This window comes from Streptomyces sp. NBC_01446 (assembly GCF_026340095.1).
Lineage (GTDB): Bacteria > Actinomycetota > Actinomycetes > Streptomycetales > Streptomycetaceae > Streptomyces > Streptomyces aureus.
The window spans coordinates 673578-730494 of record NZ_JAPEPO010000003.1 but is presented as its reverse complement, the minus strand read 5'-3'; the positions used below and the strand labels follow the sequence as shown (position 1 = coordinate 730494).

The following is a 56917-nucleotide window of genomic DNA, read 5'->3' as shown; positions in this document are numbered from 1 at the left end:
AGAGGTTGGCCGGCCCCCCACTGCTCGTAGGCGTAGGTGGCCTGTCCGGCGACCTTCAACGGGCCGTCGACGCGGTTCAGAGCTTGCCCGATCATCTCGTCTCCTCAGCTCGCCTGAGCTGCATGCGCCAGCGTGCGGCACAGCGTGCGCTTGGCCAGCTCGATCTTGAAGTCGTTGTGCCCCTGCCCCACGGCGTCGCGCATCGCGGCCTCGGCGGCGGCGCGATAGGTGGCCATCGTGGCGGGACGGCCGGTCAGCGCGGTCTCCGCCTCGATGGACCGCCAGGGCTTGTGCGCCACACCGCCGAAAGCCACCCGCGCCTCACTGACCGCTCCCTGATCGGTCGAGACGACGGCGGCCACGGAGACCAGCGCGAACTCGTACGACGCCCTGTCTCGCACCTTGCGGTAGATCTGCCGGCCGGTCGGGGGCGCGGGCAGGAGCACGCTCGTGATCATCTCGCCAGGACGCAGCACCGTCTCGATATGCGGCGTATCGCCCGGCAGCCGGTAGAAGTCTGCGATGCCGACGCGGCGTACCGACCCGTCGGCGCCGAGCAGCTCGATCTCCGCCTCCAGCACGGTCATCGCGACGGCCATGTCCGAGGGGTGGGTCGCGATGCAGGAGTCGCTGGCGCCGAGGACGGCGTGAATCCGGTTGAACCCGCCGGTCGCCGAGCATCCGGAGCCGGGATCCCGCTTGTTGCAGCCCGCAGCTGTGTCGTAGAAGTAGGGGCAGCGCGTGCGCTGCAACAGATTTCCCCCGGTGGACGCCTTGTTGCGCAGCTGGCCCGAGGCGCCGGCCACCAGTGCCTCCGACAGCACCGGGTAGCGGGTGCGCACTCGTGCATCGGCGGCCACATCGGAGTTCGCCGCTTGTGCCCCGATGCGCAGTCCGCCGTCCGGGAGCTCCTCGATGTCCCGCAACGGAAGCCGGCTGATGTCGACCAGATGGCTGGGCTTCTCGATGTCGAGCTTCATCAGGTCGAGCAGATTCGTGCCGCCGCTGATGAACTTCGCGCCGGCTCTGGACACCGCAGCGACGGCGGCCTGTGCGTCCGTCGCTCGCTCGTACGTGAAGGACCTCATTGCGGGCCTCCCTCCGCGATGCCACGGATGGCCGCGACGATGTTCGGATAGGCGGCGCACCGGCAGATGTTGCCGCTCATCCGCTCGCGGATCTCCTCATCGGTCAACGCGATCCGCGGCGAGGCCACGTCAGCGGTGGCGTGGCTGGGCCAGCCCGCTTCCACCTCGGTGAGCATGCCGACGGCCGAACAGATCTGGCCGGGAGTGCAGTAGCCGCACTGGAAGCCGTCACGCTCGACGAAGGCGCGTTGCATGGGGTGCAGACCATCGGGAACGCCCAGGCCTTCGATCGTCACGATCTCGTCGTCCTCATGCATCACGGCGAGCGCCAAACAGGAGTTGACGCGTCGGCCGTTGATCAGCACCGTGCAGGCGCCGCACTGCCCGTGATCACACCCCTTCTTGGTCCCGCTCAGGCGCAGGTGCTCGCGCAGCGCGTCGAGCAGCGAGGTACGTGGATCCACCTCAAGCCGTCGCACCTGATCGTTGACGTTCAACTCGATCGCCGAGAGCTGGGCCGGCTCGCCCTGGCTCCGCCCTGCGGCGCCCGTATCCGAATCGCTCACCACAGCACGCCTTCCTCGCTGGGTGTGGGTGTCACCCTGGACACGCGTCGCCACTGTGGGGCGCGCTCCTCCTCAAGGTCTCGCAAAAACCGATGCACCGCTCGCCGGAAGGCGCTCATCCGCGCCCGTCTCACTCGGCCGGGCGCTTCTGCGCGGCAGCCCGGCACGGGCGGTCAAGCCTGGAGCGGGTTCTCCGATGGGCCGGTGACCGAGGCACTGCCCCCGTGGGCATTGACCTCTTCGACGCTGAACGGCTCCTGCTGACCTAAGCTGCGGAGCCGCCGCTGCCGCCCTTCAACTGCCTGTCTGATCTGCGAGGTGGCGGACGGCAGAACCACCGCCCCGCACCTGCGCCCGGAGGCGACGACTGACGCAGGACGCCGCGGGCTCTACCTCGTCTCCCGGTTCGCCGAACGCTGGGGTACGCGCCACCTGGACCGAGGCAAAATCGTCTGGACCGAACGGTCACTGGCCGCCGACGCCCTGCCCGTGAACGGCGTCACGGACGACGCTCCGCTGGATCAGTGGGACGACTCGGGCTGGTGACGACCGGACCCGGCCCGCTCATGACCGAGCGAGCCGGAGAGTGCGTGGCGCGCTTCGCGCACTGCCGGCCGCCGTTCCAAGGACAGGAGCGGTGGCCCATTCGGCGAGTGCGACATCTTCCTCGGCGCGATGTGACGTCCCCGGCGCGCCCCGCCACGAGCCACCCGGGTATGTGCTCGGCCGAGCTGAGCGTCAGCCAGGACTGGGGGACTACTCAGCCGCGTCGAGCTCCACGCCCAGGTCCTGCGCCGTGTTCCAGAACTCGGGGCCCGCCTTTTGGAGCCGGGCCGCCGCGTGTTTGAGGTGGCGGCGGGCGGCCGTGCGGGCCGCCTTGGCGTTGCCCTGCTCGATGGCGGCCAGGATGGCGTGGTGTTCCTCGCGGACCGCGTCGAAGAAGTCGCCCCGGCGGGCCTCGTTGGCGCGGGTGACGCGGATGCCGCCGCGGGAGACCTCGCCGAGGTAGCGGACGGTGGAGACCAAGACCGCGTTGCCGGTCGACTCCGCGATGGAGCGGTGGAAGGCCAGGTCCTCGTCGGCGCCGTCGCCGCCCGCCGCGACCGCCTCGTCGATCGCGGCTAGGGCCTGCCGCATCCGGGCGTGGTCGGCGGCGGTCGCGCGGGTGGCGGCGAGTTCGGCCGCCTCGCCCTCCATGGCGCGGCGGACCTCGACGATCTGCAGCACCTTGGCCTTGGTGTCGGTGGTGCCGGTGGTGTCGGCCTCGAGGTCGAGTGGACGGGTGCGCCGGGGCAGGACGAAGACGCCCCGCCCCTGACGCGCCTCGACCAGGCCCGCGTTGCTCAGCCGCGACACGGCCTCGCGGATCACGGTGCGGCTGACGCCGAGCTGCTTGACCAGTTCCACCTCGGTCGGCAGCTTGTCGCCCGTGGTCAGCCGCCCGGACTCGATCTCGTCCGCGAGCATCGAGGCGACGCGGTCCGCGAGCCGGACAGGCCCGTCCACCTTGGTAAACATGGTCGTCAGTCTATCGGCGTGGGCTTGGCCGCCCCGGCGGTGACCGCCTGCGCGTGGTCGGCGACGTACTGGTGCACCACGGCTGCGAAGTCCGCGTCGGGCTCAAGGCCGAGCCAGGCCGCGCGGGCGTTGTCGAAGGCGGCCGGCCAGGAGCCGACGATGGCTTCGACGGCCGGGTCCGGCGCGACCTTCACCAGGTCGGCGACGGCGTCCCCGGCGACCTGACGCAGCGTGTCGAGGATCTCGGCGACCGTGACAGTGAGGGCCGGCAGGTTGACGGGGAGGGTGCCGGACAGCTGTCCGGGGCCCTCGCCGCGCTCGGCCTGGGCCACGCGCAGGATGCCCTCGACCGTGCGGCTCGGGGAGGCGAGGGCGACCCTCAGGTCCGGGCTGACCGGGCAGGTCGCCTCGAGGCCGGCCAGCGGCTCGCGGACGATGCCGGACAGGAAACCGGAGGCCGCCGCGTTCGGCTTGCCGGGGCGCACCGAGACCGTCATCAGGCGGGTGACGCGGCCGTCGAGGAAGCCGCGGCGGGTGTACTCGGCTATCAGCTGCTCGCAGATCCGCTTCTGGACGCCGTAGCTGGACTGTGGCGTGGGGAGCGTCGACTCGCTGACGACCTCCGGAAGCGGGAGCGCGGCGTCCGAGCCGTAGACGGCGACGCTGCTGGCGAAGACCACCCGTACCTTCGGACCGCCGGCGGCCGACTGGGCGCGCGCGGCCTCAAGGAGGGCGCGGGTCGTGTCCAGGTTGGCGCCCATGCCGAGGTCGAAGTCCACCTCGCACTCGGCGGAGACCGCGGCCGCGAGGTGGATGACCACGTCCACGGGCTGCGCGAACAGGTCGCCGAGGCGCTCGGTCACCTCGCCCTGGACCACGTCCACGAGCGGGTCGGCGGCCAGCGCCGAGTCCTGCGGTACGAAGAGGTCGGCGAGTACGAGGCGGGTGAGGGGGGCGCCGTCGAACGTGCGCTGCTCCAGCAGGGCCTGTGCGACCTGGCGGCCCAGGAAGCCGAAGCCACCCGTGATGACGATCCTCATGCGTTCTCTCCTTGGAACATGTGTCGCCAGCCGAGACCCTCGCTCGTGCCGGCCTTGGGGAAGTACTCGCAGCCGATCCAGCCGTCGAAGCCCAGCTCGTCGACGACGGACATGAGATGACGCAGGTTCAGTTCCCCGGCATCGGGCTCGTGACGGTCGGGCACGCCCGCGATCTGGAGGTGGGCGACGCGGCCGGTGGGCAGGTCGCGGCGGAGTGTGGCGGTGAGGTCGCCCTCGACGATCTGGCAGTGGTACAGGTCGAGTTGGACCTTCAGGTTGGGGGCGCTCACCTCCTTCACGACCGCGTGGGCGTCGGCCTGCCGGTTCAGGAAGTAGCCCGGCATGTCGCGGCCGTTGATCGGCTCGATCAGGATGTCGACGCCGACGGTCGCTGCCTGTTCCGCGGCGTAGGCGAGGTTCGACAGGTATGTCGCACGGTACGGCGCCGGGTCGGCGTTCTGCGGTACCAGACCCGCCATCATGTGCACGCGCGGGCAGTCGAGCGCGGCGGCGTACTCCAGGGTGCGGTCGACGCCGTCGCGCACTTCGGCCTCGCGTCCGGGCAGCGCCGCGATCCCGCGCTCACCCGCGTCCCAGTTTCCGGGCGGCGCGTTGAACAGCACCTGCTGCAGGCCGTGCGCGTCGAGACGGCGCCGCAGTTCGGTCGCCTCGTACGCGTACGGGAAGAGGTACTCGACGGCCTCGAAGCCGTCCGACGCGGCCGCGGCGAAGCGGTCGGGGAAGTCGTGTTCGGGATACAGCGTGGACAGGTTCGCGGCGAACCTCGGCATGGTGACTCCGTAGGGGGTGAGGCAGGCTCGGTCAGCGGTTGACGACGCTCTTCTTGGTGGCGAGGACGGCCGCGGCGCCGATGACCAGGCCCAGCGCCAGGACGTACATCGGGATCGCCGTCGAGTCGGTGGCGTCCTTGAGCGAGCCGATCATGTACGGGCTGACGAAGCCGGCCAGGTTGCCCACCGAGTTGATGACGGCGAGCCCGGCGGCGGCCGCGGTGCCGCTGAGGAAGGCGGTCGGCAGCGACCAGAACAGCGGCGCGCAGGTCAGCACGCCCGCGGCGGCGATCGAGAGCGCGAGGAGGGACAGGGCGGTCGACCCGGTCCAGCTCGCGGCCAGTGAGAAGCCGACGGCGCCCATCAGGCTCGGGATGACCAGGTGCCAGCGGCGCTCGCGCCGCTTGTCTGCGGAGCGGCCGAAGAGGTTCATCGCGACGAGCGCGGCCAGGTACGGCACGGCGCTCAGCGCGCCGATGGTGAAGCCACCCTTGATGCCGGTGGACTCGACGAAGGTGGGCATCCAGAAGGTGAGCGCGTACTGGCCCATCACGAAGAAGAAGTAGATGAGGCACATCAGCCACACCTTGGGGTCGCGGAACGCGTCCCACGTCTTGCCGTGCTCGCTGTGGTGCTTGGTGTCCTTCGCGAGTGCGCGCTCGATCACGCTCTTCTCGTCGTCGTTCAGCCACTTCGCGTCGCGCACACTGTTGTCCAGGTAGAACAGCGTCATCACGCCGACCGCGATGGCGGGCAGCGCCTCGATGAGGAACAGCCACTGCCAGCCGTTCCAGCCGCCGGTGCCCTCGAAGACGTCCATGATCCAGCCCGAGAGCGGGTTGCCGAAGATGCCCGCCACGGGGATGGCCGACATGAACAGCGCGATCACCCGGGCCCGCCGGGCGGAGGGGAACCAGTACGTGCAGTAGAGGATCACGCCCGGGTAGAACCCGGCCTCGGCGGCGCCGAGCAGGAACCGGAGCACGTAGAACGTCGCCTCGTTGTTGACGAAGACGAACAACGCCGAGACCACGCCCCAGCTGATCATGATCCGGGCGATCCAGGTGCGGGCGCCGACCTTTTGCAGCATCAGGTTCGAGGGGACTTCGAACAGGAAGTAGCCGATGAAGAACAGGCCGGCGCCGAGGCCGTACGCCGCCTCGCTGAAGCCGAGGTCCTGGGACATCTGCAGCTTGGCGAAGCCGACGTTGACCCGGTCCAGGTAGGAGACGACGTAACAGAGGACCAGGAAGGGGACGATGTGCCGGATGACTTTGCGGAACACAGCATTCTCGCGGGCGAGTTCAGGGGCGTCGGCCGTTGTCACGGTCGTGGACATGAGGGGCACTTCCTTGTGCGGCTCAGTGGTTCTCGAGCGGATGGGGACGGGAGCGGGGTTCTACCAGGAGGCGCCGAAGGCGGTCCTCAGTTCGGCGATGGCGTCGTCGGTCAGGGGCTCGGGGCTGCGGCCGGTCGTCAGCCACAGGCGTGCGGTCTCCTCCAGCTCTTCGAGTACGGCCAGCGCGGACGCGGCGTCGGGGCCCCAGACGACGGGGCCGAGCCGGTCGAGCAGCACCGCCCGGATAGGAGTGCCGTTCGCCGCACGGGAGTTGATCAGTTCGGTGACCAGGTCGGCGACGCGCGGGTCACCGGGCCGGTGGTAGGGGACCAGCGGGACGTGGCCCACCTTCATCACGTAGTACGGGGTGAGGGGCGGGAGCACGTCGTCCTGCTGCCACACGCCGGCCAACGTCAGCGCGACCAGGTGCGTGGAGTGGGTGTGGATGACGAACCGGGCGGTGGGGTCGGCCGCGTAGATGCGCCGGTGCAGCGTGAGCGTCTTGCTGGCACGGTCGCCCGCGATCTGCTCGCCGTCGCCGTCGACCTGGGCGAGCCGGCCGGCGTCGAGGAAGCCGAGGGCCGCATCGGTCGGCGTGATCAGGTGGCCGTCGTCGAGCCTCGCGCTGAGGTTGCCGGCGCTGGCGTGGACGTAGCCGCGGGCGAACAGGCTGGTGCCGACGCGGACGATCTCGGCGCGTGCGCTGTCGGCGGCCGTGTCGATGTCCCCTGTTCCGCGGTCCTGGGTCTCGCGGTCCTGTGTCACTTGGATTCCCCGGTCAGGAGGGTGAAGGCCGCGGTGAAGAAGTCCGGGCCGCCGAAGTTGCCCGACTTGAGTGTGATGTGGAGGGTGTCGCCGCCGGGCAGCGGCGCCGCGCACCACGGCACACCCGGGTCGATCTGCCCACCGATGCGCAGGCCCGTGAGGCCGAGCGCCTGCACGACGGCGCCGGAGGTCTCGCCGCCCGCGACCACGAGCTGCCGCACGCCGCGCTGGATGAGTCCTTGGGCGACGCGGGCGAGTGTTTGCTCCACCAGCTCACCCGCCTCGGCGGCGCCGAGCCGCCCCTGCACCGAGCGGACGGCGTCCGGCGACTCGGTCGAGTAGACGAGCACGGGCCCGTCGGCGAGGTGCTTGTCGGCGAAGGCGAGCGCCTGGGCGGCGACGTCCTCGCCGGCGGCGATCCGCAGAGGGTCGACGCTGAACGCGGGGCGGCCGGTGCTGAGGAACTCCCGTACCTGGCCGTTCGTGGCGGCGGACACCGAACCGGCGACGACGGCCTGCCGGCCGCAGGCGGGCGGCAGCTGGGCGGCGGCCGAGGACGGTTCGAAACCCCAGTTCGCGGGCAGCCCGATCGCCAGGCCCGAACCGGCGGTCACCAGCGCCAGCTCCTTGACCGCCGCACCGAGCCGTACGAGATCGTCATTGGACACGGCGTCGACGATCGCGGCGCCGACCCCCTGCGCCCGCAGCTGCGCGATCCGGGTCCGGACCGCGTCAGCGCCTTGTGCCACCACCTTGTGGTCGATGAGGCCGACGGGCCGCGTCGTCTGCGCGTCGAGCACGGACACCAGGTTGGAGTCGGTCATCGGCGTGAGCGGGTGGTGGCGCATGCCGGACTCGCCGAGCAGGACGTCACCGACGAACAGGTGACCCTTGAAGACGGTGCGCCCGTTGTCGGGGAACGCGGGCGTCGCGACGGTGAAGTCGGTGCCGAGCGCGTCCATCAGGGCCTCGGTGACCTGGCCGATGTTGCCAGCCGGCGTCGAGTCGAAGGTGGAGCAGTACTTGAAGTAGATCTGCTCGGCGCCCGCGGCGCGCAGCCACTCAAGGGCGCGAAGAGACGTCTCGACGGCCTCGGCCGCCGGGACCGTACGCGACTTGAGGGCGATGACCACCGCGTCCGCGTCGGCCGCAGGATCAGTCGTGGGGTCAGTGCCCTCGGCCGGTACGTCGATCAGCTGGACCACGCGCATGCCGGCGCGCACCAGGTTGTTGGCCAGGTCGGTGGCGCCGGTGAAGTCGTCGGCGATGCACCCGAGGCGGACGCTCACGTCAGTCCTCCTTCTTGGGCTGGTTGGTCGGCTGGAGCTGGTTCACGGGCTGCGGCAGCCCGATGCCGGGGAAGATCTTGATAACGGCGCTGTCGTCCTCACCGCCGAGTCCGCTGGCGGACGCCTGCAGGAACATCTGGTGGGCGGTGGCGGACAGCGGCAGCGGGAACTTCTGGGGCCGGGCCGAATCCAGTACGAGCCCCAGGTCCTTGACGAAGATGTCGACGGCGGACAGCGGCGTGTAGTCGCCCGCCAGCACGTGTGCCATACGGTTCTCGAACATCCATGAGTTGCCGGCGCTGTGCGTGATGACCTCGTAGAGCGCCTCGGCCGGAACGCCGGCCTTGATCCCCAGAGCCATCGCCTCGGCGGCAGCGGCGATGTGCACGCCCGCGAGCAGCTGATTCACGATCTTGACCTTCGAGCCAAGACCGGCGTGGTCGCCGAGACGGTACACGGTGGCGCTCATGGCTTCGAGTACCGGGTCGGCGACGGCGTACGCCGCGGCGCAGCCCGACGTCATCATCGTCAGCTCGCCGGCGGCCGCGCGAACGGCGCCGCCGGAGATGGGCGCGTCCAGGTAGAGCACGCCCAACTCGCCCAGACGGTCCTCCAGCTCGGTGGACCAGTCCGGGTCGACCGTGGAGCACATCACGTAGACGGAACCGGGGCGCAGCTGCTCTGCTGCCCCGCCGTCGCCGAAGAGGACCGACTCGACCTGCGCCGCGTTGACCACGACGCCGATCAGGACGTCCACCCCGGCCGCCAGCTCGGCGGGGGAGGCGAACGCCGTCCCGCCGGCGAGGGCGAACCCGGCGGCCACCTCCGGCCGCAGGTCGTGGACCCCCACGTCGTATCCGGCGGTGCGCAGGCTGCCGGCCATGCCGAGGCCCATGGCCCCGAGCCCCACCACGCCCACACGCGCCCGCGCAGGCCGCTGCTGGTCGTTCATGTCCGCCCTCGTCATCGTTGACTCGTACGTGTCGTTGTGCTGCTCCAGTCACAAGCAGCGATCGGGTCATATGATGACCTGCGGACGTCGTGAAGTACAAAGTGATGCCCGTCACACCCAAGGCGCCGCCTCTGCCGGTGCCGGCTTCGGCGCCGCGGCCGACATCGCGGCGGTCGTCGCTTTCCTCGCGTCCCCCGACGGTGGCTGGGTCACGGCCGGCGTCATCGACTCCGGTGGCGGCATACACCTCGGGCCGATGTGTTGGCTCGGCTGACCGCGCCCCGAGCGCATCCGGCACCCCCGGCGAGACGGACCTCGCCGGGGGTGCCGCCCCGTCGCCGTCGTGCGCAGGCCTTGCGCTTGCCGAGCGGCTCGCCCGCGCGGTGCCCTGCGAGCGCCGGGCCGCATGGTTGTGCCCGACCTGCGGCAGTGAACGCGCCGCACGGTCTGTGCGCTGGTCTCATGTGCCGCCGTCCACCGAATTTCACCGCCTGTGGTGCAGCCCGGCCGCAGGTCGCAACACCAGGGCCCGGCCTGAGGTCGGCCCGCATGCGGCGAATGGGGAAGCGTGCGGCAGCCCGCGCCCGCGCCGGAGCCGAACGCTCACGACTGGCGCGGCATCCATCCAGGTCGGCTATTCTAGGTAGACCTACCTACCTACCTACCTACCAGCTTTGGATTGTGATGAGTGAGACCGATACGGGCGTGACGGGACGGGGGCGGCGGCGGCCGGCCCGGGAACGGCTCCTGGAGGCGGCGGCCCGGCGCTTCTACGCCGATGGTGTGGCGGCGACCGGTATCGACACGATCACGACCGAGGCCGGCGTGGCGAAGATGAGCCTGTACAACAACTTCTCCTCCAAAGCCGACCTGGTCCGGGCCTACTTGGATGCCCGGCACGAGGAGTGGCTCGGCCTGTACCGGGCACGCCTGGAGCACGCCGACGGCCCCCATGAGGGAGTACTGGCCGTCTTCGACGCGTACTGCGATCACGCGGCCTTCGCCTACGAACACGGCTTCCGCGGCTGCGGTCTCCTCAACGCCGCCGCCGAGCTGCCTGCCGGCGACGAGGGCCGGGCCGTGGTCCGCGCCCACAAGGAGCAGGTCGAGAGCCTGATCGCCGACCACCTGGAGCAGCTGCTTCCCGGCCGGCCCGACGAGGCCCGCGCGACGGCCGAGCATCTCTCCTTCCTGCTGGAGGGCGCGATGGCCCGCGCCGGCCTGGAGGGCGACGGCGAGCGTGTCCAGCACGCCCGCTCGATGGCCGCGGCCCTGCTGGACCGGCTGTGAAGGGCACCGGCCGAGGCCGGTCCGCAGGAACGGGGGCCCTGTGCGTGCTGGCCGCCTCCGTGCTGTGGGGGACGACCGGCACGGCCGCCACCTTCGCCCCGGACGTGGGCCCGCTCGCCATCGGGGCCGTCGCCATGGGCCTCGGGGGTCTCCTCCAAGCCCTGATCGCCGCCCCGCAGATCGCTGCCCACGCGTCCCGGCTGCGCGACCAGCGCGGCACGGTTCTGCTCGGCGCCGTCTCGGTGGCGGTCTACCCCCTGGCGTTCTACAGCTCCATGCACCTGGCCGGAGTCGCCGTCGGCACCGTCGTCTCGATCGGCACCGCCCCGCTGGCATCGTCCCTGATCGAGCGCGTCGTGGACGGCCGCCGGCTCACCCGCCGCTGGACACTGGCCGCCGCGCTCGGCCTGCTCGGCACCACCCTGCTGTGCGTCGCCGAAGCCACCCATGCCGCCGGCGGCACAGGCCGCACCTCCATGGCCGGCACGCTGCTCGGCATCGGCCTCGGGCTGGTCGCCGCCGCCACATACGCCCTCTACTCCTGGGCCGCACACCGGCTCATCACCCGTCAGATCCCCTCCCGGGCTGCGATGGGCGCTGTCTTCGGACTCGGCGGACTGCTCCTGGTGCCCGTCCTCCTCGTCACCGGTACCCCGCTCCTCGCCTCCTGGTCCAACGCGGCCGTCGGCACCTACATGGCGCTCGTCCCCATGCTCGCCGGGTACGTCCTCTTCGGCTGGGGCCTCGCCCACGTACCCGCCAGCACCGCCACCACCCTGTCCCTGCTCGAACCGGCCGTCGCTGCCGTCCTCGCCGTCCTGGTCGTCGGCGAACTCCTGCCCGCGGCCGGCTGGATGGGCATCGCCCTCGTGATCGCCTGCCTCGCCGTCCTCACCACGCCCACACCCACCCGCCACACACGCGGACAGGTGCGGAACAACCCTGTGACTCCTCCCCCCGGGTAAATCCGGGGGGCTTCTCCTGTCGGTGGCTATGCCACGTCGGGAAGGACCAGCCCGGCCCTGAGTGCGACGTTCCAGGCGCCCACGCGGTCGGCGTGGTCGATGTGCTGGCATGAGGTGCACTGGAACTTTTCGCCGTCGCGGTTCTGCGCGTCCACGTGCCCGCATTCGGGGCAGGTGCGCGAGGTGTTGCGGGGGTCCACCGGGATCAATACACGAGCGGCGCTTTCAGCCTTCTGCGTGAGGATGCCCAGGAACACCCCCCAACCCGCGTCAAGAATGCTGCGGTTGAGTCCGGCCTTCGAGGCGGCGCCGTTCGCCAGGAACGCTCCGGGCATCTCGGGGTCGGGCTTCGGCTTGGGGGTGCGAACCATGTTCGCGATGCTCAGCCGCTCGTGCGCGATCTGGTCGTAGTCGCCAACCAGGCAGAACGCGGCTTTGTGCGCGTGGTCCAGGCGCTGACGGCGGACCTTGCGGTGCAGCTTGGCGACCTTCTCCACGGCCCGGCGGTGCTTGGCGGTGCGGGTCTCCCGGGTGCGCCGAGGGAACGCCTTGAGGGCACGCTGAGCCTCGGCGAGGGCGTCGGCGTTGCGCTTGCCGTGCCGGGGGTTTTCGACGTGCGCGCCCTGGGAGGTGGTGAAGAAGTGCGTGACACCCATGTCGATGCCGCACGCCGCGCCCGTGGCCGGCAGCGGCTCGGCGGCCACCTCGTCGCAGGCGAGGACGACGTACCACTGCCGACCCTCGCGCTTGATGCTGACGGTCTTGACGCGACCCTTCACGGGCCGGTGCTGGTGCACGCGGACGTGCCCGACGCCTTGCAGGCGCACGCGGGTGACGGGGTCGTGCCCGGTGGAGTCCCACCGGCAGCCGTCGCCATCCTTGGGGAACTCCACCGTGTCGAACCACATCGCACCCCGAAACCGGGGATAGCCCGGCTTCTGTCCGGCCTTCACGCGCCGGAAGAACGCTTGGAACGCCTTGTCCAGACGGCGAAGCGTGGCCTGCTGGGAGGAGAACGACCAGCGGCCCTGACGCTCCGGGTCGAAGGCGCGGACCTCCTTGAGCTGCGCGGACTGCTGCCCGTACTTGATGCTGGTCTTCGAGGCGTGCCGGTAGGCGTCACGGCGCTCCTGCAACGCGCCGTTGTAGAGCGAGCAGTGATCACGCAGCATGTCGCCGAGAGCCTGGCGCTGGCGGACGGTGGGGCGAAGGAGGAACTTGTAGGCGCGTATCACGCCTGTCCCTCCGTCTGCTTCTTCGTCCAGGGCCGTTCCCACTGGGTGTTGATGTACTTCTCCACCGTGTCCGCGCTGACCGCGCCGATTGAGGCGACGAAGAACGACGACGACCACAGCGTGGGCATCTGCGACTTCAGGTGCACGAACTCCGAACGGAGCACGCGGGAGGTGAAGCCCTTGAACTGGTTCGCGACGTAGGACGCGGAAGCCTTCGGCTCGTGCTTGACGAACAGGTGCACGTGATCAGGCATCACCTCAAGGGCGATGATCTCCCAGCCCTTCTCTGCTGCCTTCGCCTCGATCAGCTCACGCAGCCGGACCGCGACACGGCCACCAAGAACCCGGCGACGGTACTTCGAGCACCACACCACGTGCAGCCCCAAGTCGTACACGCCACCGGAGTACCGGCGAACCTTCCGCGTTACAGTCACCACGATCACTGTACACACGGCACACATCTAGTAGCGTGTCGTTGCTTAGTTCTGGGTTGTTTGGTTGGGATGGTGGGGTCCGGCAGATGTTGCTTCCTTTCTGCCGGACGGGAGTTGGGGTGATGGGTTCGCAGAAGAAGAGGCCGGTGGTGCTGACCGCGGCTGATCGTGAAGAGCTGGTTCGGGTAACCACGACGGGTATCCATCCAGCCTCGGTGATCAGGAGGGCGCGGGTGCTGCTCGCGCTCGACACCTCTGCAGGCGCGATCGGCTCGCAGGACGCGGTCGCGGCCCGGGCCGGAGTCTCGGGCGAGACACTGCGGCTGGTGGCCAAGCGGTTCGCCGAGACCGGTGGCGATGTTCACGCCACGATCGCCCGGAAGAAGCGCGAGCTGCCGCCGGTGCCCTCGCCGGTGACCGGTGAGGTCGAAGCCCGGCTGATCGCGATGGCGTGCTCACAGCCACCCCAGGGCTATACCCGGTGGTCGCTGCGGCTGCTGGAGAAGCATGTCGCGCTGGTCGAGGACATCCCGAACCTGGATCACTCCACCATCGGGCGGGTCTTAAAAAAACGAAACTGCGTCCTCATCTGAAGAAGTGCTGGACCATCCCACCACGAGCGAACGCGCAGTTCGCGGCCCGGATGGAAGACGTGCTGGCCATCTATGCCCGGCCCTATGACCCGGCACGTCCCGTGGTGTGCATGGACGAGAAGCCCTACCAGCTCCTCGACCATGCCCGCGCCCCGCTCCCGGCCCGCCCTGGCCACGACACCTGCCAGGACAGCGAGTACAGCGAGTACATCCGCTGCGGCACGTGCTCAATCTTCGTGTGGGTCGAACCCCTGCGCGGGTGGCGTCGAGTTCAGGCACTGTCCCAGCGGACCCGGATCGACTGGGCCGGCCAGATCAAACAGCTGCTGAGCGTGGATTACCCCGACGCCGAGGCCGTGGTGCTGGTGATGGACAACCTCAACACCCACACCATCGCCTCACTGTACGAGGCCTTCGAACCAGAAGAGGCCTTCGCGCTGGCCACCAACGCCTCGAGATCCACCACACGCCCAAACACGGGTCATGGCTCAACATCGCCGAGATCGAACTCTCCGCGCTGACCCGGCAATGTCTCGACCGCCGGATCAACGACCTCGACATCCTCAACACCGAACTCTCGGCCTGGCAGAACGCCACCAACACCGACCAACGGCAGGTGGACTGGCAGTTCACCACCCACGACGCACGCATCAAACTACGTCACCTTTATCCCAAAAATTAGCTACGACGGTCTACTGGTCGTCTCAGGTCAACAGTGCAGACCCGTGCACCGAGTTGAGGTCAGAGCAGCCCTGAGAAGCGATTCCCCCCATGCCTAAAGGCACGGGTCCCCTCGCTAGATAGCTGATGGACTACGACAGCAGCCCTCCCAGGTCGGCGGCTGGCGCTGTCCCAGGTGGTGAACACTGAGCACGACACAGCTGATGCGCCGCCCGAAGTCATGAACAGGCGCTGTCCGCTCTGGGGTTCTGGCTCAACTTCTGTGGGGCGATCAGGCTGAGTGAGTGGCTGCCACGGCGTTGGCGAGTTGGGCGACGGGATCGCCGGCGATCTGGCGTTGAGACTGCTCCGACGGCCAGGTTGAGAACCCGTCATCTGTCCACCGAGGAACTACATGGAAGTGCAGATGAGGCACGGATTGCTCTGAGCCGGGACCGCTCGCGCTGAGGATGTTCACGCCTCCAGCCTTCAACGCCGTCCGCATCGCACCAGAAACGCGCTGGACCAGCATCATGGTCTCGGTGAGGACCTGCGTAGGCGTATCGAAGATGTCCGCGTAGTGGGATGTCGGGATCACCAGGGCATGCCCTGGTGCGAGCGGATCAAGTGGAGCGAACGCGGATACTACGGGCCCGCGGAATATCCAACGAGCGGCGTCTTCGGTGATCAAGCGGCAGAACACACAGGTCATACGGCCCACGTTGCCAGACTGGAGATGGCACTCACCAGCCACTTCAAGGCCCGCAGGCACGGCGCGATTGCCCGCCGGCGGGAGCGTCCGCGTCGCTCAGGCCTGGTCACGCAAACGAGCGGGTCGTGCGGTGCGCACCGGTTGCGCAGTGGCCCGGGTTCGAATGCCGCAGGCCGCGGCCGGTGTGGAACAAGTCGAACAAGCTCGGGCCAGGGAAGATCGGGCCGACGGCGGGCAGCCTCGGGCTCGGGGTTTCATCGCCGGGTACGACGTGGCGAAACAGCCCCGGCAGCTAGGCAGAGTGCTTCCCTGGAAAGCAAGACAGCTACAGATCTTTGCGACCACGGTGTTGCGGCGCTCGGTGATCACCGGGGAACCTGTGCCTGTCCGTACGTCGTGACTGACCGAACCGCTGGCGGACCGATTTTCGAGCCCTCCTACGCTTGGCAGAGCGCCCCTTCCGCTACACCGCGGGCTGCCGCGAACGTCGCGCCACCGTCGCGGCGTCACGGCGAGGAAGGTCACGCGGGTGCGCGGGTGGCCCGCGTGAAGCGAACGCCCCACTCCTGGACGTGCGCGGCGAACTCCGGCGGCCCCAGGACCTCGAACTCGGCGCCCATGTTGCCCAGTGCCTGGGTCGGCCAGTCGAGGGAGGCCGAGGTCATGGTGAGCCGGGAACTGTCCTGATCGAGCGGTTCGACCGTGCCCCAGGAGCCGACCACCTGCCGCACGCGCGCGCAGGGCGCGTGCACAAGGACCTCGACCGTGTACGGAGCCGGGGCCCCGCCCGCTGCCTGGACGAAGGCCACGGCGTCCTCGGCCGGGAGCAGTCGCGGCCGAAAGCGCGTGCCGGTCGCCGTCGGATCGGTCAGCCGGTCAAGGCGGAAACTTCGCCAGTCGTGGCGGCCCAGGTCGTAGGGGACCAGGTACCAGCGGCCGCCTAGCGCGACGACGCGGTGCGGCTCGACCTCACGCTCAGTGGGTGCGGAGCCCCTGGCCGCGTAGCCGAACCGCAGCCGCTCCTCGTCCCGGCAGGCCTGGGCGACCGCGGTGAGCACCCCCGCGCCGACGACCGGCCCGGACGCGACGGCGGAAAGGGTCACCGCCCGCAGGGCGTCCACCCTGGCCCGCAGCCGGGGCGGCAGAACGCGTACCACCTTGGTGAGCGCGCGCAGTGACGCCTCCTCCATCCCCACGATCCCGCTCTGTGCCGCGTCACCGACGCCCACTGCGAGGGCCACCGCCTCCTCGTCGTCCAGCAGCAGCGGCGGCAGGACGGCGCCGGGTGCGAGCTGGTAGCCGCCGTCCGTACCCCGGGTCGCGCCGACGGGGTAGCCGAGCTCGCGCAGCCGTTCGACATCGCGGCGCAGCGTCCGCTCGGAGACCCCGAGCCGGTCGGCCAGTTCCAGGCCGGACCAGTGCCGGTGGGACTGCAGCAGCGAGAGCAGTCTGAGGGTCCGTGAGCTGGTGTTCGCCATGTCGACATCCTGCCTCGACTTCCGGTCAGAAACTGACCGGAAGCCTCTTTAAAGTCGATCTCGACGGCCGCACTCGAGGCAAGGACAGAAAATTGATCACCCGTGAGATCCAGCTGACCGCCCAGATCACCGGCACCCCCACGCGCGACCATTTCACCGTCACCAAGACCGAGGTGGACGGCCAGGTCCTGGTACGCACCGACCAGATCGGCCTCGCCGCGACCTACCTGGAGCTGATGCGGGCCGACTGCACCATCCCGGTCCCGGCCTGGCAGCCGGGGCAGCGGGTAGGGGTGGCTGCCATCGGCACCGTGGTCCGGTCCGAAAGCCCCGAGCTAGAGGTCGGCGACCTGGTCCAGTCGATGACCGGCTGGAGCGAGTACTCGGCCGGCCCGGCGGACTCGTACCTCAAGCTCGACCGCGAACTCTTCGCCGACCCCGGCTACCACCTCGGCCAGGGCCCGACCGCCTACTACGGGATGGCCGAGGTGGCGGCCGTAGGCGAAGGGGACGTGGTCTTTGTCTCCGGCGCGGCGGGTGGGGTTGGCTCGCTGGCCGGGCAGATCGCCAAGTGCCTCGGCGCGGCGCGGGTGATCGGCAGCGCGGGCAGCCCGGCGAAGGCCGACTACTTGGTGAACGAGCTCGGCTACGACGCCGCGTTCGAATACCACGACGGCCCCACGGCCGACCGGCTGGGGGAGCTCGCCCCCGAGGGCATCTCGGCCTTCTTCGACGTCGTGGGCGGCGAGCAGTATCAGGGCGCGCTCCACGCGGCCCGGCCCGGAGCGCGCTTCGCCCTGTGCGGCTCACTGTCCAGCCAGCTCGGCGGCGCGGCGCAGCGCTTTCCACAGCCCGACCGCGCGGCCGCCGAGGCCAAGGGCGTCGAGCTCCTGCCGTTCTCCTGCTACCACACGCCCGATCAGATCGCTGCCTGGCGGGAGCACTTCAGCAGCTGGCTGGACGAGGGCCGCTTCGTCTACCCGCAGACAGTGGTCGAGGGTGGGATCGAGGACGTGCCGCAGGCGTTCCTCTCCCTGCTTCAGGGTTCCTATCAGGGCAATGTCTCGGTGCGCCTGTCGTACTGAAATTTTCAGGGTGGGGTCGGTGGGGTGAGGGTCAGGCGGGTGGCGGTGAGGCAACCGTCGATCAGGTGGGGTCGGAGCTGGATTTTGCGTAACTCGCGGCGGAGTATGCGGTCGAGGTGGTCGGGTGTGTCGAAGGCGGTGTTGGCCATTGCTCTGCGCACGAGGGACCAGATGGCCTCGACGGGGTTGAGGTCGGGTGCATACGGCGGGAGACGGATGGTGGTGAGCCAGTCGTGTTCGGCCTCGTACCGCTTCAGCTCTGCTGTCAGGTGGGTGTTGAGATTGTCCCAGACGACCACGATCGGTCCGCCGAGCTGGATGTGGGCCCGCACGAGCAGGTCCCGGTAGTCGCGCCAGGAGAAACTCTTCCGGGCTCCTTTCAACAGCAGGTGAGCGCGGGGCCGGTAGATCAGTCGGCTCGGCTCGCCGGGTTTGTAGCAGCACAGGGTCGCGACCGAGGTCCTGCGCCGGGATCTGCCCCTGACCCGGATGACGGGGGTGTGTCCGCGCCGGCCCCATGTGCGGGCGCGGGGCGGCGTCATGGAGAATCCGGCTTCGTCCTCGAAGACGATCCAGCCCCCATGGGCCGCCGCGAGGCTTTTACCCGCGGCCACACCTCCTTTTTCCACAGTTCCACCGCGTGCTCGTCGCGCTCGAGGGCTCTGCGGGCGGGTGCCTGCCAGGACCAGCCGTGCCGTTTCAGCAGCCGCCACACCGTCGCCACCGACAAACTGAGCCGCAGACGGCGGCGGATCACGTTCTGCACCCGGGCCAGGGTCCACCGCTGATCCTCGAAGCCATGTGCAGCCGGCCCCTTCGCCAACTCCTCCTCGAGTACGGCGAACTGGGCATCGGTTACCGTCGGGGAGTTCGCCGGCCCAGCCGAGCGCAGGGCCTCCATCCCGCCCTCGCGCCACGCCCGGCGCCAGCGTTCCACCGACCTCACGCTCACCCGCAGGTCCTTCGCGATCACCGCGGTCCTCTCACCCACTGCGAACCGTCCTCCGGCCTGGAGCCGGATCCCCTCACGAAACGCCCGACGCTCAGCGGTCAGGCCCCCACCCTCCGGATATCTCACACCACCGGCATACCGCAGGGATCATCAACCGTCACCACCCGACGACAACCCGAAAACCTCAGTAACCACGCTCTCCCTCCGGACCCTGAACGGGCACTGATGGACCAGCAGTTCCTGCCGGAGCGAACCGACCGCACCCCACCGCAGGTGATGTGCACGAGGACCGGCACGTGGTCCGCTCCGGCCTGCTCCGCCGTACCCAACGCCTCGCCGCAGCCCACGACTTCCGTCGGCGGCGGGTCACTGCCGCAGCCCGTGCTGGTGCGAGGGCAAGCGACGCCGCGAAAGAGTCACCGACAGCGGAGACCGTGTCGGATTCTGTGCCGCCTAGGCTAGGTCCTGTAGTCCTTGAGGACTTCTCAGCAACGTGGCGGATGTATCGCGTGGCGGATCATCGGCTGGCGAGGTGGCGACTGGCCTGGCGTCAGAAACACGTGAGGCCTCCGGGCCCCATTGGTGATCTCCAGTGTCACTTGTTGTACGTCGTCTGATGTACCACCGACGCGTTGTGGAGATCGCCGGTCTCGTCATGGGAGCCGTAGGTGAAGCCCCGCAACGGTACGGTGTCCGGTCAGGCGTCCTCGCGATCGTGGACGGTCATGAGCCGGCCGTCACGCAGGCCCATCCGGCCGGTCGGCGGCTCGGCCGGGGTGAAGACGAAATCCCACGCGTGCAGGTGGGTGCGGATGAACATGTAGCCGACGCCGGTACCGTCCTGCTCCTGCCTGGTCATGGCTGCGTCTGATGCGAGTCGTGTGACTGATATTCGATCTCCTGGTGCGAATCTAGCGCTATGGCCTATACGCCCAAGTCTGCGCAGTCGTTCATCTCCCAGCAGCAGGCACAGCTGCACGAGCGCCTCCCGTTCTCCGACACCCAAGACCTCGAGGATGCGATGCGCGGGCTGGTCGCCCGGCGGGTGCCCAGCGCTGTCACCGACGATGACGGCGCCGTCGTGTGGGACAACGACACGTACACCTTCCTTCAGGGCGATGCCCCCGACACCGTGAACCCGAGCCTGTGGCGGCAGTCCCAACTGGTCGCCGAGCAAGGTCTGTTCGAGGTGGCCGAGGGCATCTACCAGGTGCGCGGGTTCGACCTGTCGAACATCACGTTCATCGAGGGCGGCGCCGGCGTGCTCGTGATCGATCCGCTGATCTCCACCGAGACCGCGGCGGCGGCGCTCGCGTTGTACCGGGAGCACCGCGGCGAGCGCGCGGTGACCGGCGTCATCTACACGCACTCGCACGTCGACCACTTCGGCGGGGTCAAGGGCGTCACCTCGCAAGAGGACGTGGATGCCGGGCGTGTGCCGGTCATCGCGCCGGAGGACTTCACCGAGCACGCCGTGGCCGAGAACGTGTACGCGGGTACGGCGATGGGCCGGCGTGCCGCCTATATGTACGGGGCGGCGCTCGCCCGCGGACCACGGGGGCAGGTCGGCGCCGGGCTCGGGCAGACGACCTCGACCGGCACGGTCACCCTGATCCCGCCGACCCTGACCATCACCACGACGGGGCAGGAGGAGGTTGTCGACGGGGTCCGTATGGTGTTCCAGATGGCTCCGGACACCGAGGCGCCCGCCGAACTCCTCATCCATTTCCCCGATTTGAGGGCGCTGTGCACCGCCGAGGACGCCACCCACACCCTGCACAACCTGCTCACCTTGCGCGGCGCGGTCGTGCGGGATCCGCACGCCTGGTCGCACGCGCTGACCGAGACGATCGACCTGTTCGGCGCCGGTACGGACGTCGCCTTCGCCTCGCATCACTGGCCGACCTGGGGGCAGGAGCGCGTGGTCCAGTTCCTGGAGACCCAGCGCGACCTGTACGGCTACCTCCACGACCAGTGCCTGCGCCTGATCAACAAGGGCTGGACCGGCATCGAGATCGCTGAGCACCTGAAGCTGCCGCCCGCGCTGGAGAACGCCTGGAACACCCACGGCTACTACGGCTCGGTCAGCCACAACCTCAAGGCTATCTACCAGCGCTACATGGGCTGGTTCGACGGCAATCCGGCACACCTGTGGCAGCACCCCCCGCTCGAGGCGGGCAGGCGCTACGTGGAGTTCATGGGCGGAGCCGACGCGGTGGTGGACAAGGCGCGCGGCTCGTTCGAGGCGGGCGACTACCGCTGGGCGGCGGAAGTCCTCAATCACGTCGTCTTCGCCCAGCCCGACCACGCCGCAGGCCGCGAGCTGCTCGCCGACACCTACGAACAGCTCGGCTACGGCGCGGAGAACGGCACCTGGCGCAACTTCTATCTGTCCGGCGCCACCGAACTGCGCGAAGGCCAGTTCGGCACGCCCACCGTCACGGCCGCGCCGGACATCATTGCGCACCTCACCCCGACGATGCTGTTCGACGCCATCGCTATCCAGATCGACGGTCCCAGGGCGTGGGAGGAGAGGCTCAGCATCGACATCCACCTCACCGACGTCGACGAGAACTACCGGCTCCGCCTGAACAACGGGGTGCTCAGCTACACCGCCGCGTCGCAGAGCACCGCCGCCGATGCCACGCTCACCACCACCGTCCGTGCCCTTTCGGCGCTCGCCGTCGAGGGCCTGACTCCGCAGGGCCTGGAGCGGGCGGGCGTCCAGGTCGAGGGTGACGCATCCGTCCTCAGCCGCCTTACCGCAGTGCTCGACCCGGGGGACCAGAACTTCCCGATCGTCACGCCGTGATCCCGGCCCCCGCCGTCCGTGGCGGGGCCCTGTCGGAGGGCGGACGAAACTGGCCTTGTCCAGGTGTGGCGTTCGCGTACGAGTCTGTTGCTTCGGGTGCGGGCGGGGATGCTCCTCGCGCCGTCACCACGCTCACCAGCCGCGATCGTGCTGTCGTCGCAGAGCGTGCTGAGCGCTGTCGCTCCCGACCCCGGCGACCTCGGAGCCCTCGCCACGCTCACCCTCCTCGTCGGCGTGATCACGCTGCTCATGGGGCTGCTGAAACTCGGCTCGATGATGTCGTTCGTATCGACGGCCTCTACCGGCCGAGGGTGAGGCTCAGGCAGACGGCCTGTCCACCGGGCACGGGGGCCCCGCTGTTCGGGCTCGCCGCCACCCGCCGTTCACGGGCCTGGTAGTGCCAAAAGGCTCGGCAGCGCGGCCGCGTGGGCCGGACTCTGCACAGCTTGCGCGGCAGACTCCACGCATATCTCGCCGCACCGCTCCGCGCACCCGCCGGTGAGTGCCCCTTCAAAGCCACCCACCCCAGGAAATGGACCCCATGAGTGCAATCAGCATCGGCCAGGCCGTCGTCCTCGGAGTCGTCGAGGGAGTGACCGAGTTCCTTCCGGTCTCCTCCACCGGCCACCTCAAGATCACCGAGGGGCTGATGGGCATCCCGGTCGACGACACGTCCGTGATCGGTTTCACCGCGGTCATCCAGGTCGGCGCGATCGCTGCCGTGCTCGTGTACTTCTTCAAGGACATCGTGCGGATCGTCTCCGCCTGGGGGCGCGGTCTGGCCCACCGCGACGAGCGGTACCACCACGACTACAAGTTCGCCTGGTGGGTCATCTACGCGACCATCCCGATCGTGGCCGTAGGGCTGGCCGCCAAACCGCTCATCGAGGGCCCTCTGGCCTCGCTGTGGGTGGTGGCCGGCTCGCTGATCGCCGGAAGCGGAGTGATGTGGGTGGCGGACCGGACGGGCCGCCACAAGCGCGGCGAGGACGACACGTCGCTCATGGACACGATGCTCGTCGGCGGCTCGCAGATCCTCGCTCTGCTCTTTCCCGGCTTCTCGCGCTCAGGCGCCACCATGTCCACCGCCCTCTTCCTCGACCTGGACCGAGTGGCGGCCACCCGGCTGTCCTTCTTCCTCGGCATCCCGGCCCTGACCGGCGCGGGACTGTACGAGCTGAAGGACGCCGTCGGTGCCGGCGTCGGCGCCGCCCCGCTCGTCGCGGGCACTGCCGTCTCCTTCGTGGTCGCGTACGCCTCGATCGCGTGGCTGCTGAAGTTCGTCGCCAGGCACTCCTTCGACGCCTTCGTGATCTACCGGATCATCATCGGGGTGGCACTGCTCGGCCTGCTGGCCACCGGCGTTCTGGCCTCCTGACACCCACTGACGGTCACCGGGGGCAGGAGCACACAAGCACCGCGGGTGTACTGCCCCGTCGGGGTGCCGCCCTTGCCCCTACGGGTGGTCTTCTCTCCCCTTCGCCCGCGCGGACGTACGCCTGCAGGGCAGGGCCTCCACCGTGGTTTGTTCTTTGATCACGGCCCGGTCGGTGAGGCTTCCTCTGCACGGACAGCTTGCGCCTCCTCGCGGGCGCCGCCACGACGCCCGCGGTCACCATTCGCCAATGGTGGAGTACGCGCCATGGTGGCTTGCAGCGGACGTTGAGGTCGTCAGCGGAGTGAGCCACTCTGTCTGAGGGAGAAGAAGTTGACGGCGTGGCGTGAGTTCTGCCCGTCGACTCCGAAGTCGGCGTGCCGATCCGTGGCGACACGTCCGAGGGAGGGCGGGCATGGCGTTCGCCCAGTCCTTCCTTGGCTGCTGTGGCTGAGGCCCCGTATGTCGGCGGAACGGCTGCCGACCGTGTGGAGGTCGGCCCAGGCGTGGAGTTTCGCGCCGGCGGTGCTGACGGCGAGGGGTCGCCTGGTCGGCCGTCCTGCACCAGGCGCTGGCCTCTGGCCCAGGCGCGGCAGTGTCGAGATGGGCGCAGTGCGGCCGCTGGGCAGCAGGCGTCAACTGCAGTGCCCAGTAACAGTCGTTGAGGCTCAGCGCCTCAGTACGGGCGCCATGAGCGCTTGGGCTGGAGAGCGCAGGGTTCGATAGGTCGCTGCCGGCATCCCTGCCACGCTCGCCGTCCGGGACTCCAAGCGCCTGGTGGTACTTCCTCCTCCCGTCGAGGTCGTGCCGCGCACTCGACGAGCTGAAGCTGACCCGCTCTGATGGGGCATTCGGTCGGAGATCGTGAGCCCGCGGCACGTTGGGGGAGTCACTGTTGGATTCCGGGATGGAGTTGGCCGGGGTCACCCTTCGCGAGCGGTACACACTCCAGCGGAGGCCGGGCCGCCGTGCATGGGGGAGGTGTGGCTGGGTCAGGACTCGGAACCGGCACGTGAGATCGCGGTGAAGGTGATGCTCGCTCTATTCAGGGGTCATGGAAGCTGCGCTCCACACACCGAGCATCGGCGGCATCGGCTGATCACCCCGGCGGTCCTGCCAGGGCCTTGATGGCCGGGCGGAGCAAGGCGGCTATGCGATCGGAAGGGGCGTCACGAAGCGAGGCCAGGCTGAGGAGCTGGTGACCGATGGTGACGCCCAGCAAGGTGGTGATGACCAGTGCGGCGCGCAGTTCGGGATCCTCGCTTGGGGGCAGGGCAGCACCAATGCTGTCGATCTGCCGGCCGAGGGCGGCTCGGACGTGATCGGCTGCCGCCTGGTCGGTGAGCATGGACCGCATCATCACCAGAGTGCCCTCGGGAAGACCGCCGAGCTTAGGGCCGAGCGAAGACAGCAACTGATCGACGAGCGCGTCGGTATCAGTGGTCGTCAGCGGCGCGGGGAACGCCTGCACGGCTTGGGTGAACAGCTCACGCTTCGAGCCGAAGTACTGCATGACCAAGGCCGGATCGACGCTCGCCGCGGCCGCCACGGCGCGGATGGTGGTGCGCTCGAAGCCTTTCGCGGCGAACAGCCCCCGGGCGCTGTCGAGGATGCGCGCCTCGGTGGCTCGACGGCGGTCGGCGCGAGACTGGTGAGGAGTGGGCACCGATTCACTCTACCGGCGTTGACCGAACTTCCAACCGGCCCTACCGTGAGTGGGTCAACAAGTGTTGAACGAATGGAGTGGCCCTGTGTCGCATCCGGACACACCTGCTGTCCGCACCCCTCGCGAGGTGCTGGCCTCCTACCACCAGGCCATGCTCGACAAGTCCCCAGACGATCTGGCCGATCTCTACGCCATGGACGCGGTGCACGAGTTCCCGTTCGCCTCCCCCGGTTTTCCCCCGCGCTACGAGGGACGCGAGGCCGTGCGCGCGGGATACCGGGCGGCCTGGGGCACAAGCCCCGTCCAGGTGCAGGAGGTCAGGAAGATCGCGGCCTACGAGACCGCCGATCCGGAAGTGATCATCGCCGAGCATGTCGTGCTGGGAACGCTGCCGACCAAGGGCACCACCTTCACCGTCCCCGGTCTCCTGATACTCCGAGTCCACAGCGGACTGATCACGCGGGTCCGCGACTACATGGACGGCATGGGGGTCGTCAGCGCCAGAGGATGAAGGCCGGACCAGCCTGGAGGCATGCGCTCCACTTGAGACGGGCCAGCTGCCTGCGCGCGAGTGACGGGAGCCCACGCGGGGCGTCGTGGGCCCGCCTCAACTCGGACGAGCCTTCGGTGGCGTTGGTCTGTCCGAAGGCCAATGGCAGAAGACAGCCTTGGCGCGAGCACCCTTGCACCCTTGCGCCAGACGTCCCGCCCCTTCAGTGGGCATGAAGTGCGCGCTGGGCACGTACTGAATGAACCGCTTCAGCCGCTGCGATCCCGGTGGGCTAGCAGATCGGGGGTGGCTTGAGCGTGCTTATCAAGGGCCCGTCGCATCTGATACCCCGTGTGAGCAGTATCCTCGCCCACCGTGACACGGCGTGAGCGGATCGGAGCACCCCTGGCCCACAACGGCGATGTATGCACGTACTCTTCACCGGCATACGCCAACACCAAAGACGTGTCGACGGTGACGTCACCCCGGTGGTACCGGACATGCATCACCAGTGGATACGCGTCCTGGTTCTGATCCATTTCTGGGCCGGCGAACCCCAACTCCTGCAAGATGACATCGAATCGGTGTCGGCGTCGCTTGAACCGTGACCCTCTGACGGCGGATCAAAACGGACTCACTTCGTGGCATCCATACCAACCTGATCTTGATTGGAGATCGGGAGGAAAGGGTGATCCAAGTGGAGGACTGGGCAGAGATTCGCAGGCTGCACCGGGCCGAGGTGATGCCGATCAGGGCGATCGCGAGGCATCTGGGAATCTCGAAGAACACGGTGAAGCGGGCGCTGTCCACCGACCGGCCGCCGGTGTACTCGAGGCCGCTGAAGGGCTCGGCGGTCGACAGGGTCGAGCCACAAATTCGTGAGCTGCTGAAACAGACCCCGACGATGCCGACGACGGTGATCGCGGAGCGGATCGGCTGGGAGCGCGGGATGACGATCCTCAAAGACCGCGTGCGCGAGCTGCGGCCCGCCTACCTTCCCGTCGATCCGGTCTCGCGCACGACGTATCGGCCTGGCGAGCTGGCCCAGTGCGACCTGTGGTTCCCGCCGGCCGATATCCCCCTCGGATACGGGCAGCAGGGCCGGCCGCCCGTGCTCGTGATGGTCTCGGGCTACTCGCGGATCATCACCGCGCGGATGCTGCCGACCCGGATGACGGGCGACCTGATCGACGGTCACTGGCAGCTGCTCAAGCAGTGGGGTGCGGTGCCGCGGATGTTGGTGTGGGACAACGAGACCGGTATCGGCCAGGGCAAGGTCACAGCCGACTTCGCCGCGTTCGCCGGGATGCTCGCGACCAAGGTCTTCCTCTGCCGCCCCCGGGATCCAGAAGCGAAAGGGCTGGTCGAGCGGGCCAATGGGTATCTCGAGTCGAGCTTCCTGCCTGGCCGCACCTTCAGCGGACCCGCCGATTTCAACACCCAGCTGGCCACCTGGCTGATCACCGCCAACCGGCGGATCCACCGCACCCTGGGCACCCGCCCGATCGACCGGTGGGAGGCCGACCTGGCCGGCATGCTCACACTGCCGCCCGTCGACCCGCCCCGCTGGTTCCGCTTCCACACCCGCCTGGGGCGCGACCACTACATCCGCGTCGACACCGTCGACTACTCCGTCCATCCCCTGGCCATCGGCAAACGGATCCAGGTCAGCACCGACGCCGACGAGGTCATCGCCGTACTTTGTCCCGGCGGAGCCGTCGTGGCCCGCCATCCGCGCTGCTGGGCCAAGCACCAGACGATCACCGATCCCGATCATGCCCGCACCGCGAAGGCCCTGCGCGGCGATTTCCGCCACCACCTCGCCTCCCAGGCCCGCCAGGCAGCCGCCACCGGTGACCTCATCGAGGTCGAACAGCGCCAACTGGACACCTACGACCAGGTGTTCACCTCACACGAGGGCAGCACAGGTGACGACGAGAGCGAAGGCGAGGTGTTCTGACATGGCCCGCACCACCACCACGGCATCCACTCCGGCCGGGGAGAAGACCGGCAGCGGCCGGACCGGTGAGCAGACCGCCTCCGACCTGGCCTTCTACTCCCGCGCGATGAAAGCCCCGGCCCTGCTGGACGCCGCCGAACGCCTCGCCGAGCGCGCCCGGAACGAATCCTGGACTCACGCCGAGTTCCTGGTCGCCTGTCTGCAACGCGAGGTCGCCGCCCGCGAGTCCCACGGCGGCGAGGCCCGCGTCCGCTCCGCCCGCTTCCCCGCGATCAAGACGATCGAGGAGCTGGATGCCACCCATCTGCGCGGCATGACGCGCGAACAGCTCGCGCATCTGGGAACGTTGGACTTCATCACCGGCAAGGAGAACGCGATTTTCCTGGGCCCGCCGGGCACGGGCAAGACACACCTGGCGATCGGACTCGCGGTCCGTGCCTGCCAGGCCGGCCACCGCGTCGCCTTCGCGACCGCCGCCGAGTGGGTCGACCGCCTGGCCGCCGCCCACCACACCGGCCGCCTCCAGACCGAGCTGGTCAAGCTTTCGCGCTACCCGCTGATCGTCGTGGACGAGGTCGGCTACATCCCTTTCGAAGCCGAAGCCGCCAACCTGTTCTTCCAGCTCATATCGAACCGATACGAACGTGCATCCGTGATCGTCACCAGCAACAAACCCTCCGGACGCTGGGGAGAGGTCTTCGGCGACGAGACCGTCGCCGCCGCCATGATCGACCGCCTCGTTCATCACGCCGAGGTCCACTCCCTGAAAGGCGATTCGTATCGCATGCGCGGCCGCGGGCGGCAACTCGGCCGCGTCCCCACTGCGACTACAGAAACCGACTGAACCACCACAACCACAGGCCACGTGGGTCACGATTCAACCGGCCAAGGTGGGTCCGAGTTCAGACGCCCCCGACAATCGGCTTCTGGCCTCAGCCGCGAAGGTCTTCACCCGTATGTCCACTCACCGAGTATGAGCCCACGAGGTCCTGGCGCGCGGCGGTGTCATCGACTGCCGGGCCTCGCCCCAGAAGACGATCCAGGCGTCGAGCTCCGCCGCTGGTGTTTACCGGCTCGTTGGTGCGTCGTCCCGCGCCCAGACGCTTCGGCAGATCGCACGGGCGGGAAGGAAGGGCGAGATGCCGAGCACCTTCGGGCTTTCTCGCTACGCCACTCGCGGGGGTGGTTCGGTGCTGCCGTGACCGTCGTGTCAGTCCGACAGCATGAGCGAGGCAGCAGCAACTCAGGTGCCGTCGCAATGATGTCACCCAGCTCATCCCACTCTCGAAGCCGTTCCGCCAGGTGCGGGAAAGCGCGGTCGGCTCCGGTGTCGACCGAACGTCGTGGTCGGTGACAGCGGTTACGACCCCGACGAGCACCGTCGCCTCGTCTGGGCACTCGTGGTGAAGCCGGTGATCGCCCACCGAGGGGCCGAGCGTGGCACAGGGCTGGGCACGCAACGTTGTGTCGTAGAGCGCGTGTTCGCTCACCTGCGCTGGTTCTGCCGTCTGCGGATCCGGTGGGGGATCCGGGACAACATCCAGGCGGGAGCGGTGGCGTCCGGCCCGGGCCCGCCTGCTCCGCGGCATCAGGGTTGAACACTCGGTAGGCAGCACGCCCGATGCGGACTTCACGACGCGACCACTGTCATGTCACGAAAGTGTCCTGAGCACGATCAAGATGCAACTGGGCAACCACTCCGTCTGTCTGAAAGGACAGAAAGCCACACGGACGAACACGCCCAGCTCACTCGCCGCTCCCCAGGAGCGACAGCCCCCACGTAAAGGACACCAGCATGCTCACTCGGAAGATCTCGGCACTGGCCATGACCGCAGTAGCCCTCGGACTGGCGCTGACGGCATGCAACAACAACGGCGCCGACACCGCGTCCTCTTCCGCGAGCAGCTCATCGGTGACCACGAGCAATCCGCAGTCCGACACGGCGAAGGACAAGCCGTCGGGCACGCCAGCCAAGTCCGACACCAAGTGCACGGACCAGCTCAACTACGCGGGTGACCCGCGCTCCAACGCCGAGATCAACTCCATCGGCGCGAGCACGGGCACGTGCCCGCCGGTCCAGAAGTCGCCGTCCGGCACGAAGTGCACCGACCAGCTCAACTACGCAGGCGACTCCCGTTCCAATGCCGAGATCAACTCCATCGGCGCGAGCACGGGCACGTGCCCCGAGCCCCAGAAGTCCGACGGGGCATCGGGTACACCGAAGGACCCCGACATGAAGTGCACGGACCAGCTCGACTACGCGGGCGACTCCCGTTCCAACGCCGAGATCAACTCCATCGGCGAGGACACGGGCACGTGCCCGCCGGTCAAGCAGAAGTGAATTGCTAACCGTCCCTGAAGGAAGGGGCGTCGGAGCCTACCAGCGGCTATAAGAATCAGGTTCCAAGCTAAAGGGCACGCGCGCCATGGGGGAGCAAGCCTGAGGCCCTGCAAGGGTGGCTGCTCGGACTCCGGGTGGCCGCTCGTTGCACCGGGCGGAGGTCAGGACGTCGTGGCAGGGACGGCAGGAGTCGGACCTGCGGCATCCGGCTCCGTTGGGCGCTCTGCGGTCGAAGGCCTCCTTCCCCAACACAGAGGGGACGGAGGCCTTCGAGACGGATCGGGTGTTCGTTCCTGTCGGGGGATCCGTTGATGACGCGGCACGTATGGCAGCACGAGCACGAGCACGAGCACAGGCGCAGCCGCCTGCGCGCAGAGCATGTTCGGGGAGGCTGATCCGTCGCGCCTCGCTCGTCCTCGGCGGTGGGGCGGGGCACAGGTCACGTCCACGGACGTGACCCTTGCCCGGCTGCCCCGCGTATCACGGCACGTCACCAACAGGCCGGCCGCAGTGGGGGACTGGAGACTGTTGAAGAGGTGAGACCGCCACTATCAACCCCCGACCTTCGGGCATGGCGTGGTCAGCCGCTCAGGTCTGGCACTGTGCCGTGCCGGCGGTGGACCAGCCGCTCCAGACGCCCCCATCGGCGCGGGCGTGGACGCGAATCTCGACCTTCACACCGGGCGCGCACACCCGGGTCGAGCTTCCCACCTCCGTGGGCTCGACGGTCCCACCCGCCGGGACATAGGTGCGACCGCTGCCCAACTTCACCCAGTAGCCACCGTCGACGACACGAAAGAACGCCTCGTAGGAGACGTTCACCGCCCTCGGCCCCGTGTTGCGCGCCTTGATGTACGCCGTGATCTCCCGGGTGTAGACCTTGCCTTCCTTGCCGCGTTGGGCGCTGATGCAGCCGTTGACCGCCATCCGGCCTGTCGACACACCGCCGCCGCAGGCGACTGCTGCGGCGTGAGCGTTCGCCGGAACGGCCAGCACGGTGAGCGCGGCAGCGCTCAGGATTGTTCCGATACGCCTGACATGCACAACCCTGCTCCCTTCGATCATGTTTGCCTCAGAGGAACCATGACGCGTTGAGGCGTGGAGGGGCGGCAGCCCGTCGAGTTCTTCACTCCAACGGAAGCGGACGGTGCCCCGGTGCGTGCCGTCCTCGCAGCTCCAGGACGAGCCGAGGGCGCTCGTCGCGCAGGTGAGGTCCCCGTCATGTCCGGGTTGCGCCGTTGCCGCTCGGTGCCCGGCTGGTACGCGTCGCTATCTACATGTCGCTATCCGGCAGCCCCGTACCGCCGCCTGGTCTGGGATCTCGACATGAAGCCGCTACTCGCCCGCCGGGGCACCGAACATGGCTATGGACTCGGCACCCAACCCTGGGTCGCTGAGCGACTATGCACTGGTTCCGCCGCCTGCGGATCCCCTGGGAGATGCGTGACGACATCCACGAAGGCCTTCTTCCTCACCCTCGGATACGCGCTGATCCGCTGGCGACGCCTGAACTCCCGATAGGAGTTTCGAGACAGGCACGGCTTACGTTGACAGTCCGGTGGCCGACCTCAGGTTGGCTTGCGCCACACGGAGATGTGTTTCGCGGAGTCCTGGGTGAACGGCTCCCCATCCCAGTCCGCGACGCGACGTTCCAGCTCGAGCCCAGCGATCCGTGCCATCAGGTCGAGCTCCGCCGGCCAGGCGTACCGGTGCCGGGAGTTGGCGCGGCGGTAACGGCCGTCGTCGCCGTCGCGGGTGAAGTGGTGCGAGACGAGGATCTGTTCGACCAGGTCGAAGGTGTCGAAGCCGACATGCTGCTCAGAGACGTCGAACGGCACCGCGACCTGGCCGGGCGGCAGGAACCGCAGCGGCGGCACGCCCAGTTCGATGACGAATCGGCCGCCGGGCCCCAGATGACGTGCGGCGTTGCGGAAGCACTCGACCTGCTCGTCCTGCGTGAGCAGGTTCGTGATGGTGTTGTAGACGAGATAGACCAGGGTGAACTCGCCGGGGACGGCGGTGGTGGCCATGTCCCCGATGGCTACCGGGAGCGTGTCCTCGTCGATCTTGCGCCGCAGGACCGCTGCCATGTGTTCGGACAGTTCGATGCCCGCTACCTGCACGCCGCGTTCCTGGAGCGGGACGCCCACTCGTCCGGTTCCGATGGCGAACTCCAGTGCCCGGCCGTCTCCGGCGAGTTCGGCGAGAAAGGCGAGAGTCGGCGCGAGAGCGGCGGCCGAGGACATCTCAGTCTCCTCGGCGTCGTAGCGATCGGCGGTCGCACGGGTCCACAGCTCACTGCTCGTCACGGGCGTCCACTTTGCCGGGTGCCGAGGGGCGTTGTCGACGCATTTACCTTCCACCGGCTCCGATCACACGGTTCGGGGCGGGCCGGTACAGACCTTTCAGACACCTTCCGGCCCGGGGCGCAAGGTCACGGCAGCGGTGCGGTCGTTCTCATCGGCGCAGCGCGCACCGCCCACAGCTCGTCGTTGACTTCCCGTGGCTTCGGGCGAACCACCCCACACCGCAGGATCGACAGTCCCGCTCCGTGCCGTCCGGCCACGGAGCCTCCGCAAAAACCTGTTTGGCGGACCACGGCGACCACTGCTACTTTTCCGGAGGCCGTGCGAGAGAACGAGGAGGTGGTACCCGTGAACGCAGTATCGACATGGGTGCTCCCCTCCGGGGTCACGGTCGGGCGATAGGTCGTCCGGGAGCGCCGTTTCTGAGCCTCCCGAAAGGCACGACCATGCACTTCACTTCTGAACAGCGCCTCGACGACGGCATCCTCGAGCGCGAATTCACCCTCGGCGAGATCCCCGGCACCCTGTGGACGCCTGGATCCGCCGCACCGGCCCCGCTGATCCTGATGGCCCACAACAACGGCCTGCCCAAGGCGGAACCCCGGCTGGTGGCCCGGGCCCGCTACACCGCGGCGCGCGGCTACGCGGTGGCCACCATCGACGCCGCCGGGTGCGGTGACCGGCCCCGTTCAGCCGCCGACGAGCAGGCCCGTGCCGACCTCCGCCGGGCGATGCAGGCGGGCGAGCCGGTCGACGAGATCTTCGAGTCCTTCATCGGCCCGCTGGTCGAAAAGGCGGTCCCGGAATGGCAGACCACTCTGGACGCCCTCCTTGAGCTGCCCGAGATCGGCGGCCCGGTCGGGTACTCCGGGGGGTGGACCGCCCTCGGCATCCGGCTGGCGGTGGTCGAGCCGCGCATCGCGGCCGCCGGCTTCTTCGCCGGCGGGTACGTGCCCCGTGCCCAGCGCGAGGAGGCCCGGCAGGTCACCATTCCGCTGTTGTTCCTGCTGCAGTGGGACGACGAAGGCAACCCCCGGCAACGGGCCCTGGACCTGTTCGACGCCTTCGGCAGCAAGGAGAAGACGCTGCACGCCAATCTGGGCGGGCACACCGGCATCCCGTCGTTCGAGCTGGAGGACGGATGCCGGTTCTTGGACCGACACCTGAAGTGAGGCCGGGCCGTCTGGCCGGCAGCAGACGATAGGAGCTGTCGGCCAGGATGCCGTCATCGAGGACAGGTTCCGGCCTCCTCGATGGCGGTGGCCGGCAGATGCACAGCCGCCCCGATCGCGGTGGTACCGGCCATCGGCAGTACTGGCCGGTCGGGGCGGCGCTCGGCCACGTGGAGTCGAGGGACAGCCCCGCTCAGAAGCTGGGCAAGGGCGAGCTTCTCGACCTGGCGGGTGGAGGCACCGAGCAGATAGACGGTGTCGACCACCGAGATCGGGGCCTGTTCGACCCGCCGGAGGCGTTCCAGCAGCCTGCGCGGGAAGTAACTCCCCCTGCGCAGTGTGGCGGTGGGTGACTCACTCGTCACTGACCTGGCCGGATTCGGCGTTGCAGAGGGCATCCGCCTATATGGACATGAGCGCGTCGGCGAACGTCTTGACCATCGCGCGCAGCAGATCGGGACTCGCCGCGGCGAGATTGTCCTCGTCGAGGGCGTGCAGGGGCAGCCTGTCGGGTGCGGTCATCGTGCTGATCTCTTTCGAGCTTCGACACTTCGAAGATCAGCAGGTGGCCGTTCATCTCTGCGGGCATCATCCCGACGCCGGAGGAGCAAACCCCCGGATCAGGTCGCACTCATACGTCACTTCCCTGGCCGCAGTCACGGGCGGAAGTCTTCGAAGGAAGGCTCGAACAAAGGGTCAGGCAGGCGATAGGCCACACACCGTGGCCCTTGTTCGCCCTGAGGACCGACACCGATCGTTTTGCCGGGAAAGGCGTCCGGGATCACCTTCCATCCCGTGTTCCGTTCGTAGTACTGCGCGGCCGTGTGTACGGACGGCCACCAGTCGTCGTCGATGACGATCAGGCCCCCGGGCCGGACGATCTTGCGTAGGAAGTAGAGATCGACGAAGACTTCGTGAAACCGGTGACTGCCGTCCACGAATGCCGCGTCGGCCACGAAGCCTTCGCTGAGGAGCTGAGGGAGTGCGGTCGACGACGGTGTGAGCATGAGCGTGGCGATCGAGTCCAGCCCCGCAGAGCACAGCAGATCCCAACCGGCGTTGGAATACTCCCGCTGTTGAAACGGGTCGATGATGACGTGCCGGGGGAGCGAAGGATTGACGGTTGCCAGAGCCTCACCGATGGCGAGGGCAGAACTGGCGTACGCGAGACCGATCTCGACAACCTTCTCGACTCCCTCGGCGACCATCAGGTCGCGCAGTTGATCGCAGTGGCGTTCGGGCACCGTAACGGTTTCGAAGTCTCTCTCGTGGTCTCGCGTCCATGGCGGTCCCTCCTGTGCGAGTCGGCGCCGTACCTCGCGAACCCGCGTCGCACGTTCATCTGCTTTGGTCATACGAGCCGCACCTCGTTCGTCATGCCGGCCACTCCTTGCTCCTACAAGTCATCTCATTTTGCGAGTCTGCGGAGTTGAACAGGGTGCAGGCCATCGTTCACGGTTGTCCCTCCTCCGAGACTGCCTGATCCTTCCTGCCCATCGCACGTTGTTTGCGCGCTGCCGTGAGGTCCCACCGGGCCGGGATGAGGGCTGTCAGCATCAGGAACGCGGTCAGGACGAATGCCCAGGGGTAGCCGGTCAGGCCGGCCACCGTGCCGAAGCCGACCGCGCCGATACCCATTCCCGCGTCGTAGGCGACATTCCACAGGGCGCTCACCGTCCCGTACCCGGAGGCCGGGACCCGGGAGTACATCAGCGTGATGGTTGCGCTCTGGGTGATGCCGAAGCCGACCCCGAACACGGCCGCACCCACGACGACCGCGACGGGAACGCCCGTGAGGGCAACGACGAGGATGCCGGCGGCTGAGGCGACCAGCCCCGGCACCATCAGCCCGGCGGCTCCACGCCGGTCGGCACGCCGACCGGCGAACCAGCGGGACGCGGTTGCGGCGGCCGGCTGCATGAAGAGTGCCGCCGCGACCACGCCGGAATACCCCGGTGCCACGGCCAGCGGCAGAAAGGTGACGACGATCCCCGCGCCCACAGCCGTCACGGCGAACACGGCCGTGGGGCGGCCGAGCGTGCCGGAACGGGCCCCTGCGAAGATTCCCAAGAGCGGACCCGACGCCGCTTCCCGGCCGGGCAGGCCCGGGACGGCGGCGATGGAGACCAGCGCGATCAGTGCCGCCGCCCAACAGACGGGCCCGTACCCCGTGTGCAATGCCAGCCAGGCCCCGAGCGGCAGGCCCACCAGCGACGGCACACCTGCCATGACGCCAATCAGGGCCAGTCCCTCCCCGCGGCGCTCGGGCGGGATCAGCGACGCCGTCAGCGCCCCACCCGCCACCAAGGTGAACGCGAAGCCGAGCCCCCGGACAAGGCACACCGTCACGACGCACGCCAGACTCCGCGACACGGTCAGGGCCAGCGCCGGGGCACCCAGCAACAACAACCCCGCCCCCAGCATCACGCGATAACCACAGCGTGCGGCCAGCCATGGAGCTATCAGCTCGCCGACCACCGTGGCCAGCATCAGCGCACCGGTGACCAGACCCGCCTTGTCACTGCCCCCGCCCGGCGCGCTCTGCGCGTACACCGGGACGACCGACAGCAGTAGAAAGAAGCTCGCCGAGGAGCCGACGACCGTCACAAAGCGCAACAGCAGCGGGCGGGTCATCAGACGCGGCCGCGCCTCGGCAACCCGGTCCTCAGGACCGACGGATGAGGCCATGGGGTGAAACCTAGGGGACGAGGCTGCCCGAAGGCTCCCCGTTTCCATGCCCGTTCAGCGTGCCGGTTCGTGGCTCTTCCGATCGGTCACCGGTGACCGATCGGAAGAGCCACGAACCGTGCGACTCCCGTACTACGTGGGATGCTGTCGACGCCTTTGTGCAGTGCGGCGCAGCCCGCAACACTCAGACCTCAGGAACGGCGCGCCCGCACGCATGGGGGTTGCGGGCCGGGATATTCAGCCCCGTGAGGTCTCGGCCACGTCGGCCGTTTCGTGGCCTTCGCGACGCATCCGCTCAGCCCCCCACACGCCGAGCGGCCCGAGCGCTTGATTGAGCATGCGTCCGTGCTCAGTCAAGGAGTATTCCACCCGCGGCGGCACCTCGGCATAAACCCTCCGGAGCACGAGACCGTCCGCCTCCATCTCACGCAGGTGCTGCGTCAGCATCTTCTCGCTCACTCCTGGCAGACCGCGACGCAGCTCAGCAAAGCGGCGTACGCGGTGGGCATCGAGGTCCCACAGGATCAGCCCCTTCCACTTGCCGCTCACCACGTCGAGCGCAGCGTCGATGCCGCAGATGTAAGGCCCGCTCCTCGGCGCCTTGGCCATCACTGATCCCCTTACAAAAAGGTAAGTACCGCAGAAAATAGTGGGTACTTCCGAGATTAGTGACGCTCTCCGAGCATGGAGGGGTGAACGAACAACAGAACCACACCACCAGGCAGAACAGTGCTGTCACCGTGATCGGGCTTGGCCCGATGGGCCAGGCGATGACACGCACCCTCCTCACCGCCGGCCACCCGGTCACCGTCTGGAACCGCACCGCCAGCCGTGCCGACAGTGTCGTCACCGCCGGAGCAAGGCTCGCGTCGACACCCGGCGAGGCGGTCGAAGCGAGTGACCTCGTCATCCTTAGCCTCACCGACTACCAGGCGATGTACGACGTCCTCGCCGGCGCCCCCGAATCGCTCGCCGGCCGGACCCTGGTCAACCTGAGCTCTGACACTCCTGACCGCACACGCGAGGCGGCCACCTGGGCGGCGGGCCACGACGCGACCTTCCTCACCGGAGGTGTCATGGTCCCGGCGCCGATGGTCGGCACGGAGGCAGCGTATGTCTACTACAGCGGCCGCGGTGAGGCGATGGAGCGCCACCTGGCGACGTTGACACTGCTCGGAACACCAAAGCATCTGGGTGAGGACCCGGGTCTCGCCCAGATGATGTACCAAGCCCAACTCGCGGTATTCCTCACCACACTTTCCGCACTGATGCACGCCACCGCGATGCTCGGCACCGCAGGGCTGAGCGCCAAGGAAGCGCTGCCGGAGTTGCTCTCCGCCGCCGACTCGATCGGCGCCATCCTGAGGGCCGGCGAAGAGAACCCCGGCGCCGCACTGGATGCCGGAGAGCATCCCGGCGACCTCAGCACGGTCACCATGATGGGTGCGACGTCCGACCACATCGTCGAGACCAGTACGTCACTCGGCCTTGACCTCGCGCTCCCACTGGCCGTGCAGGCCCACTACCGGCGCGCAATCAAGGACGGACATGGCAGCGACAACTGGACTCGCATCATCGACAGCATCCGAGGACCGCGCTGACCGGACGCGAGACCGGTGATCACACGCCCAACCGCAGCTCAGTGCACGGCAGTTGCTGCGCGGGCGCGTGGGGTTGAGGCCCCGCCATGGGCTGCCGGGGGGCCTGTCCGGCCAGGTAGGCAGTGGGCTGACAGGGGCCTACCTGGCGTGGGTGAACGAGGACGCCGAACACGTCGGGCAGGGACGCGACGGTGGGAGGCTCGGCCCTCTTGGGCGGGGTCGCAGATGCCGCTGATGACACGCGCTGTCGGCGGGGGCGGCTGCTGCGGTGCCTGCCTTGCGATGTCGGCTCCCTCGGTTGCCACCCCGCTTCGAAGCCATGATCCACCTCGCGATGACCGACCTCATGTCGTGCAGCTCACAGACAAGAACACCAGGTCCTGGCGCCACCCCGCAGCAGTCACGGAATACGCCGAAGCCGTACCGGTTTTCTGCGGTGCCCGCTCCCGCGGCCCGCACAGCGCTAACGTCGGCGCATGATCGTATGGCTCAACGGCACCCACGGCGCAGGCAAGACAACGACCAGCGCACTTCTGCAGCCCCTGATCCCGGATTCACGGGTGTTCGACGCAGAGAAAGTCGGCGAGACCCTCATGGACATCAAGCCAGGGCTGCCAGGGACGGACAACTTCCAGCACTGGCCGCCGTGGCGCCCGCTCGTAGTCGAGACCGCCCGCCGCGTACTCGACTACACCGGCGGCACTCTGGTGATGCCCATGACTGTCCTGGTCGAGCAGTACTGGCGCGAGATCAGTTCAGGGCTCGCCCAACATGGCATTCCGGTACGGCACTTCGTCCTCCACACCGACCAGGACACCCTCCGTGGGCGCATCGAGGGGGACACTGTTCTTGGCCCCTCTCCATTCCGTCTCAAATACCTCGAGCCTTACGCCGAAGCAGCCCGCACGTGGCTCCACAGCGAGGCCGAAGTAGTCGACACCACGTACCTCACACCCGCCCAGGCCGCCCTGCAGATCGCAGAGGCCGTCAAGAGTTGAGGCCCACCGGTCACGCGAAACAGGCGCGGGTGGCAACAAGGAAGCCCTTCCGGCGCAGAGCAGTGCGAATTGACTCGACCAGGGGACCAGCTCAGGCCGGCGCCGCGGTGTCATCTGTCTCGCAGAGTCGCACTGGTGTGGCTCTGCGAGACGGATGGACCAAGTACTTGAGCCTGGTGGTGGCGTCCCTCATGGGGACCGATCGAGCCGGTGCTGTGCCGTGGACGGGCCAGCCTTGTCACCCGGCGGGGGCAGGGTCAGTCAGCGCTCGAGGTGGATCGTGAACTGCCTCTTGCCCGTACCGATCGTGTCGGCGTGGACCCAGCCACGAGCCCGGTCGAATTTCCCGGTGCCGCCGGTGATCGCGTTGTCGAACGAAGGGGGAGGGATCGTCGGGACGCCCTTGGTGAGAATGCCGAAGACCAGCCCCTGCACGGTGAGTTGGCCGCCCGGGAGGACGTAGGTCACGACGCACTCCTCCACTCCGCCGTTCTCTTTGGCCAGGGTGGTGGTGCAGGTGCCGTGGGTCCAGCCGACCTTCTTTTTGTCGTTCTTGTCGTAGAGCCTCGAGCGGACGACGGTCCGATCGCCCTGGGCGGCGGGGCCCCCGGGGTTGACGGGGAAGCGGCTCTGCTGTTTGAGGTGGCCGATGACTGTGATGACCCGGTCCCCGCCCTTGGCGTGGGCGGAATCGGTGTCCGTCGCGGCGGTCGCGACAGGGGCGCCGGCGAGAAGGGCGACCAGCGTAGTGGCCGTGCCGAGACAGGCTGCTCTGATGGGGCGCATCATGTGGCTCCTGAGGTTGAGGCTCATGGATGGTCACGTGACGCATTCATAACCTCGGCTCTGCCGCCGCCCGGAACGTCCCGGCGCGACCCACCGGAAGATCCGACCAGTCGGACCAACCCGGGACGAGAGACGGCCTGCCCGACCGGACGAGTCGCGGGGTGGAGTAGGCGAGGAGGACGGTGACCTGGCTGTTCTCGATGCGTCCGGGCGGTGCCGGTGTACTGGCGCTGCACGGCGACCGTGTGCGTGCGCTTCTTCAGGTCGTTGGTCTCGTCCACCACCAGGCTGCGTGCCGTTTGGCGTCGAGCTGAGGTCGGACACCGCACCGACCAGACGCACCCCCAACTCGGCTTTTTCGCGGAACGGCTGAGGGTCTACGTCGCGCCGCTGCTCGACCGCCCGGTGCCGGATGGCTTGGTGACCGTTCCGGTGCAGCAGCCTGTTCAGGATGGGCCGGTGCCTGCCGCCGGCACGCTTGAGCCATACCAAGATCGTGCGCACCTGTGACCAGCCACTGTGGGACGACTCTCAGTGGGGGAGGGGGAGGCTGCGCCTGGCTATTTCTTGCCCTTGTCGTCGTTGTCCTTGAAGCAGACGACGAACCATTCTCCGGAGCCTGACTGCGTGAGTGAGCCGGTCGTGCCCGGGACGTTGGAGCACGAGAAGGTATCGACGACGCTGCCCTTGTCCATCCCTTCTCTTGCGTGGGTATCCCCGGCTTCAGCCGGGGCGGGAAACGCATCTCGGGGCTGCTCTGACCGGTCATGCCTGCATGGGTGTTCCGTCTGCGGAGGGGTTGATGCTCCTATTGGCTGTCAAGCGGCAGTGAGCCACTCGCGGTAGGCGTGGGCGAGGTTGTCGTCTCGGCGGGTTCCGCGTTCGAGGGTGGAGATGGTGGCGGGCCAGACTCCGAGGTGTTGGGCTGCGGCGGTGAGGGTGAGGTTCTTCGATTGCCTCAGGGGGCGTAGGTCTGCGATGCCGGGGACGGCGACTTTGGTGGTCAGGCAGCGGAATATCTCCCGGGCGATGGCTCGCTTCAGGAGTCGGATGGTCTCCTTCTTCGTGCGGCCGGCGGCGATTTGTCGCTCCACGTAGGCGCGGGTGCGGGTGTCGCTGGCCATGCGGACCAGAGCGATGCGGTAGAGAGCCGCGTTGGCTGCCCGGTCACCGCCTCGTGACAGGCGGTGCCGGTTGGTCTTGCCGCTGGAGGCGGGGACGGGTGCGGCTCCGCAGAGGGCGGCGAATGCCGCCTCGGTGCGCATCCGGTCGGGATTGCCTCCGGCGCTGACCAGGAGCTGGGCGGCGGTGTCGGGGCCGACTCCGTGGGTGGCTCGCAGGCCGGGATTGTGGTCGGTGACCTCCTTGTCCAGGGTGCGGGTCAGGGCCTCGTGTTCGGCGGTGAGGTCCTTGACATGTCGGGCGAGGCTTTTGAGCGCGGTGAGGACCGCGACGTGGACCGTGTCACCGGTCGGCCGTATCCGGGCCAGGGTCTCGGTGCGGTTGGTTCCCTTGAGCTGCCCGTATTTGGCGCGGATGCCTTCGGGCGCGGTGACGAGAATCTGCCCGATCTGGTTGAGGGCCGCGGTGCGTGCCTTGATGGCGGAGCGGGCGGCGTTGTGCAGGGCACGTATGCCGGCGACGGTGTCGTCTTTGGGTGCGCTGGAGGCCCGGCCGGACAGGGCGGCCCTGGCGGCCGCGTAGGCGTCGATGGGGTCGGACTTGCCGGTGCGGCGGCGTTCGGCCCGGTCCGGCCGGTTCACCTCGAAGACCCGGTGTCCGTGTGAGCGGGCGGCGCGGGTGAAGCCCGCTCCGTAGGAAGCGGTGCCTTCCACGCCGAGGGCGAGTACGCGGCCGTGGGCGTCGAGATAGGCCAGGGCCGCGGCGTATCCGGCGCCTGTGGTGGTGAACTCGGCGTCCGCGAGGTGGCTGCCGTTACTGCTGATGACTGCGACGTGGAGGGTGTCGGCATGGGAGTCGACCCCTCCGAAGACCTCCTGGACCGCCGCGTCCTGCGTGCCCGCTGATGTCATGCTGATGGTGCCTTCCCAGCCGAAGGTGGGCGCCGGCCGGGTGGCGCAGACAAGACATTGAGGGGGCTTCTGACCAAGCTCCTGACTTGTTGAATCGACACCAGATGCTCGGTCTGCAGCCGTAGCGTCCAGGGTGTCGGTCGGCACGGGCCCGCAGTGCTCCTTGCCGCCTTCGGGCTGGCTCACTGATAGCGTGCCGCCGCCGGCCGACACCCGCGCGGTGTGGCTCGACAGAGGCATGAAGGTGACACGGTGACTTCAAGTCAGGGTGCCCACCGCACTCCCCTTCCTGTCTCATCGAGTGCGAGGCCAGCCTGTGATCCTGATCGGTGTCGATCCCCACAAGTCGTCCCACACGGCCGTCGCCGTCGACGCCGCAGGGCAGCAGGTGGCCCAGCGCCGGTTCGTCGTCAACGCCGGCACCTTCCGCCAGTTGATGCGCTGGTGTGAGCAGTGGCCCGACCGTCGTTTCGCGGTCGAGGGTGCTGGCGGCCTGGGCCGCTCGCTCGCCCAGCAGTTGGCCGCCGCGGGCGAGAACGTGGTCGATGTGCCCTCCACCCTGTCGGCCCGGGCCCGGCTGCTGGCCACCGGCGGAGACCGCAAGACCGATGCCAAGGACGCCCTCCACGTCGCCCAGGTCGCCTTGTTCCGCCATGACCTGCGCCCCGTGGTCCAGGAAGACCAGACCACGATCCTGCGGTTGCTGACCGAGCGCCGAGACGACCTGGTCCACGAGCGCACCCGTGTCCTCAACCGACTCCACGCCGTCCTGCGCGACCTCCTGCCCGGCGGAGTGCCCACTGGACTGTCGGCCGACAAGGCTGCCGCCTTCATGAAGGGCATCCGGCCGGTCACGGCCACCGACAACTGCCGACGGGACATAGCCCGTGACCTGCTGGCCGACCTGCGCAGGCTGGACCGGCAGGTCAAGGACAACGAAGCCAAGATGCGCGAGGCGATCGCTGCGACCCGCACCACGCTGACCACCCTGCCAGGTCTGGGGACCGTGCTGGCCGCCAAGGTCATCGGCCACATCGGGGACGTCAGCCGGTTTCCTACCGAGCACCACTTCGCCAGTTACACCGGCAGCGCGCCTCTGGACGCCTCCAGCGGCAACAACGTCCGTCACCGGCTCAACACTGGCGGCAACCGTGCGCTGAACTCGGTCCTGCACACCATCGCCATCTGCCAGATCCGCGACGGAGGACGCGGACAGGACTACTACCTGCGCAAGATCGCGGAAGGGAAGACACCGGCAGAGGCCCGAAGGGCTCTCAAACGCCGCCTGTCTAACGTGGTCTACCGGATCATGAAACGTGACCAACGGAACCACCTCGCTCAAGCCGCTTGACACACAGAGGCGCTATGAGGTCATGTTCCACCCGGCCGGAGCCATGAGAACAGGTCCCGATGGCCGGACAGAACAACTTGAGGACAGTCCAGCAGGACGTCAGTCAGTGGCAGAGTCACGACCATCGGAACCTGAGTACCACCATCAATGTCAGTGGCCTCGGCTAGGTTGCTGACAAGAGCCGAAGGGGGTGGGCCGGGTGATGCGTGCGTACAAGTTCGTCATGCGGCCTACCGTGCGGCAGGCTCAGGCGCTCGGTGAGATGCTGCGTGATCACTGCTCGCTGTACAACGGAGCGTTGCAGGAACGTCGTGACGCCTACCGGCACGTCAGCAAGACGACGGTCCGGTACGGGCAGCAGTCCGCACAGCTCAAGGACATCCGGTCCTTCGACCCGGAGCGTCAGGGCCGCTGGTCGTTCAGCTCACAACAGGCCACGCTCCGCCGCCTGGACAAGGCGTTCGCGGCGTTCTTCCGTCGGGTCAAGTCGGGTGAGAAGCCGGGCTATCCGCGTTTTCGTGGGGTGAACTGGTTCGACACGGTGGAGTTCCCGAAAGACGGGGACGGCTGCCGGTGGAACTCCACCCCTCACGACCCCGTCACCCGCGTCCGCCTTCAGGGCGTCGGGCACGTCAGGGTGCACCAGCACCGGGCGGTAGCCGGCAGAGTGAAGACGGTCAGCGTCAAACGAGAGGGCCGTCAATGGTTCGTCGTGCTGACCGTCGAACAGGTCCAGCCCGAACCGCTGCCCGCGACGGGTTCCCTCGTCGGGATCGACCTGGGCATCGCCAACTTCCTCGCCACCTCTGACGGCGGATTCGTCCCCAACCCGGGCCACGGGGCGAAGAGCGCCGCGAAGCTCGAAGCCGCACAGCAGGCCCTGTCGACGTTCCCGCGCGTGCGCCGTGACAAACGGACAGCCAACCACCGGAGGACGGTCGAGAAGGTCGCGAAGCTGCACCGCAAGGTGCGCCGCCAGCGCCTCGACCACGCACACAAAACCGCCCTTGACCTCGTGCGTGAACACGATTTCATCGCGCACGAAGACCTCAGGATCCGCAACATGGTCCGGCGCGCCACGCCGAAGCCCGACCCCGGGACCCCGGGCGGCTTCCTGCCCAACGGGGCCGGCGCGAAGACCGGACTCAACCGCTCGATCTTCGATGCCGGATGGGGGGTGTTTCTGACGATCCTGGCCGCCAAGACACCTCACGGAGCTAGGTCGTCAAGCAGCTTCGAGAAGTTGTGTGGGGAAGGCGAGGTTCTCGTCGAACAGGATGTGCTTCTGGAGGCAGTGGTAGAGCTGGCCGATCATCTTGTTGAAGAGGTTTCTCTGAGCGGCGGCGTGCCAGTCCCCGGCCTCGCGGCGGCGGTCGTAGTGGGCCTTTGCGCCCGGTGAGTGGGTCAGTGAGGCGAAGGCCCACAGGTAGCCGGCGTGGTTGAGCCGGTCGTTCTTCACCCAGCGTCTGGTGATGCTGGACTTCTTGCCGGACGCCCTGGTGATGGGGGACGCACCGGCGTAGGCCTTCATACCGCGGGCAGTGGCGAAGCGGGCGTGGTCGTCCCCGATCTCAGCGAGGATCCGGGCGCCGAGCTGGGTGCCGAGCCCGGGGAGGCTCAGGATGATCTCGGCGTCCGGATGCTGAGGGAAAACCTCTTCAACCGCCTCGGCGAGCTGGTCGGCGGCCGTGCAGGCGGCTTCGAGCTGCCGCAGCAGAGCGAGCATCTGCTTGCCGAGCGCGTCCTCGACCAGTGGCGGCTGGTGCGCGTATTCGGCCCGCAGGACCTCGCGGATGCGCTCGGCGTCGGCATCGATCCGGCGCTGGCGGCCGGCGCGCTTGAGCGCCGAGCGCAGTTGCGCGAGCGACAGCCGGGCCGCCCGCGAGGGCGTGGGGGCGAGCTCCAGCAGGACGCGGGTCTCGGGGCGGCAGAGACCGTTCTGCCAGTGCAGGTAGGCGTCGAGGGCGGCGGGGAAGTACTCGCGCAGGAGCGAGCGGAGCTGGTTGGCGAGCTGCTGCCGGTTCCAAACGGCATCCTGCTGGGCGCGGGCGAGGACGGCGATGGCGCGGGCGAGATCGCTGTCCTGGGGCAACGGCCGGTGGGCGTGCATATCGGTGCGGAGGATGTTCGCCAGGACGAGGGCGTCGCCGGGGTCGGACTTCTTCCGTGTGACCGCGTGGCGGTCGCGGTAGCGTGCGGCGGCCATCGGGTTGATGGCGTAGACCTGGCGCTTCCCGGTGCGCAGGACCGCGACGAGCAGGCCGCGGGAGGTCTCGATGGCGACCGGGATCGGGTTGTCCTCGGTGTCGCCGTGCTCGGCGAGCAGATCCAGCAGGATCTTGTAGCCGGTCGCGTCGTCGGTGATGTGGCGCTTGGCCAGGAGCGTGCCGTCGTCGTCGACCAGGGCGACGTCGTGTGTCTTCTCGGCCCAGTCGATGCCGCAGTAGATCAACTTTCCCTCCTCGAAGTGTGGGTGTTTGCGCTGGTCACGAGCGCATGCGGGGCCACGCAGCGACCTAATTCCAGGCCTCGATCAAGGAACGGGCCGACACCTCACAAGCCGTTCGTGGCACCAGCTCACCGCACAGGCCCCGGTCTGTTCCCAGAGCTCAGACGGCTCGGGGAATGCAAGAGATCACCGTGCGACGGGCTCGCACCACCAACTCCAACGAGTGATCAAGCAAACGGTGTTGACGCCGCTGGCGGCAGTGAAGGCGCCGAACACCGCCGATCTTGGCGGAGACATCATGGCCGGGCTGAAAGAAGGCGTGTGTCCGGAGCCCACACAACCGCCAGCAGCGTCAGTGCTGGGTGGGTGGCGGCCACGAGAGCACCGAATGGCGCCGCTCTCTGGGAAGGCATCTTGGCCGTGACGTTGAGAGGTATCCACCGGCACTCTCGAGACCACCACCCGCCAGCTGGGTTGCGCAGCCGTGCTCGTCGCAGACCTTCGGCCCGGCGGAGTGCAGGCGTCACAACCCGTTCGAACCACCTCACCGACCGGCGAGGGCCGGTGAGCTCGTTACACGGGAATTAGGCTGAAAGTGCCGGACGGGAAGTGATCGCCGTGGACCCCCGCAACACCTCCCGCCAATGCCCCGAATGCGGGTACACCGGCGCGGAGAATCGGCCCACACAGTCGAAGTTCCACTGCGTCTCGTGCGGCCACACCGCGCACGCGGACACCGTGGGCGCCACCAACGTTCTACGGGCCGGGCTGGTCCGTCGCAAAGCCGCACCGGCGTAGCGAGAAGCGCCCTCATTTATGAGGGGGAGGAGTCACTTTGAGGACCTTGTAGTCGGCGTGCGGGTCTGTGCAGTCGAGCTTCTTGGTCTTCGCTTCCTTGTCCGTCCCGATGTTCTGGAAGCAGTCGCCGCCCTTGAGCGTCGAGGACTGATCCTTCGTGTCGTACGGGCCAAAGGCCCAGAACGCCACCATGACCGCGAGTACCAGGACCAGACCGAGGAAGATGAGACGGTTGCGTCGTATCTGCGCCGAGGTGTACGAGGCGTTCAGGCCGCCCAGGGGCGGGACTTGGGACACGGGTAGTTCCTCAGGCAGTGGGGAATGTGAAGGCGACCACGAATTTAGCCCACCTGGCTGTACTCGTCGTTCGCTGCCCCCCTGTTGGTCCTGCCCGTCAACATGGGGCTTGCTGCCGAAGGGCGTGGGGGTCAGGGCTGGCAGCAAGTGTGAGCCCGTGTTGAGTACGCCTTCGCGTGTATGAGCTGGGAGATCATTCGCGCCTGCTGTCTCAAGGGCGAGGGCGTCAGTTACGCCGTGCTCGGCATGGCTCGCCTGTACAACCTACAACCTCACCTTCGCCGGATAGCCCACGGATACGCACGCACCTGCGGGCTGCCGTGCCTCATCCGGATGGCGACCGTATCGCCGTTGCTGAGTAGCCCGCAGATACGCGGTGCCGGACGGCGGCCTGGTGGGGGTGAAGCCGAAGTCGGGTGCCGGCATCTGGAGTCCGAGCAGGGCCGTCGGCTTTCGGGCCGCGATGGCAGAGGGTGCAGACGGGGGATTCGACGTCGTCGAATGCTCCATTCGGCGGTATTGCAGTTACGGGCGGCGCGTTGGGGCGTTGAACCACGCATGAGCAGAAGTCGCAGGTTGCGGGACCTGTCAGGTCCGGCGGCGTTCGACCAGCTGCAAGCGCAGTTGGCCCGTTCTGCTGCTGGGATGGCAAGGGGCAAGTCGCTTCGCCGGAAGGCGATTGAGGAGGGACTTCGACCTCCGGCTGTGGAGCCGGACGAGGGCTCCGGTGAGGCGCCGCCGCCCGGCTCGGGGTGACGTCATTCACCGGCCTTTTCCAACGGCCGGCGGCGGGTTCACGTCGCGGTACTCGGCGTTGCTGGGCTCGTCGTGGGCGGGCATCAGTGGGATGAGGGCGCGCCGGCGGGCTTCGCGGACGGCGACGGTCCGGCGCCGGTCGAGGGGTGGCTGCCGTCTGCGAACTCGGTCCCTCAACCGCTGCTTCGACGGCCCTTGGTGATCGTGGGATGGAGCCGTTCATCGGAGTTTCTCAGCCGCATGGTCATGAACTATGACACCTGTTCGGCTGGCGGCCGGATCACCCCGAGTTGAGCTGCGATCTCTTGCAGGCACGCCGGTTCCAGGGCGGTCAGTGGGGCAATGACGGCCTCGGCGAAGCCGTGGGCCAGGGAGCGCTTGATCAGGTCGATGGGCGGTGGGGAGGTGACGGCTGCGGCGAGGGCCAGGCAGTAGGCCGCGTCGTCCTGGAGGTCGTCGATGAGGGGGAGGGCCTCGCTCAGGAGGCCTGCTTCGAGCATTGCTTCGACCATGTTGGTGAGGACGACCTCGGCCAGCACTTCGCTCAACCGGCGGGCTTCGGCGTGGTAGCGATCCCAGAGGCGTAGGCGGACGACTGTTTCCAGCGGCACGGTTTGGGTCGCGTAGCCGGCGCCCGTGACCAGGGCGGCATGCTGCAGCGTATCCAGAAGGGGGGTGAACTCCTCGGTGAGGCCGGTGGCCCGGCAGGCCACGGTGAGCCAGGGACGGGCCCAGAGGCCGCTGTCCAGCGTCACCCCCCGGTCTGCGCTTCCGGCGAGTTGAGCGGTGACGTCGCGGCACAGGGCCTGATGGCCGGCGTCGCACATCTCGACAATCATCGCGGCTGCCTGCTCCTGCCTGCGGACGAGTTCCTGCGGGGAACTCGAGGGCATGGCCAGGGCCGTATCGCGGATCAGGGAGATAGCCGTGGGGATGTCGTCCGACAGCAGGTGCGCCCGCAACTCAAGTATGCGGCCGGGCAGATCGGTCTCGGCTAGCCGTCGGGTCAGATTGAGGGCCACGTCGGCGTGCCCGGCGCGCAGGTGGAGGGCGATGAGCTCGTGAGAGACACGGGTACGCCAGCCGGACACGCTCGGGTCCGTCGACTTCTCGATGCCTTCGGTCACCTGGGCGATGAGCACGTCGAGATCGGCTGAGCGGTGATCGCCGTGCGCTTCGACGGCCTTGGCGGCGTCCAACAGGATGTCGATGCGGTCGAGCTGATCTGCCTCGAACCCCGCCGCGATCCTCAGGGCGTGGTCGAGGTGGCCAAGCCGGGCGGCGGCGCTTGCCACAACCTGCGCCTCCCACTTGGCACGGGCGTCGTCGCTGCCCTGTAGCACCGTCTGAAGGGCCAGTTCCAGGGCCGGCGTGGCCAGGTCCGTTCGTCCGGCGGTGCCGGCGGCCCGGGCGAACGCTGCCAGGACGGTGGGCGGCGGCGTGTTCCTGGTCTCGTCGAGGGCCGCCTCCACCTCGCGCGCCAAGGGAGCGGCGTCCTGGGGCGTGTTGGAGTCGAGCAGAGCCAGCGAGATCTCTGCGAGGCGGGCCGCACGGATGAAGGGGCCGGTGATGTCCTGGGCCAGGGAGACCGCCAGCGAGAGATGACCGTTGGCCAGGGCGGACGTTGCGGCATCGGCGAGCAGTTCGTCGGAGGCCCCGGACTGCCGAGGATCGAGGCCGTGGGCGGCGAGAGCGGCATAGGCGATCTCGACAAGATCGAGCCCCGGAGAGGACGAGGCGGGCAGGGCGAGCAGGTGGCGGGCCCGGTCCTTGTCCTGGTAGGCGGCCGATTCCACGAGTTCGGAGGCGGTGACCTCTTGGTTCAAGGCAGTGAGGAGCACCTCGGGCACGTTGCGACGGCCTCCCTTGGCGAAGTGCTCGCCGCAGGCGGTGAGAAGGGCTCGTTTCCTGCCGTCCCGGTCCAGGGCGGCGAGGTGCTGGACGAGGCGGTCGAGGTCGCCGAGAGCGGCGAACGCCGGCGCGAGGAGGCCGCAGAAGTCGGGGCGGTCCTCGGCATCGGCGTGTTCGACGGCCTCCTCGATGAGGCGCCGTGTCAGCGCGGGATCGATCTCGGCCAGTGCGTCGGCGGCGGTGGTGAGGGACCAGCCTCGTTCGTCGCCGCTCTCGGTGATGGCTTCGCGAGCGAGATCGGCGGCGCCCGGTTCGCCGTGCCGCGCAAGCGCGAGGGCCGCGCGCGCCGTATGTGGCATCCGCTCCAGGGGCAACCTGCCCGGCACGGCCATGGCTTCGCGGATGAGGTTCCGCGCCTCGGCCCGCACGTAGACGTTCTGCACAGTACGGGCGAACTGGATCCCCTCCTCGGCTCGGCCGAGGCGCACCAGCAACAGCGGATACGTGGAGGGCACGGTGAAGTTGTCGTCCTCGATGCGCTTGCGGAGCCGCGACACCCGCGTCAGCAGGGTGAGGTCGCAGTCGGGGGCTGCCTCGAGGAGCCTTGCCGCGTTCGACAGTTCGGACAGCGCGGCCAGATCGCCATCGGTCCGGCGGCGGAGCAGGGCGCGGCGCGCGGGGGAGGCCAGGGCCGCTGCCGTGGAAGCGGCTGCTCGAGAACGTGGTTCTGGGCCTTCCCGGCCCGGACGCCGCACAGCGGGGACGCACGGCCCTCGCCGAAGTCGGCCTCGAAGGCCGCGAGTGGGCCTGGCCCCTTGAGCTGTCCGGCGGGGAACAGCAGCGGGTCTCGCTCGCCCGCTCCCTGGTCCGCGAACCACAACTCCTACTGGCGGACGAGCCGTTCGGCGCACTCGACGCCCTCACCCGCATCCGGATGCACACCCTGCTGCGCCAGTTGTGCGAGCGGCACCGGCCCGCCGTGCTGCTGGTCACCCACGACGTCGACGAGGCCATTGCCCTGGCCGACCGGGTGGCCGTCCTCGACGAGGGCCGGATCGCCGTCGACATCCCGGTCGAACTCCCCGCGCCGCGCAGCCACGGAGGCCCGGAGTACGCGGCACTGCGGGAGCGTCTGCTCGCCCGCCTCGGCGTGGAAGCAACCAGCTGACCGCCCCGGCCAGAGGGGCCCAGTACTTCTCACCCCGGGCACAACCCACACCGTACAAAGAGGAGAAGAAGCCATGACCACCGTCGCCACTTTCGACATCCTCAGGGCAGGACCGCGCTTCGGCGCGGAGATCACCGGCGTCGACCTGACCGCCCCCGTCGACGAGACCATCGCCGAAGCGCTGCGGCAGGCCTTCCGGGACCACAAGGTGCTGGTGTTCCGCGGTCAGCACCTGACACCCGATCAGCACGTCGCCGCCGTGCGGCTCTTCGCCGAGCCCTTCGACCACCCGACGGCCGCGAAGGACGCTGCCAATCCGCTGGTCTACCCGTACAACGTGCGGCAGACCGGCAAGGCCAGCACCTGGCACATCGGCGGCCTGTGGCGCGACCCGGTCTTCGCCATCGAGTCGCTGACGTACGAGGTGGTGCCTGATCTGGGAGGCCACACGCTGTGGGCGGACCTGCAGGCGGCGTACGACGATCTGTCGGAGCCGTTCAAAGAGCTCCTGGAGTCCGTGAGCGCGGTGTACGACGGCAACGCGGAGAACTACGCGCAGGGCAGTACGAAGACCGCGAGCGGACCGACCGTCCAGCACCCGGTCGTCCTGGCCCATCCGGCTACCGGCCGCAAGGGCCTGTTCATCAGCACCTCGGCGATCGGCCTCACCGGCGTGACCTCCGCCGAGAGCAAGGCCCTGCTCGACCACCTGCTGCGGCACGCCTCCTCGCCGAACGACACGATCCGCTTCGGCTGGCAGCCCGGCGACTTCGTCCTCTGGGACAACCGGGCCACCTGGCACTACGCCGTCGACGACTACGGCGACGGGGCGCGCGTCTACCGCAAGGTCATCGGCGTGGAGCCGGAAGCCGGCCGCGTGCCGGAGGCGCGTTCCTGAGTGCTCCCGGGAGAAGACCGTGCCGTCCAGCGCGTGCTGCTGGTCTGTCTGGTCGCGGGCGCGACGACTCTGCTGGAGCAGGCAGTTGTGAAGATCGCCGTGCCGAGCATGCGGCAGTCGCTGGGGGCGGGTGCCTGCGACGTGCAGTGGATGGTGGCCGGATACTCGTTGGCCTTCGGTCTGGCGCTCGTCCCTGGGCGGCAGCCTCGGTGACGCGTACGGGCGCAAGCGGTTCTTCTCCTTGGGCGTGGCCGTCTTCCTCCTCGCGGGGGTGACGGCCGCGACCGGCGGCGGGCCTGGCGCACGGATCAATGTGCGGCTGGTGCAAGGCGCCGCTGCGGGGCTCGTCAACGCCAGGTGATCGGCATCCTCCAGGACGTCTCCGCGGCCAGGACCGGGGCCGAGCGCTGGGCCTGTACGCGGTGACGGCAGGCGTGGCCACGGCCCTGGGGCCGCTGCTCGGTGGCGCGCTCGACGCGGGCCTCGGCCTCCAACTGGGCTGGCGCTGCTGCCTGTTCGTCAGCGCACCGCACCGTGGACGATGCTCACAACGATCACTTGCTTCCGAGCGCCGCTGGCAGCCGGCCTCTGCCGCCACCCAGCCACCCCGCCACCACCCGAACAACGATCGGAAGCAAGATGACCCCGCAATTCCTCTGGTACATCCCCAACACCGTCCAGCCGGGACATCGCGGTGACGACACCACATCCGGCTGGGGATCCATCGAGTACTCGACCGAACTCGCCCGCACGGCAGAAGCCCACGGCTGGGGAGGCGCACTGCTCGGCACAGGATGGGGACGCCCGGACACCTTCACCGTCGCCACCGCCCTGGCCGCGCGCACCACGACGTTCAAGCCCCTGATCGCCGTCCGTCCCGGCTACTGGCAGCCCGCGAACTTCGCCAACGCGGCCGCCACTCTCGACCAGCTCAGCCGCGGGCGCGTCCTGGTCAACATCGTCAGCGGCCTGGACACCCCCGCCGCCTACGGAGACACCACCGTCGACCCCGCCGCGCGCTATGCCCGCACTCAGGAGTTCCTGCATCTCGTACGCCGCCTGTGGACCGAGGAGAACGTCACCTTCCACGGCGAGCACTTCCAGGTCACCGACTCCACGGTCAGCCCGCGCCCCTACGTCACCGCCGAGCGGGCTCGTCCGACCCTCTATTTCGGCGGCGCGTCCGAAACCGCCGAACGCGTCGCGGCGGCCGAGGCCGACGTGCAGCTCTTCTGGGGCGAACCGCTCGACGGAATCACTGAACGCATCGCCCGACTCAAGGAGTTGAGCGAGCAGGTGGGGCGCCGCCATGTGCCGTTGGAGTACGGACTGCGGATCACCACCGTGGTACGTGACACCACAGAGGAGGCGTGGCGCGCGGCGGAGGAGAAGGTCGCGAAGATGGCGGCCGACGCGGGCGAGATCGACACCTGGATGGGCAACCGCAAGACAGCTGTCGGCCAACGGCGGCTGCTCGACCTCACCGAACGCGGCGAGGTCCTTGACACCTGCCTGTACACCGCGCCCGGTAGGTTCGGCGGTGGGGGAGCGGCGACCACGTGGCTCGTCGGCTCACCCGACGACGTGGCTGCGGCACTCAACGCCTACCGTGCTCTCGGCGTCACGCACTTCGTGCTGTCCGACACGCCCTACAGGGAGGAGACCCGCCGGATCGGTGACCAACTGCTGCGCAGGCTGCGGGAAGCGTGAGGGCCCGGACAGTCCGGTCGACGCCGCCTACGCGACGCTCCGGCGCCGCCAGCGGCAACCTACTGCCTGCCCTACGCACTGGTTCCGGCGAACTCGTGCGGGGTACGGCCGAAGACCTCCACGGAGGTTCGGGACCAGACTCAGGGCGTTGCATGCGACGCAGGTGCAATGCCGCACGGGCGAAGCGGAGTTGATCCTGGTCGGGCCCGGTGAGGAAGATGCGCAAGTACTCGCTTGCGGGTCTCCGTTCGGAGGCCTGGTCGCGCTGGTGGCCGCGTGCAGATAGACCTCATGGTCGAGGTCCGGCGGTGGGTCGGCGGATCTGGCGCGGCGTGTGCGTGATGCGATCGGCTCGTTCGGTTGCGGCCCCGCCGAGTGAACGCCCCGCCTGCTGAGGTGAGTTCGGATGGCTCGCGAGGAGTACCTCTTGTCGGCCAGGACCGCATCTGGCGTCGTGCGAGGGCGGCCGATCCGCCTGTGCACACGCAAACGGGTCATGATCTGTGGAGGCCAGGGCGTCTGTGGCCTGTCTGGAAGGCGAGCAGGTGGTAAGGGCCGTCGGCCACCAGAGGGATGTTCGTGGTCAGTTCGCCGCGGGAGCGCCTGAGGGTGTGGTCATGCGGCTTGCCGGCCCCGGTCCGTTTGGACGGGCTCCGGTGGCGTGCTGGTTCGCCCCCATCCCCGATCGGCACCCCGTACGCACCGACAAGATCCGCCGGACAGGCTCTGAATCCGGCCCAGTTGGCGGTGTCGGGACGCCCCGGGCTTGCCGGTGTCGGCAGCCCGGAGAGTTCGCGTCATCACAGGTCACAGGGCCCGTCTTCGTCGTCAAGGCGCCCGTAGGCGTGACCTTTCTGTGGATTCTCCTTCAAAGCTTCAGCACAAATTGAACACATCCCTCTCTTCAGGGGGGCCTTCATGGTCTACATTGACCGTGCTTCGCATGGTGGGACACCGGGCGACAAAAGATGATCTATGGGTCCGACGCTACGGACGGGCAGCAGCCGCGTCCGTGGCGCCAGACGTGGGGGTGATCGATTCTTGGAGCCCGAGACGGGCTTTGGGTGCGGGGTGCACCTGAGGTTTCGACGGGTTCGCGCGTACCTCGAGAGTCCGGCTGGACATGCGTGCCCGCTGCCGTTGGGGCGGGTTGTTGAAGTGGCGCTGAAGTAGTCGGGATGTCACGTGCGGGGGTGGGGGCCTCCCACGGAGGGGAACAGCGCGGCGCGGGCGGCGGGGGCCTCCCGAGGGGCGGAAGCGTGCGGGGGGCGGGGGCCTCCCGGGGGGAGGGGCAGTGTTGGGCGACCACGTCGAACCACTGGGGACCAGGGGGGTTCTGTGCGGCAGGGGGGATTAGTCGGCCCTTTTCCGTCGGCGCGCGAGCGTCTGGCGAACGGGGCGATCAGCCAGCCGGCGAGCGACTGGGAGCAGCGGTACCGCCGTACCGTGGTCACCAGCGATACCGTGGCCACCGCCTTGGTGGTAGCGGCGATAGGCAACTTCTTCGGGGCCCGGGACGCGGCCAACTGGCATGAGAAGTGGGGAATTCTCGCATTCGGCACCGAGCTGCTGGTGCTGGGATCGCTTGCGGTGAGCCGGGCGTGGGCTCCGGCCGTGCTCGGCCAGGGCGCCGAGGAATTCCATCGGCTCGGACGCTCACTGTTCACGGCGACCGTTGTGCTGGCGCTCGGCGGGATCGCTCTCACCTCGCGCAACATCAAACTCTGGATCTTCGTCGCGATACCCGCGATCGCGCTCGTCACGATGACCGCGCGGTATCTGCTCCGCCTCGGGCTGCACAGACAGCGGAAGGAAGGGCAGTGCCTGAGACCGGTGCTCGCTGCGGGGAGTCCGGCCACCGTGCGCGACCTGATCAGCCGGACCCGGAAGTTTCCGCACCTGGGCTGGCGGGTGGATGCGGTGTGCACGACGGACGGTCTCGGGCTCGACGGTGACCAACTGGACGGAGTGCCGGTCGTCGGCCAATTGGCGGATGTCGCGAGCCACGTTCGCCGCGACGGCTACCGTGTCGTAGCGGTCACACCGGACCCGCACTGGTCACCGGACCGGCTGCAGCGGCTGGCCTGGAACCTCGAGGGCAGCGACGCCGAGATGGTCGTGGCCCCCGTGCTGATGGAGGTGGCGGGCCCGCGGCTGCACGTCGACGCGGTGCTCGGGATCCCGCTGCTGCGGGTGAGCATGCCGACCTTCACCGGAGGGCGCCGGGCGATCAAAGGGGTCGTCGACCGGATGGGCGCGGCGATCCTGCTGATGCTGTTCGCGCCGCTCATGGTGCTCGTCGGGCTGCTCGTGCTGGTGGACAGCCGGGGCGGGGCGTTCTACCGCCAGCGCAGGGTCGGCAAGGACGGCCGCGAGTTCACCATCCTCAAGTTCCGCACCATGGTTGACGGGGCTCACAGGGCACGTGCCGAACTGGCCGACCGCAACGAGGGTGCCGGCCTGCTGTTCAAGCTCCGCCGGGATCCGCGGGTGACCCGGGTGGGAGCAGTGCTGCGCCGGTACTCGATCGACGAGCTCCCGCAGCTTTTCAACGTGCTCACCGGATCGATGTCGCTCGTCGGCCCGCGGCCCCCGTTGCCGGAGGAGTCCGCTGCGTACGGCCCGGACATCCGGCGGCGGCTGCTCGTCAAGCCCGGGCTCACCGGCCTGTGGCAGATCAGCGGGCGCAGTGACCTGCCGTGGGAGGAGGCCGTCCGCCTTGACCTGCGGTACGTGGAGGACTGGTCGCTCGCCCTCGACACAGTGATCTTGTGGAAGACGCTGCGTGCGGTGCTCCACGGGCAGGGGGCCTACTGATGCGCGGGGTGCGTCGTCCGGACGGCGCAGGGACTGCAGGCCCAAAGGGCCTGCCTGGGGGGAGGAACGGGTCATGAGAGTCAGCGTCTTGGGGCTCGGCTACGTGGGCTGCGTGTCGGCCGCGTGCCTGGCGAGCCTTGGTCATGAGGTCATCGGGGTGGATGTGAACCAGGCGAAAGTCGACCTGGTCAATGAAGGCAAGGCTCCGGTGGTCGAGGAGCGCATCGGCGAGCTCATCGCCGAGGTCGTTGGGACCGGAGCGTTGCGCGCCACTGGTGACGTCCGCGAGGCGGTCATGGGCAGTGAGGTGTCGCTGGTTTGCGTGGGCACACCGTCGGAGCCCAACGGCAGCCTGTGCACCACGTACTTGGAGCGCGTCACCGAGCAGATCGGCGCCGCGCTGGCCGAACGGGGCGGGCGGCACACCGTGGTGTTCCGCAGCACCATGCTCCCCGGCACCTGCATGAACCTGCTGGTACCGATCCTGGAGAAGTACGTCGGCGGCACGGCAGGGGCGGACTTCGGGGTCGCGGTCAACCCGGAGTTCCTGCGCGAGGGCACGAGCGTGCGGGACTTCTTCGACCCGCCCAAGACCGTCATCGGCGAGCTCGACCCGGCAAGCGGCGACGCGGTTTCGGCGCTGTACGACGGGTTGCCCGGCGAGGTGTTCCGGGTGCCGGTCCCGACGGCCGAGGCGATCAAGTATGCGGACAACGCGTTCCACGGCCTCAAGATCGGCTTCGCGAACGAGCTGGGTGCGGTGTGCCAGGCGCTCGGGGTGGACTCGCACCAGGTGATGGACGTGTTCCTGGCGGACCGCAAGCTGAACATCAGTCCCGCCTATCTGCGGCCCGGCTTCGCCTTCGGCGGCTCGTGCCTGCCCAAGGACCTGCGCAGCCTGGTGTACGCGGCGCAGCGGGCAGACGTCTCGGTGCCCATCCTCACGCATGTGCTGCCCTCCAACTCCGCACATCTGCAACGTGCGGTGGACCTGGTCGAGCGCACCGGCAAGCGCCGGGTGGGACTGTTCGGGTTGTCCTTCAAGCCCGGCACCGACGACCTCCGCGAGAGCCCGCTCGTCGAGTTGGCGGAGCGGCTCTTCGGCAAGGGCTACGACCTGAAGATCTACGACGCCAACGTGAGCCTCTCCCGGCTGATCGGCGCGAACCGCGAGTACATCGAGAACCGGCTGCCGCACCTCGCGCAGCTTCTCGCGGACTCCGTCGACGAGGTGCTCGAGCACGCCGAGGTGTGTCTGGTCGGGACCGGGGATCCGGCCGTGCTGGCGGCGCTGCCCCATGGCGACGGCCCGGTGATCGTCGACCTCATCCGCATTCCCGACGCCGAAGCGCGCCGGGCCGAACCAGGGTACGTGGGCCTTGCTTGGTGACACATCGTTCGATGACACAGCCAGCGGCGACCGGTCGAACCGGCGCGCGCTGATCCTGGTGGAGAACCTGTCGGTGCCGTTCGACCGGCGGGTGTGGCAGGAGTGCACGACGCTGCGCGACGCGGGCTGGAAGGTGCACGTCATCTGTCCCCAGGGCAGTACACGTGACACGGAGCCGGAGGCGGAGATCGATGGGGTGCGGATCCACCGCTACCCGTTGCGCGCGGCCACCGGAGGGCCGGCCGGCTACCTGCGGGAGTACGGATCGGCGTTGTGGCACACGGTCCGGCTGGCCCGCAAGGTCGGCCCGGTCGACGTGGTCCACGCCTGCAACCCGCCCGACCTGCTGTTCCTGCCGGCACTGTGGCTGAAGCGGCGCGGCGCGCGGTTCGTCTTCGACCAGCACGATCTGGTACCCGAGCTGTACCTCTCCCGGTTCGACCGTGGCGAGG

At 68.6% G+C, this 56917-nt stretch carries 53 protein-coding genes and 6 pseudogenes (2 of these 59 only partly in view); 27 read left to right on the top strand and 32 right to left on the bottom strand.

Features of this window, described 5'->3' with window-relative positions:
- The 3 genes in view from OG456_RS47970 to OG456_RS47960 are tightly spaced (at most 9 nt apart) and all read right to left on the bottom strand, a layout consistent with a single transcriptional unit that may run on beyond the window.
- On the bottom strand, positions 1 to 95 hold the 5' portion of the coding sequence (locus tag OG456_RS47970) for a xanthine dehydrogenase family protein molybdopterin-binding subunit (protein WP_266571391.1). Its footprint begins 2134 nt before the window's first position; only the first 95 of its 2229 coding nucleotides appear in the window; the start codon lies at positions 93 to 95; its stop codon lies beyond the left edge, outside the window.
- Positions 96 to 104: 9 nt separating this feature from the next.
- Positions 105 to 1088: a xanthine dehydrogenase family protein subunit M gene (locus tag OG456_RS47965; protein ID WP_266571390.1), complete on the bottom strand. Its 984-nt coding sequence runs from the start codon at positions 1086 to 1088 to the stop codon at positions 105 to 107.
- Positions 1085 to 1654: a 2Fe-2S iron-sulfur cluster-binding protein gene (locus OG456_RS47960; RefSeq protein WP_266571389.1), complete on the bottom strand. Its 570-nt coding sequence runs from the start codon at positions 1652 to 1654 to the stop codon at positions 1085 to 1087. Before OG456_RS47960 ends, OG456_RS47965 begins: the two co-directional genes overlap by 4 nt.
- Before the next feature lie 318 nt (positions 1655 to 1972).
- On the opposite strand from OG456_RS47960, the gene OG456_RS47955 reads away from it, so the two are divergent.
- Entirely contained in the window at positions 1973 to 2200 is a 228-nt protein-coding gene (locus OG456_RS47955; protein WP_323136476.1) for a hypothetical protein, read from the top strand.
- 210 nt (positions 2201 to 2410) lie between these two features.
- On the opposite strand, the gene OG456_RS47950 is transcribed toward OG456_RS47955, so the two are convergent.
- From OG456_RS47950 to ltnD, 7 genes are read right to left on the bottom strand one after another with little or no spacing between them, the layout of a single operon-like run.
- On the bottom strand, positions 2411 to 3172 hold the full coding sequence (locus OG456_RS47950) for a FadR/GntR family transcriptional regulator (RefSeq protein WP_266571388.1): 762 nt from the start codon (positions 3170 to 3172) through the stop codon (positions 2411 to 2413).
- A gap of 5 nt (positions 3173 to 3177) precedes the next feature.
- Complete coding sequence (denD, locus tag OG456_RS47945) at positions 3178 to 4212, bottom strand: D-erythronate dehydrogenase (RefSeq protein ID WP_266571387.1); 1035 nt, start codon at positions 4210 to 4212, stop codon at positions 3178 to 3180.
- A complete protein-coding gene (gene otnI, locus OG456_RS47940; RefSeq protein WP_266571385.1) occupies positions 4209 to 5003 on the bottom strand; it encodes a 2-oxo-tetronate isomerase in 795 nt (264 codons plus the stop codon). Before otnI ends, denD begins: the two co-directional genes overlap by 4 nt.
- 31 nt (positions 5004 to 5034) lie before the next feature.
- Positions 5035 to 6342 carry an MFS transporter gene (locus OG456_RS47935; protein ID WP_266571384.1) on the bottom strand — a complete coding sequence of 436 codons (1308 nt, stop codon included), beginning with the start codon at positions 6340 to 6342 and terminating at the stop codon, positions 5035 to 5037.
- A gap of 60 nt (positions 6343 to 6402) precedes the next feature.
- A complete protein-coding gene (locus OG456_RS47930; protein ID WP_266571383.1) occupies positions 6403 to 7107 on the bottom strand; it encodes an aldolase in 705 nt (234 codons plus the stop codon).
- A complete protein-coding gene (gene otnK / locus OG456_RS47925; protein WP_266571382.1) occupies positions 7104 to 8396 on the bottom strand; it encodes a 3-oxo-tetronate kinase in 1293 nt (430 codons plus the stop codon). Before otnK ends, OG456_RS47930 begins: the two co-directional genes overlap by 4 nt.
- Position 8397: 1 nt before the next feature.
- Positions 8398 to 9348, bottom strand: coding sequence for an L-threonate dehydrogenase (gene ltnD / locus OG456_RS47920; RefSeq protein ID WP_353963591.1), 951 nt, complete (start codon positions 9346 to 9348; stop codon positions 8398 to 8400).
- 684 nt (positions 9349 to 10032) lie between these two features.
- On the opposite strand from ltnD, the gene OG456_RS47915 reads away from it, so the two are divergent.
- Positions 10033 to 10638 carry a TetR/AcrR family transcriptional regulator gene (locus OG456_RS47915; RefSeq protein WP_266571380.1) on the top strand — a complete coding sequence of 202 codons (606 nt, stop codon included), beginning with the start codon at positions 10033 to 10035 and terminating at the stop codon, positions 10636 to 10638.
- A complete protein-coding gene (locus OG456_RS47910) occupies positions 10635 to 11603 on the top strand; it encodes a DMT family transporter (RefSeq protein WP_266571379.1) in 969 nt (322 codons plus the stop codon). The genes OG456_RS47915 and OG456_RS47910 overlap by 4 nt, the downstream gene beginning before the upstream one ends.
- Positions 11604 to 11629: 26 nt before the next feature.
- On the opposite strand, the gene OG456_RS47905 is transcribed toward OG456_RS47910, so the two are convergent.
- Both OG456_RS47905 and tnpA read right to left on the bottom strand, forming a co-directional pair.
- Positions 11630 to 12838, bottom strand: coding sequence for a transposase (locus OG456_RS47905; RefSeq protein WP_266571378.1), 1209 nt, complete (start codon positions 12836 to 12838; stop codon positions 11630 to 11632).
- Positions 12835 to 13272: an IS200/IS605 family transposase gene (tnpA, locus tag OG456_RS47900; protein WP_266571377.1), complete on the bottom strand. Its 438-nt coding sequence runs from the start codon at positions 13270 to 13272 to the stop codon at positions 12835 to 12837. The genes OG456_RS47905 and tnpA overlap by 4 nt, the downstream gene beginning before the upstream one ends.
- A 122-nt stretch (positions 13273 to 13394) precedes the next feature.
- Between tnpA and OG456_RS47895 the strand changes: the two genes are divergently transcribed.
- Both OG456_RS47895 and OG456_RS47890 read left to right on the top strand, forming a co-directional pair.
- Positions 13395 to 13865: a helix-turn-helix domain-containing protein gene (locus OG456_RS47895; protein WP_266563812.1), complete on the top strand. Its 471-nt coding sequence runs from the start codon at positions 13395 to 13397 to the stop codon at positions 13863 to 13865.
- Between the two features lie 110 nt (positions 13866 to 13975).
- Positions 13976 to 14386 (top strand): transposase, encoded by a 411-nt coding sequence (locus OG456_RS47890; RefSeq protein ID WP_266571376.1) that lies wholly within the window; start codon positions 13976 to 13978, stop codon positions 14384 to 14386.
- Positions 14387 to 14817: 431 nt separating this feature from the next.
- On the opposite strand, the gene OG456_RS47885 is transcribed toward OG456_RS47890, so the two are convergent.
- Both OG456_RS47885 and OG456_RS47880 read right to left on the bottom strand, forming a co-directional pair.
- Complete coding sequence (locus tag OG456_RS47885; protein WP_266571375.1) at positions 14818 to 15237, bottom strand: HIT family protein; 420 nt, start codon at positions 15235 to 15237, stop codon at positions 14818 to 14820.
- Positions 15238 to 15758: 521 nt separating this feature from the next.
- Positions 15759 to 16715 (bottom strand): YafY family protein, encoded by a 957-nt coding sequence (locus tag OG456_RS47880; protein ID WP_266571374.1) that lies wholly within the window; start codon positions 16713 to 16715, stop codon positions 15759 to 15761.
- 92 nt (positions 16716 to 16807) lie between these two features.
- Here OG456_RS47880 and OG456_RS47875 point away from each other — a divergent pair, with 92 nt between their 5' ends.
- Entirely contained in the window at positions 16808 to 17800 is a 993-nt protein-coding gene (locus tag OG456_RS47875) for an NADP-dependent oxidoreductase (RefSeq protein ID WP_266571373.1), read from the top strand.
- 5 nt (positions 17801 to 17805) lie between these two features.
- Here the strand turns inward: OG456_RS47875 and OG456_RS47870 are convergent, their stop codons facing one another.
- From OG456_RS47870 to OG456_RS47860, 3 genes are all read right to left on the bottom strand, one after another.
- Positions 17806 to 18342: a transposase gene (locus OG456_RS47870; RefSeq protein ID WP_266571790.1), complete on the bottom strand. Its 537-nt coding sequence runs from the start codon at positions 18340 to 18342 to the stop codon at positions 17806 to 17808.
- Entirely contained in the window at positions 18339 to 18878 is a 540-nt protein-coding gene (locus OG456_RS47865) for a winged helix-turn-helix domain-containing protein (RefSeq protein ID WP_266571372.1), read from the bottom strand. Before OG456_RS47865 ends, OG456_RS47870 begins: the two co-directional genes overlap by 4 nt.
- 571 nt (positions 18879 to 19449) lie before the next feature.
- Complete coding sequence (locus OG456_RS47860; RefSeq protein ID WP_266571371.1) at positions 19450 to 19611, bottom strand: hypothetical protein; 162 nt, start codon at positions 19609 to 19611, stop codon at positions 19450 to 19452.
- Between the two features lie 60 nt (positions 19612 to 19671).
- Here OG456_RS47860 and OG456_RS47855 point away from each other — a divergent pair, with 60 nt between their 5' ends.
- The 3 genes from OG456_RS47855 (at position 19672) to OG456_RS47845 (ending at position 22942) form a co-directional block, all read left to right on the top strand.
- Positions 19672 to 21564 carry an alkyl/aryl-sulfatase gene (locus OG456_RS47855; RefSeq protein ID WP_266571370.1) on the top strand — a complete coding sequence of 631 codons (1893 nt, stop codon included), beginning with the start codon at positions 19672 to 19674 and terminating at the stop codon, positions 21562 to 21564.
- Between the two features lie 147 nt (positions 21565 to 21711).
- Positions 21712 to 21879, top strand: a complete 168-nt coding sequence (locus OG456_RS47850) for a SulP family inorganic anion transporter (RefSeq protein WP_266571369.1) — start codon at positions 21712 to 21714, stop codon at positions 21877 to 21879.
- A gap of 226 nt (positions 21880 to 22105) precedes the next feature.
- Entirely contained in the window at positions 22106 to 22942 is an 837-nt protein-coding gene (locus OG456_RS47845) for an undecaprenyl-diphosphate phosphatase (protein WP_266571368.1), read from the top strand.
- Positions 22943 to 24038: 1096 nt separating this feature from the next.
- Here OG456_RS47845 and OG456_RS47840 read toward each other — a convergent pair.
- Positions 24039 to 24605 carry a TetR/AcrR family transcriptional regulator gene (locus OG456_RS47840; protein ID WP_266571367.1) on the bottom strand — a complete coding sequence of 189 codons (567 nt, stop codon included), beginning with the start codon at positions 24603 to 24605 and terminating at the stop codon, positions 24039 to 24041.
- Positions 24606 to 24690: 85 nt separating this feature from the next.
- Here OG456_RS47840 and OG456_RS47835 point away from each other — a divergent pair, with 85 nt between their 5' ends.
- From OG456_RS47835 to OG456_RS47820, 4 genes are all read left to right on the top strand, one after another.
- The gene (locus OG456_RS47835) at positions 24691 to 25116 is read left to right on the top strand and encodes a nuclear transport factor 2 family protein (protein WP_266571366.1); all 426 of its coding nucleotides are present in this window, start codon (positions 24691 to 24693) and stop codon (positions 25114 to 25116) included.
- Between the two features lie 676 nt (positions 25117 to 25792).
- Positions 25793 to 27055, top strand: a complete 1263-nt coding sequence (gene istA / locus OG456_RS47830) for an IS21 family transposase (RefSeq protein ID WP_266571365.1) — start codon at positions 25793 to 25795, stop codon at positions 27053 to 27055.
- A 1-nt stretch (position 27056) separates the two neighbouring features.
- Positions 27057 to 27899 carry an IS21-like element helper ATPase IstB gene (gene istB / locus OG456_RS47825; RefSeq protein ID WP_266571364.1) on the top strand — a complete coding sequence of 281 codons (843 nt, stop codon included), beginning with the start codon at positions 27057 to 27059 and terminating at the stop codon, positions 27897 to 27899.
- A gap of 951 nt (positions 27900 to 28850) precedes the next feature.
- Complete coding sequence (locus tag OG456_RS47820; protein WP_266571363.1) at positions 28851 to 29396, top strand: hypothetical protein; 546 nt, start codon at positions 28851 to 28853, stop codon at positions 29394 to 29396.
- Between the two features lie 588 nt (positions 29397 to 29984).
- Here the strand turns inward: OG456_RS47820 and OG456_RS47815 are convergent.
- Together OG456_RS47815 and OG456_RS47810 are read right to left on the bottom strand one after the other, a co-directional pair.
- On the bottom strand, positions 29985 to 30440 hold the full coding sequence (locus OG456_RS47815; RefSeq protein WP_266571362.1) for a hypothetical protein: 456 nt from the start codon (positions 30438 to 30440) through the stop codon (positions 29985 to 29987).
- 524 nt (positions 30441 to 30964) lie between these two features.
- Positions 30965 to 31705, bottom strand: a complete 741-nt coding sequence (locus OG456_RS47810; RefSeq protein WP_266571361.1) for a class I SAM-dependent methyltransferase — start codon at positions 31703 to 31705, stop codon at positions 30965 to 30967.
- A 443-nt stretch (positions 31706 to 32148) separates the two neighbouring features.
- Here OG456_RS47810 and OG456_RS47805 point away from each other — a divergent pair, with 443 nt between their 5' ends.
- On the top strand, positions 32149 to 32874 hold the full coding sequence (locus OG456_RS47805) for a dienelactone hydrolase family protein (protein WP_266571360.1): 726 nt from the start codon (positions 32149 to 32151) through the stop codon (positions 32872 to 32874).
- A 212-nt stretch (positions 32875 to 33086) separates the two neighbouring features.
- On the opposite strand, the pseudogene OG456_RS47800 reads toward OG456_RS47805, so the two are convergent.
- The 4 genes and pseudogenes from OG456_RS47800 to OG456_RS47785 form a co-directional block, all read right to left on the bottom strand.
- Positions 33087 to 33396 (bottom strand): annotated as a pseudogene (locus tag OG456_RS47800) (transposase); the annotation flags it as partial.
- A gap of 134 nt (positions 33397 to 33530) precedes the next feature.
- Positions 33531 to 34229 carry a class I SAM-dependent methyltransferase gene (locus OG456_RS47795; protein ID WP_266571359.1) on the bottom strand — a complete coding sequence of 233 codons (699 nt, stop codon included), beginning with the start codon at positions 34227 to 34229 and terminating at the stop codon, positions 33531 to 33533.
- Positions 34230 to 34326: 97 nt separating this feature from the next.
- Positions 34327 to 35562, bottom strand: coding sequence for an MFS transporter (locus OG456_RS47790; RefSeq protein WP_266571358.1), 1236 nt, complete (start codon positions 35560 to 35562; stop codon positions 34327 to 34329).
- Positions 35563 to 35799: 237 nt separating this feature from the next.
- On the bottom strand, positions 35800 to 36171 hold the full coding sequence (locus tag OG456_RS47785) for a helix-turn-helix domain-containing protein (RefSeq protein ID WP_266571357.1): 372 nt from the start codon (positions 36169 to 36171) through the stop codon (positions 35800 to 35802).
- An 83-nt stretch (positions 36172 to 36254) separates the two neighbouring features.
- On the opposite strand from OG456_RS47785, the gene OG456_RS47780 reads away from it, so the two are divergent.
- Positions 36255 to 37163, top strand: coding sequence for an NAD(P)-dependent oxidoreductase (locus OG456_RS47780; RefSeq protein WP_266571356.1), 909 nt, complete (start codon positions 36255 to 36257; stop codon positions 37161 to 37163).
- A gap of 476 nt (positions 37164 to 37639) precedes the next feature.
- A complete protein-coding gene (locus OG456_RS47775; protein WP_266571355.1) occupies positions 37640 to 38161 on the top strand; it encodes an ATP-binding protein in 522 nt (173 codons plus the stop codon).
- Positions 38162 to 38422: 261 nt separating this feature from the next.
- Here the strand turns inward: OG456_RS47775 and OG456_RS47770 are convergent, their stop codons facing one another.
- The 4 genes and pseudogenes from OG456_RS47770 to OG456_RS47755 form a co-directional block, all read right to left on the bottom strand.
- The gene (locus OG456_RS47770) at positions 38423 to 38950 is read right to left on the bottom strand and encodes a hypothetical protein (protein WP_266571354.1); all 528 of its coding nucleotides are present in this window, start codon (positions 38948 to 38950) and stop codon (positions 38423 to 38425) included.
- A 160-nt stretch (positions 38951 to 39110) separates the two neighbouring features.
- Positions 39111 to 39234: pseudogene (locus tag OG456_RS47765) on the bottom strand (transposase); the annotation flags it as partial.
- A 273-nt stretch (positions 39235 to 39507) separates the two neighbouring features.
- Positions 39508 to 39642, bottom strand: coding sequence for a hypothetical protein (locus tag OG456_RS47760; RefSeq protein ID WP_266571353.1), 135 nt, complete (start codon positions 39640 to 39642; stop codon positions 39508 to 39510).
- Between the two features lie 123 nt (positions 39643 to 39765).
- On the bottom strand, positions 39766 to 40980 hold the full coding sequence (locus tag OG456_RS47755) for an IS110 family transposase (RefSeq protein ID WP_266571352.1): 1215 nt from the start codon (positions 40978 to 40980) through the stop codon (positions 39766 to 39768).
- Between the two features lie 301 nt (positions 40981 to 41281).
- On the opposite strand from OG456_RS47755, the gene OG456_RS47750 reads away from it, so the two are divergent.
- Both OG456_RS47750 and OG456_RS47745 read left to right on the top strand, forming a co-directional pair.
- Positions 41282 to 42331 (top strand): IS110 family transposase, encoded by a 1050-nt coding sequence (locus OG456_RS47750; protein WP_266571351.1) that lies wholly within the window; start codon positions 41282 to 41284, stop codon positions 42329 to 42331.
- Between the two features lie 202 nt (positions 42332 to 42533).
- Positions 42534 to 43523: pseudogene (locus OG456_RS47745) on the top strand (RNA-guided endonuclease InsQ/TnpB family protein); the annotation flags it as partial.
- A 33-nt stretch (positions 43524 to 43556) separates the two neighbouring features.
- On the opposite strand, the gene OG456_RS47740 reads toward OG456_RS47745, so the two are convergent.
- Complete coding sequence (locus OG456_RS47740; RefSeq protein WP_266568176.1) at positions 43557 to 44783, bottom strand: IS110 family transposase; 1227 nt, start codon at positions 44781 to 44783, stop codon at positions 43557 to 43559.
- A gap of 585 nt (positions 44784 to 45368) precedes the next feature.
- Here OG456_RS47740 and OG456_RS47735 point away from each other — a divergent pair.
- A pseudogene (locus OG456_RS47735) lies at positions 45369 to 45578 on the top strand (zinc ribbon domain-containing protein); the annotation flags it as partial.
- Positions 45579 to 45590: 12 nt separating this feature from the next.
- Here the strand turns inward: OG456_RS47735 and OG456_RS47730 are convergent.
- The gene (locus OG456_RS47730) at positions 45591 to 45875 is read right to left on the bottom strand and encodes a hypothetical protein (protein WP_266571350.1); all 285 of its coding nucleotides are present in this window, start codon (positions 45873 to 45875) and stop codon (positions 45591 to 45593) included.
- Between the two features lie 141 nt (positions 45876 to 46016).
- Here OG456_RS47730 and OG456_RS47725 point away from each other — a divergent pair.
- Positions 46017 to 46142 (top strand): annotated as a pseudogene (locus tag OG456_RS47725) (IS5/IS1182 family transposase); the annotation flags it as partial.
- A gap of 740 nt (positions 46143 to 46882) precedes the next feature.
- Here OG456_RS47725 and OG456_RS47720 read toward each other — a convergent pair.
- Complete coding sequence (locus tag OG456_RS47720; protein ID WP_266571349.1) at positions 46883 to 49039, bottom strand: hypothetical protein; 2157 nt, start codon at positions 49037 to 49039, stop codon at positions 46883 to 46885.
- A gap of 137 nt (positions 49040 to 49176) precedes the next feature.
- Here OG456_RS47720 and OG456_RS47715 point away from each other — a divergent pair.
- From OG456_RS47715 to OG456_RS47705, 3 genes and pseudogenes are all read left to right on the top strand, one after another.
- Positions 49177 to 49650, top strand: a pseudogene (locus OG456_RS47715) (ABC transporter ATP-binding protein); the annotation flags it as partial.
- A 73-nt stretch (positions 49651 to 49723) separates the two neighbouring features.
- The gene (locus OG456_RS47710; protein WP_266571348.1) at positions 49724 to 50548 is read left to right on the top strand and encodes a TauD/TfdA family dioxygenase; all 825 of its coding nucleotides are present in this window, start codon (positions 49724 to 49726) and stop codon (positions 50546 to 50548) included.
- Entirely contained in the window at positions 50549 to 50761 is a 213-nt protein-coding gene (locus OG456_RS47705; RefSeq protein WP_266571347.1) for a hypothetical protein, read from the top strand. It abuts the gene before it with no gap.
- A gap of 134 nt (positions 50762 to 50895) precedes the next feature.
- Here the strand turns inward: OG456_RS47705 and OG456_RS47700 are convergent, their stop codons facing one another.
- Complete coding sequence (locus OG456_RS47700) at positions 50896 to 51081, bottom strand: hypothetical protein (protein WP_266571346.1); 186 nt, start codon at positions 51079 to 51081, stop codon at positions 50896 to 50898.
- Between the two features lie 106 nt (positions 51082 to 51187).
- Between OG456_RS47700 and OG456_RS47695 the strand changes: the two genes are divergently transcribed.
- From OG456_RS47695 to OG456_RS47680, 4 genes are all read left to right on the top strand, one after another.
- Positions 51188 to 52258: an LLM class flavin-dependent oxidoreductase gene (locus OG456_RS47695; protein ID WP_266571345.1), complete on the top strand. Its 1071-nt coding sequence runs from the start codon at positions 51188 to 51190 to the stop codon at positions 52256 to 52258.
- Between the two features lie 1338 nt (positions 52259 to 53596).
- Positions 53597 to 55075, top strand: a complete 1479-nt coding sequence (locus tag OG456_RS47690; RefSeq protein WP_266571344.1) for a sugar transferase — start codon at positions 53597 to 53599, stop codon at positions 55073 to 55075.
- 73 nt (positions 55076 to 55148) lie between these two features.
- Positions 55149 to 56465 (top strand): nucleotide sugar dehydrogenase, encoded by a 1317-nt coding sequence (locus tag OG456_RS47685; protein ID WP_266571343.1) that lies wholly within the window; start codon positions 55149 to 55151, stop codon positions 56463 to 56465.
- Positions 56455 to 56917 carry the 5' end (the start) of a glycosyltransferase family 4 protein gene (locus tag OG456_RS47680; RefSeq protein ID WP_266571342.1) on the top strand. 818 nt of this gene lie beyond the right edge of the window, so the window shows 463 of its 1281 coding nt (coding positions 1–463); the start codon lies at positions 56455 to 56457; its stop codon lies off the right edge, out of view. The genes OG456_RS47685 and OG456_RS47680 overlap by 11 nt, the downstream gene beginning before the upstream one ends.

Excerpts from the sequence above, each read along its gene's own strand:
- OG456_RS47965 (WP_266571390.1), bottom strand. The coding sequence starts at position 1,088 with ATGAGGTCCTTCACGTACGAGCGAGCGACGGACGCACAGGCCGCCGTC.
- OG456_RS47950 (WP_266571388.1), bottom strand. The coding sequence starts at position 3,172 with ATGTTTACCAAGGTGGACGGGCCTGTCCGGCTCGCGGACCGCGTCGCC.
- denD (WP_266571387.1), bottom strand. The coding sequence starts at position 4,212 with ATGAGGATCGTCATCACGGGTGGCTTCGGCTTCCTGGGCCGCCAGGTC.
- otnI (WP_266571385.1), bottom strand. The coding sequence starts at position 5,003 with ATGCCGAGGTTCGCCGCGAACCTGTCCACGCTGTATCCCGAACACGAC.
- OG456_RS47935 (WP_266571384.1), bottom strand. The coding sequence starts at position 6,342 with ATGTCCACGACCGTGACAACGGCCGACGCCCCTGAACTCGCCCGCGAG.
- ltnD (WP_353963591.1), bottom strand. The coding sequence starts at position 9,348 with ATGAACGACCAGCAGCGGCCTGCGCGGGCGCGTGTGGGCGTGGTGGGG.
- OG456_RS47915 (WP_266571380.1), top strand. The coding sequence starts at position 10,033 with ATGAGTGAGACCGATACGGGCGTGACGGGACGGGGGCGGCGGCGGCCG.
- OG456_RS47895 (WP_266563812.1), top strand. The coding sequence starts at position 13,395 with ATGGGTTCGCAGAAGAAGAGGCCGGTGGTGCTGACCGCGGCTGATCGT.
- OG456_RS47890 (WP_266571376.1), top strand. The coding sequence starts at position 13,976 with ATGGACGAGAAGCCCTACCAGCTCCTCGACCATGCCCGCGCCCCGCTC.
- OG456_RS47885 (WP_266571375.1), bottom strand. The coding sequence starts at position 15,237 with ATGACCTGTGTGTTCTGCCGCTTGATCACCGAAGACGCCGCTCGTTGG.
- OG456_RS47880 (WP_266571374.1), bottom strand. The coding sequence starts at position 16,715 with ATGGCGAACACCAGCTCACGGACCCTCAGACTGCTCTCGCTGCTGCAG.
- OG456_RS47870 (WP_266571790.1), bottom strand. The coding sequence starts at position 18,342 with ATGACGCCGCCCCGCGCCCGCACATGGGGCCGGCGCGGACACACCCCC.
- OG456_RS47860 (WP_266571371.1), bottom strand. The coding sequence starts at position 19,611 with ATGACCAGGCAGGAGCAGGACGGTACCGGCGTCGGCTACATGTTCATC.
- OG456_RS47855 (WP_266571370.1), top strand. The coding sequence starts at position 19,672 with ATGGCCTATACGCCCAAGTCTGCGCAGTCGTTCATCTCCCAGCAGCAG.
- OG456_RS47845 (WP_266571368.1), top strand. The coding sequence starts at position 22,106 with ATGAGTGCAATCAGCATCGGCCAGGCCGTCGTCCTCGGAGTCGTCGAG.
- istB (WP_266571364.1), top strand. The coding sequence starts at position 27,057 with ATGGCCCGCACCACCACCACGGCATCCACTCCGGCCGGGGAGAAGACC.
- OG456_RS47820 (WP_266571363.1), top strand. The coding sequence starts at position 28,851 with ATGCTCACTCGGAAGATCTCGGCACTGGCCATGACCGCAGTAGCCCTC.
- OG456_RS47805 (WP_266571360.1), top strand. The coding sequence starts at position 32,149 with ATGCACTTCACTTCTGAACAGCGCCTCGACGACGGCATCCTCGAGCGC.
- OG456_RS47795 (WP_266571359.1), bottom strand. The coding sequence starts at position 34,229 with ATGACCAAAGCAGATGAACGTGCGACGCGGGTTCGCGAGGTACGGCGC.
- OG456_RS47790 (WP_266571358.1), bottom strand. The coding sequence starts at position 35,562 with ATGGCCTCATCCGTCGGTCCTGAGGACCGGGTTGCCGAGGCGCGGCCG.
- OG456_RS47785 (WP_266571357.1), bottom strand. The coding sequence starts at position 36,171 with ATGGCCAAGGCGCCGAGGAGCGGGCCTTACATCTGCGGCATCGACGCT.
- OG456_RS47775 (WP_266571355.1), top strand. The coding sequence starts at position 37,640 with ATGATCGTATGGCTCAACGGCACCCACGGCGCAGGCAAGACAACGACC.
- OG456_RS47770 (WP_266571354.1), bottom strand. The coding sequence starts at position 38,950 with ATGATGCGCCCCATCAGAGCAGCCTGTCTCGGCACGGCCACTACGCTG.
- OG456_RS47760 (WP_266571353.1), bottom strand. The coding sequence starts at position 39,642 with ATGGACAAGGGCAGCGTCGTCGATACCTTCTCGTGCTCCAACGTCCCG.
- OG456_RS47755 (WP_266571352.1), bottom strand. The coding sequence starts at position 40,980 with ATGACATCAGCGGGCACGCAGGACGCGGCGGTCCAGGAGGTCTTCGGA.
- OG456_RS47710 (WP_266571348.1), top strand. The coding sequence starts at position 49,724 with ATGACCACCGTCGCCACTTTCGACATCCTCAGGGCAGGACCGCGCTTC.
- OG456_RS47695 (WP_266571345.1), top strand. The coding sequence starts at position 51,188 with ATGACCCCGCAATTCCTCTGGTACATCCCCAACACCGTCCAGCCGGGA.
- OG456_RS47685 (WP_266571343.1), top strand. The coding sequence starts at position 55,149 with ATGAGAGTCAGCGTCTTGGGGCTCGGCTACGTGGGCTGCGTGTCGGCC.